The organism is Ralstonia sp. NFACC01, from assembly GCF_900115545.1.
GTDB lineage: Bacteria > Pseudomonadota > Gammaproteobacteria > Burkholderiales > Burkholderiaceae > Ralstonia > Ralstonia mojiangensis.
The window spans coordinates 115,344-169,703 of the sequence record NZ_FOWV01000008.1; the positions used below are offsets into that span (position 1 = coordinate 115,344).

At 64.5% G+C, this 54,360-nt stretch carries 58 protein-coding genes, 1 pseudogene and 1 riboswitch (2 of these 60 running past the window's edge); of the genes and pseudogenes, 30 read left to right on the forward strand and 29 right to left on the reverse strand.

The window, feature by feature from the left end:
* A protein-coding gene (locus BM136_RS20105; RefSeq protein ID WP_092974765.1) for a hypothetical protein crosses the window boundary here: on the forward strand, nt 1–268 show its 3' portion. It extends 11 nt beyond the left edge of the window; only the last 268 of its 279 coding nucleotides appear in the window; its start codon lies off the left edge, out of view; its stop codon occupies nt 266–268.
* Between the two features lie 653 nt (nt 269–921).
* On the opposite strand, the gene BM136_RS20110 is transcribed toward BM136_RS20105, so the two are convergent.
* Nucleotides 922–1,554 (reverse strand): TetR/AcrR family transcriptional regulator, encoded by a 633-nt coding sequence (locus BM136_RS20110; RefSeq protein WP_092974768.1) that lies wholly within the window; start codon nt 1,552–1,554, stop codon nt 922–924.
* A gap of 146 nt (nt 1,555–1,700) precedes the next feature.
* Here BM136_RS20110 and BM136_RS20115 point away from each other — a divergent pair, with 146 nt between their 5' ends.
* Nucleotides 1,701–2,594 carry an NAD(P)/FAD-dependent oxidoreductase gene (locus BM136_RS20115; RefSeq protein WP_092974771.1) on the forward strand — a complete coding sequence of 298 codons (894 nt, stop codon included), beginning with the start codon at nt 1,701–1,703 and terminating at the stop codon, nt 2,592–2,594.
* 98 nt (nt 2,595–2,692) lie between these two features.
* Entirely contained in the window at nt 2,693–3,556 is an 864-nt protein-coding gene (locus tag BM136_RS20120; RefSeq protein WP_092974774.1) for a class I SAM-dependent methyltransferase, read from the forward strand.
* A gap of 86 nt (nt 3,557–3,642) precedes the next feature.
* Here the strand turns inward: BM136_RS20120 and BM136_RS25710 are convergent.
* Nucleotides 3,643–3,786: pseudogene (locus BM136_RS25710) on the reverse strand (LuxR C-terminal-related transcriptional regulator); the annotation flags it as partial.
* A gap of 101 nt (nt 3,787–3,887) precedes the next feature.
* Here BM136_RS25710 and BM136_RS20130 point away from each other — a divergent pair.
* Nucleotides 3,888–6,179: a LamG-like jellyroll fold domain-containing protein gene (locus BM136_RS20130; RefSeq protein WP_092974779.1), complete on the forward strand. Its 2,292-nt coding sequence runs from the start codon at nt 3,888–3,890 to the stop codon at nt 6,177–6,179.
* A 260-nt stretch (nt 6,180–6,439) separates the two neighbouring features.
* On the opposite strand, the gene BM136_RS20135 is transcribed toward BM136_RS20130, so the two are convergent.
* Nucleotides 6,440–6,835: a helix-turn-helix domain-containing protein gene (locus BM136_RS20135; protein ID WP_254775705.1), complete on the reverse strand. Its 396-nt coding sequence runs from the start codon at nt 6,833–6,835 to the stop codon at nt 6,440–6,442.
* 366 nt (nt 6,836–7,201) lie between these two features.
* On the opposite strand from BM136_RS20135, the gene BM136_RS20140 reads away from it, so the two are divergent.
* Nucleotides 7,202–8,227, forward strand: coding sequence for a response regulator transcription factor (locus tag BM136_RS20140; protein ID WP_092975076.1), 1,026 nt, complete (start codon nt 7,202–7,204; stop codon nt 8,225–8,227).
* Between the two features lie 187 nt (nt 8,228–8,414).
* Here BM136_RS20140 and BM136_RS20145 read toward each other — a convergent pair whose 3' ends face one another.
* The gene (locus BM136_RS20145) at nt 8,415–8,879 is read right to left on the reverse strand and encodes an Lrp/AsnC family transcriptional regulator (protein ID WP_024978208.1); all 465 of its coding nucleotides are present in this window, start codon (nt 8,877–8,879) and stop codon (nt 8,415–8,417) included.
* A gap of 133 nt (nt 8,880–9,012) precedes the next feature.
* Here BM136_RS20145 and BM136_RS20150 point away from each other — a divergent pair, with 133 nt between their 5' ends.
* Both BM136_RS20150 and BM136_RS20155 read left to right on the forward strand, forming a co-directional pair.
* Entirely contained in the window at nt 9,013–10,059 is a 1,047-nt protein-coding gene (locus BM136_RS20150) for a zinc-dependent alcohol dehydrogenase family protein (RefSeq protein ID WP_092974784.1), read from the forward strand.
* Nucleotides 10,060–10,269: 210 nt separating this feature from the next.
* The gene (locus BM136_RS20155) at nt 10,270–11,010 is read left to right on the forward strand and encodes a response regulator transcription factor (RefSeq protein ID WP_092974787.1); all 741 of its coding nucleotides are present in this window, start codon (nt 10,270–10,272) and stop codon (nt 11,008–11,010) included.
* Between the two features lie 34 nt (nt 11,011–11,044).
* Here BM136_RS20155 and BM136_RS20160 read toward each other — a convergent pair whose 3' ends face one another.
* Nucleotides 11,045–12,817: a rhamnogalacturonan lyase B N-terminal domain-containing protein gene (locus BM136_RS20160; protein ID WP_092974790.1), complete on the reverse strand. Its 1,773-nt coding sequence runs from the start codon at nt 12,815–12,817 to the stop codon at nt 11,045–11,047.
* Nucleotides 12,818–13,087: 270 nt separating this feature from the next.
* Entirely contained in the window at nt 13,088–14,158 is a 1,071-nt protein-coding gene (locus BM136_RS20165) for an FUSC family protein (RefSeq protein ID WP_092974793.1), read from the reverse strand.
* A gap of 287 nt (nt 14,159–14,445) precedes the next feature.
* On the opposite strand from BM136_RS20165, the gene BM136_RS20170 reads away from it, so the two are divergent.
* Nucleotides 14,446–16,635 (forward strand): PTS sugar transporter subunit IIC/EAL domain-containing protein, encoded by a 2,190-nt coding sequence (locus BM136_RS20170; protein ID WP_092974796.1) that lies wholly within the window; start codon nt 14,446–14,448, stop codon nt 16,633–16,635.
* 16 nt (nt 16,636–16,651) lie between these two features.
* On the opposite strand, the gene BM136_RS20175 is transcribed toward BM136_RS20170, so the two are convergent.
* The 6 genes from BM136_RS20175 to BM136_RS20200 form a co-directional block, all read right to left on the reverse strand.
* Nucleotides 16,652–17,251, reverse strand: a complete 600-nt coding sequence (locus tag BM136_RS20175; protein ID WP_092975079.1) for a hypothetical protein — start codon at nt 17,249–17,251, stop codon at nt 16,652–16,654.
* Between the two features lie 151 nt (nt 17,252–17,402).
* On the reverse strand, nt 17,403–17,966 hold the full coding sequence (locus tag BM136_RS20180; protein ID WP_092974798.1) for a hypothetical protein: 564 nt from the start codon (nt 17,964–17,966) through the stop codon (nt 17,403–17,405).
* Between the two features lie 108 nt (nt 17,967–18,074).
* A complete protein-coding gene (locus BM136_RS20185) occupies nt 18,075–18,536 on the reverse strand; it encodes an MEKHLA domain-containing protein (RefSeq protein ID WP_092974801.1) in 462 nt (153 codons plus the stop codon).
* Nucleotides 18,537–18,591: 55 nt separating this feature from the next.
* Complete coding sequence (locus BM136_RS20190; RefSeq protein WP_092975082.1) at nt 18,592–19,056, reverse strand: GNAT family N-acetyltransferase; 465 nt, start codon at nt 19,054–19,056, stop codon at nt 18,592–18,594.
* A gap of 195 nt (nt 19,057–19,251) precedes the next feature.
* Nucleotides 19,252–20,403 (reverse strand): ABC transporter substrate-binding protein, encoded by a 1,152-nt coding sequence (locus BM136_RS20195; RefSeq protein WP_092974804.1) that lies wholly within the window; start codon nt 20,401–20,403, stop codon nt 19,252–19,254.
* Between the two features lie 138 nt (nt 20,404–20,541).
* A complete protein-coding gene (locus tag BM136_RS20200) occupies nt 20,542–21,084 on the reverse strand; it encodes a hypothetical protein (protein WP_092974807.1) in 543 nt (180 codons plus the stop codon).
* A gap of 482 nt (nt 21,085–21,566) precedes the next feature.
* Here BM136_RS20200 and BM136_RS20205 point away from each other — a divergent pair, with 482 nt between their 5' ends.
* Nucleotides 21,567–22,484, forward strand: coding sequence for a DMT family transporter (locus BM136_RS20205; RefSeq protein WP_092974810.1), 918 nt, complete (start codon nt 21,567–21,569; stop codon nt 22,482–22,484).
* A gap of 31 nt (nt 22,485–22,515) precedes the next feature.
* Here the strand turns inward: BM136_RS20205 and BM136_RS20210 are convergent, their stop codons facing one another.
* Together BM136_RS20210 and BM136_RS20215 are read right to left on the reverse strand one after the other, a co-directional pair.
* Complete coding sequence (locus BM136_RS20210; RefSeq protein WP_254775706.1) at nt 22,516–23,424, reverse strand: MASE4 domain-containing protein; 909 nt, start codon at nt 23,422–23,424, stop codon at nt 22,516–22,518.
* A gap of 224 nt (nt 23,425–23,648) precedes the next feature.
* Nucleotides 23,649–24,146 (reverse strand): MarR family winged helix-turn-helix transcriptional regulator, encoded by a 498-nt coding sequence (locus BM136_RS20215; protein WP_368073446.1) that lies wholly within the window; start codon nt 24,144–24,146, stop codon nt 23,649–23,651.
* 260 nt (nt 24,147–24,406) lie between these two features.
* Between BM136_RS20215 and BM136_RS20220 the strand changes: the two genes are divergently transcribed.
* Nucleotides 24,407–24,862, forward strand: a complete 456-nt coding sequence (locus BM136_RS20220; RefSeq protein WP_092974817.1) for a VOC family protein — start codon at nt 24,407–24,409, stop codon at nt 24,860–24,862.
* A 66-nt stretch (nt 24,863–24,928) separates the two neighbouring features.
* Nucleotides 24,929–25,732, forward strand: coding sequence for an enoyl-CoA hydratase (locus BM136_RS20225; RefSeq protein WP_092974820.1), 804 nt, complete (start codon nt 24,929–24,931; stop codon nt 25,730–25,732).
* A 34-nt stretch (nt 25,733–25,766) separates the two neighbouring features.
* Here the strand turns inward: BM136_RS20225 and BM136_RS20230 are convergent, their stop codons facing one another.
* From BM136_RS20230 to BM136_RS20240, 3 genes are all read right to left on the reverse strand, one after another.
* On the reverse strand, nt 25,767–26,321 hold the full coding sequence (locus tag BM136_RS20230) for a thioredoxin family protein (RefSeq protein ID WP_092974823.1): 555 nt from the start codon (nt 26,319–26,321) through the stop codon (nt 25,767–25,769).
* Nucleotides 26,322–26,384: 63 nt separating this feature from the next.
* The gene (locus BM136_RS20235; protein WP_092974826.1) at nt 26,385–26,801 is read right to left on the reverse strand and encodes an organic hydroperoxide resistance protein; all 417 of its coding nucleotides are present in this window, start codon (nt 26,799–26,801) and stop codon (nt 26,385–26,387) included.
* Nucleotides 26,802–27,026: 225 nt separating this feature from the next.
* Nucleotides 27,027–28,796, reverse strand: coding sequence for a cytochrome c biogenesis protein DipZ (locus BM136_RS20240; RefSeq protein WP_092975088.1), 1,770 nt, complete (start codon nt 28,794–28,796; stop codon nt 27,027–27,029).
* 209 nt (nt 28,797–29,005) lie between these two features.
* Between BM136_RS20240 and BM136_RS20245 the strand changes: the two genes are divergently transcribed.
* A complete protein-coding gene (locus BM136_RS20245) occupies nt 29,006–29,749 on the forward strand; it encodes a response regulator (RefSeq protein WP_045205459.1) in 744 nt (247 codons plus the stop codon).
* Complete coding sequence (locus BM136_RS20250; RefSeq protein WP_092974830.1) at nt 29,746–31,092, forward strand: sensor histidine kinase; 1,347 nt, start codon at nt 29,746–29,748, stop codon at nt 31,090–31,092. Before BM136_RS20245 ends, BM136_RS20250 begins: the two co-directional genes overlap by 4 nt.
* A gap of 84 nt (nt 31,093–31,176) precedes the next feature.
* Here BM136_RS20250 and BM136_RS20255 read toward each other — a convergent pair whose 3' ends face one another.
* Nucleotides 31,177–32,091, reverse strand: coding sequence for an alpha/beta fold hydrolase (locus BM136_RS20255; protein ID WP_092974834.1), 915 nt, complete (start codon nt 32,089–32,091; stop codon nt 31,177–31,179).
* 116 nt (nt 32,092–32,207) lie between these two features.
* Between BM136_RS20255 and BM136_RS20260 the strand changes: the two genes are divergently transcribed.
* Complete coding sequence (locus BM136_RS20260; protein ID WP_175537178.1) at nt 32,208–32,693, forward strand: winged helix-turn-helix transcriptional regulator; 486 nt, start codon at nt 32,208–32,210, stop codon at nt 32,691–32,693.
* A gap of 31 nt (nt 32,694–32,724) precedes the next feature.
* On the opposite strand, the gene BM136_RS20265 is transcribed toward BM136_RS20260, so the two are convergent.
* The 4 genes from BM136_RS20265 to BM136_RS20275 form a co-directional block, all read right to left on the reverse strand.
* Nucleotides 32,725–33,600, reverse strand: coding sequence for a DUF72 domain-containing protein (locus BM136_RS20265; RefSeq protein ID WP_092974837.1), 876 nt, complete (start codon nt 33,598–33,600; stop codon nt 32,725–32,727).
* Nucleotides 33,597–34,520: an SIR2 family protein gene (locus tag BM136_RS20270; protein WP_139219386.1), complete on the reverse strand. Its 924-nt coding sequence runs from the start codon at nt 34,518–34,520 to the stop codon at nt 33,597–33,599. Before BM136_RS20270 ends, BM136_RS20265 begins: the two co-directional genes overlap by 4 nt.
* Nucleotides 34,521–34,525: 5 nt before the next feature.
* The gene (locus BM136_RS25425) at nt 34,526–34,684 is read right to left on the reverse strand and encodes a hypothetical protein (RefSeq protein WP_175537179.1); all 159 of its coding nucleotides are present in this window, start codon (nt 34,682–34,684) and stop codon (nt 34,526–34,528) included.
* Between the two features lie 143 nt (nt 34,685–34,827).
* Nucleotides 34,828–35,763, reverse strand: a complete 936-nt coding sequence (locus tag BM136_RS20275; protein ID WP_092974843.1) for a GlxA family transcriptional regulator — start codon at nt 35,761–35,763, stop codon at nt 34,828–34,830.
* Between the two features lie 100 nt (nt 35,764–35,863).
* Here BM136_RS20275 and BM136_RS20280 point away from each other — a divergent pair, with 100 nt between their 5' ends.
* Both BM136_RS20280 and BM136_RS20285 read left to right on the forward strand, forming a co-directional pair.
* Complete coding sequence (locus BM136_RS20280) at nt 35,864–36,550, forward strand: DJ-1/PfpI family protein (RefSeq protein WP_092974845.1); 687 nt, start codon at nt 35,864–35,866, stop codon at nt 36,548–36,550.
* 83 nt (nt 36,551–36,633) lie between these two features.
* On the forward strand, nt 36,634–37,425 hold the full coding sequence (locus BM136_RS20285; protein ID WP_092975094.1) for a 5'-methylthioadenosine/adenosylhomocysteine nucleosidase: 792 nt from the start codon (nt 36,634–36,636) through the stop codon (nt 37,423–37,425).
* A 5-nt stretch (nt 37,426–37,430) separates the two neighbouring features.
* Here BM136_RS20285 and BM136_RS20290 read toward each other — a convergent pair whose 3' ends face one another.
* A complete protein-coding gene (locus BM136_RS20290; RefSeq protein ID WP_092974848.1) occupies nt 37,431–37,886 on the reverse strand; it encodes a lysozyme inhibitor LprI family protein in 456 nt (151 codons plus the stop codon).
* Nucleotides 37,887–37,961: 75 nt separating this feature from the next.
* The gene (locus BM136_RS20295; protein ID WP_092974851.1) at nt 37,962–38,564 is read right to left on the reverse strand and encodes a DJ-1/PfpI family protein; all 603 of its coding nucleotides are present in this window, start codon (nt 38,562–38,564) and stop codon (nt 37,962–37,964) included.
* Nucleotides 38,565–38,650: 86 nt separating this feature from the next.
* Between BM136_RS20295 and BM136_RS20300 the strand changes: the two genes are divergently transcribed.
* Together BM136_RS20300 and BM136_RS20305 are read left to right on the forward strand one after the other, a co-directional pair.
* Nucleotides 38,651–39,988 (forward strand): aminotransferase-like domain-containing protein, encoded by a 1,338-nt coding sequence (locus BM136_RS20300; RefSeq protein WP_092974854.1) that lies wholly within the window; start codon nt 38,651–38,653, stop codon nt 39,986–39,988.
* Nucleotides 39,989–40,067: 79 nt separating this feature from the next.
* On the forward strand, nt 40,068–40,928 hold the full coding sequence (locus BM136_RS20305; RefSeq protein ID WP_092974857.1) for a c-type cytochrome: 861 nt from the start codon (nt 40,068–40,070) through the stop codon (nt 40,926–40,928).
* 6 nt (nt 40,929–40,934) lie between these two features.
* Here BM136_RS20305 and BM136_RS20310 read toward each other — a convergent pair whose 3' ends face one another.
* Complete coding sequence (locus BM136_RS20310) at nt 40,935–41,444, reverse strand: DUF1697 domain-containing protein (RefSeq protein ID WP_092974860.1); 510 nt, start codon at nt 41,442–41,444, stop codon at nt 40,935–40,937.
* A gap of 199 nt (nt 41,445–41,643) precedes the next feature.
* On the opposite strand from BM136_RS20310, the gene BM136_RS20315 reads away from it, so the two are divergent.
* Entirely contained in the window at nt 41,644–42,078 is a 435-nt protein-coding gene (locus BM136_RS20315) for a hypothetical protein (protein WP_045205440.1), read from the forward strand.
* Between the two features lie 187 nt (nt 42,079–42,265).
* On the forward strand, nt 42,266–43,651 hold the full coding sequence (locus tag BM136_RS20320; protein ID WP_092975097.1) for an FAD-containing oxidoreductase: 1,386 nt from the start codon (nt 42,266–42,268) through the stop codon (nt 43,649–43,651).
* 74 nt (nt 43,652–43,725) lie between these two features.
* On the opposite strand, the gene BM136_RS20325 is transcribed toward BM136_RS20320, so the two are convergent.
* Nucleotides 43,726–44,808, reverse strand: coding sequence for a calcium:cation antiporter (locus BM136_RS20325; protein ID WP_092974863.1), 1,083 nt, complete (start codon nt 44,806–44,808; stop codon nt 43,726–43,728).
* Nucleotides 44,809–44,931: 123 nt separating this feature from the next.
* Nucleotides 44,932–45,786 carry a spherulation-specific family 4 protein gene (locus BM136_RS20330; RefSeq protein ID WP_092974866.1) on the reverse strand — a complete coding sequence of 285 codons (855 nt, stop codon included), beginning with the start codon at nt 45,784–45,786 and terminating at the stop codon, nt 44,932–44,934.
* 61 nt (nt 45,787–45,847) lie between these two features.
* Nucleotides 45,848–45,928, reverse strand: a riboswitch (cyclic di-GMP riboswitch).
* Nucleotides 45,929–46,242: 314 nt separating this feature from the next.
* Between BM136_RS20330 and BM136_RS20335 the strand changes: the two genes are divergently transcribed.
* Both BM136_RS20335 and BM136_RS20340 read left to right on the forward strand, forming a co-directional pair.
* Entirely contained in the window at nt 46,243–46,698 is a 456-nt protein-coding gene (locus tag BM136_RS20335) for a hypothetical protein (protein ID WP_092974869.1), read from the forward strand.
* A gap of 124 nt (nt 46,699–46,822) precedes the next feature.
* Nucleotides 46,823–47,461: a LysE family translocator gene (locus tag BM136_RS20340; RefSeq protein ID WP_092974872.1), complete on the forward strand. Its 639-nt coding sequence runs from the start codon at nt 46,823–46,825 to the stop codon at nt 47,459–47,461.
* Nucleotides 47,462–47,494: 33 nt separating this feature from the next.
* Here the strand turns inward: BM136_RS20340 and BM136_RS20345 are convergent, their stop codons facing one another.
* Entirely contained in the window at nt 47,495–48,388 is an 894-nt protein-coding gene (locus BM136_RS20345) for a LysR family transcriptional regulator (protein ID WP_092974875.1), read from the reverse strand.
* Between the two features lie 87 nt (nt 48,389–48,475).
* Here BM136_RS20345 and BM136_RS20350 point away from each other — a divergent pair, with 87 nt between their 5' ends.
* The 5 genes from BM136_RS20350 to BM136_RS20370 all read left to right on the forward strand — a co-directional run bounded on the left by BM136_RS20350 (nt 48,476) and on the right by BM136_RS20370 (nt 51,858).
* A complete protein-coding gene (locus BM136_RS20350; RefSeq protein WP_092974878.1) occupies nt 48,476–49,252 on the forward strand; it encodes an NAD(P)H-dependent oxidoreductase in 777 nt (258 codons plus the stop codon).
* Nucleotides 49,253–49,361: 109 nt separating this feature from the next.
* Nucleotides 49,362–50,144 (forward strand): sulfite exporter TauE/SafE family protein, encoded by a 783-nt coding sequence (locus tag BM136_RS20355; protein WP_092974881.1) that lies wholly within the window; start codon nt 49,362–49,364, stop codon nt 50,142–50,144.
* Nucleotides 50,145–50,177: 33 nt separating this feature from the next.
* Nucleotides 50,178–50,573, forward strand: a complete 396-nt coding sequence (locus tag BM136_RS20360) for a carboxymuconolactone decarboxylase family protein (protein ID WP_092974884.1) — start codon at nt 50,178–50,180, stop codon at nt 50,571–50,573.
* 130 nt (nt 50,574–50,703) lie between these two features.
* Complete coding sequence (locus tag BM136_RS20365) at nt 50,704–51,036, forward strand: hypothetical protein (RefSeq protein ID WP_092974887.1); 333 nt, start codon at nt 50,704–50,706, stop codon at nt 51,034–51,036.
* A gap of 12 nt (nt 51,037–51,048) precedes the next feature.
* Nucleotides 51,049–51,858 carry an alpha/beta fold hydrolase gene (locus BM136_RS20370; protein ID WP_092974890.1) on the forward strand — a complete coding sequence of 270 codons (810 nt, stop codon included), beginning with the start codon at nt 51,049–51,051 and terminating at the stop codon, nt 51,856–51,858.
* Between the two features lie 139 nt (nt 51,859–51,997).
* On the opposite strand, the gene BM136_RS20375 is transcribed toward BM136_RS20370, so the two are convergent.
* Nucleotides 51,998–52,501, reverse strand: a complete 504-nt coding sequence (locus BM136_RS20375) for an acyl-CoA thioesterase (RefSeq protein ID WP_092974893.1) — start codon at nt 52,499–52,501, stop codon at nt 51,998–52,000.
* Nucleotides 52,502–52,673: 172 nt separating this feature from the next.
* Between BM136_RS20375 and BM136_RS20380 the strand changes: the two genes are divergently transcribed.
* From BM136_RS20380 to BM136_RS20390, 3 genes are all read left to right on the forward strand, one after another.
* Nucleotides 52,674–53,069 carry a hypothetical protein gene (locus BM136_RS20380; protein WP_092974896.1) on the forward strand — a complete coding sequence of 132 codons (396 nt, stop codon included), beginning with the start codon at nt 52,674–52,676 and terminating at the stop codon, nt 53,067–53,069.
* Nucleotides 53,070–53,165: 96 nt separating this feature from the next.
* Nucleotides 53,166–53,507: a hypothetical protein gene (locus BM136_RS20385; protein ID WP_092974899.1), complete on the forward strand. Its 342-nt coding sequence runs from the start codon at nt 53,166–53,168 to the stop codon at nt 53,505–53,507.
* 8 nt (nt 53,508–53,515) lie between these two features.
* A protein-coding gene (locus BM136_RS20390) for a TolC family protein (RefSeq protein WP_092974902.1) crosses the window boundary here: on the forward strand, nt 53,516–54,360 show its 5' portion. 565 nt of this gene lie beyond the right edge of the window; only the first 845 of its 1,410 coding nucleotides appear in the window; it begins with the start codon at nt 53,516–53,518; its stop codon lies beyond the right edge, outside the window.

The window sequence follows — 54,360 nt, forward strand, 5'->3', positions numbered from 1 at the left end:
AGACAATCTCCTGTATGCACAAGGCGCCCTGAGCGCGCGGGATTATCTGCGGCGCACCCAAATGAACATGAAGGTGCAGCGGCAGTTCAGCCCCCAGACATTGCGCTTGGAATACCAGCATCAGGTCAAGGACAAGGCCGTTGAATACCAGGCCGGGTTTCTCGATGCGATTGGCGCCTTCATGCTGACATCGCTGGATGGCGTAACCGTGGACTTGTACCGGTGGGAAGTCCTGCACGTGCTGGCACGTGCGAACAAGCAGAAATAAAAAAACAGCAGCAAAGCGAACCCGCGACGGGCGGGGGCGCCAGGCCAGGGCACAACGCCCAGCCCTCTACGTGCCGAGCCCAACGGGCCGTGCACGACACTCAACGGCCCGACCGCCAAGGTCTGAGGCCCAAACGCCGAGCGCCAACACCCAAGCGCCGCTCGCAGACATTCAAATTTTCGAGCTCAAACACTCGCGCGCCGAGGTCAGACACCCGCGTGCCGACCTAAAACAGTCGAACGCTGGGGTCAGAGGTCCAACCGCCGAGGTTTAAGGTCCGACAAATCGGAGCTTGGAGGGCCGATCGTGCGGTTCTGAACTCGGAACATGGAGGTCAGAGGTCCAAAGATGGGGCTCAGAGGCCCAACCATGGGCTTCAGAACTCCAAGCGTGAGGTTCCGAACTCCACATGCCGAGCTTGGAGCTTCGAACGTCGAATTCAGAACTCGGAGCGCGGAGTTCAAAGCGTCAAACGCCGGGTTCAGAACTCCAAACGTGGGGTTCGGAACTCCAAAGGTCGAGTTCAGAACGCCAATTGCAGAGTTCAGAACTCGGCACGCGGGACCAAGGGTGGCAGCCGGTAGGCCGGGCCTGTCGGGGTTTCCGGGCCCGTCAGAATTTCCGTGTTCTTCACCGGCCGTGAAAGCGCACCTTTAGGTGCCACCGTGCGCGGCGATGAACAGGGCGACGGCCGCCCGGCAATAGGATTCGATTTCGTTGTTGTCTTCCGCTCTCGCCTCATCAAAGCGTGCGATCAGCAAGAGATCCGACCCTTTGAAAAGTGCGGCAAACAAGCGGGCGGACAGGTGCGTATCGGGCACGTTCAGCATCCCTTTCGCGTGCAGCTGACGCAATACGGCCTCGATGTGGGCGATGACACGGGCAGGCGCGGCTTCGTAATGAAGCTTGCTTAACGACTGTTGATTCGTCTTGTCGGCCAGGACCATGGCTTCGACGCTGCGGACGTCCGGGCTCAACAGCGTGCGCAGCAGGGATGAGCCCACCGCCATGAGCTGATCTTCGGCCGAACCGTCGACGCCTTCAGAAAGGGCCTGCGGTGCAAATTGATCGCAGCGGGCCACCATGGCCGCGCTGAACAGCGCCTCTTTGTTCTCGAAGTGCCGATAGATGCTCAGCTTGGATATCTTCGCCCGCTGGGCAACCTTGTCCATCGTCGTCGCTTGAAAACCCAATTCCACAAAGAGTTCGCAGGCGGCGTCGACGATCGTTTGGCGAAGCGCTTCGTTGGCGGGCCGGCCGCGCCGGCTTTGGCTGTTTTCGGTCACGACAATTAAGGTACTTGACAGTATTGAAATTGGTTAATACGATACCACTCAGTATCGCAATGTGCAAGACAAGGGCAGGTTTCAACCGGTTGTGCAGATCAGGTTTCCCCGGCCCACCCCTCATCCACAACACGGAGCCCATCACCATGAATGACGTCATCATCATCGGCGGCAGCTTTGCCGGCCTCGCCGCCGCACTGCAGCTTGGCCGTGCCCGCCGCAAAGTCACCGTTCTCGATACCGGCCGGCCACGCAACCGCTTTGCAGGCCACTCGCATGGCCTGCTCGGCCACGATCACAAGCCGCCGCTGGATATCCTGGCCGAGGCGCGGCAGCAGCTTGCGCGCTATCCAACGGTCAGCCTCGTCCACGCCCGGGCCGAGAGCGTGTCTGGCGCCATCGATGATTTCTGCGTCGTCACTGACGATCACGAAACCCTGAGGGCGCGCCGCGTGATCCTGAGCTATGGCGTCGCCGACCAGATGCCTGATGTGCCGGGCTTTGCCGAAAGCTGGGGCACGTCCATCGTGCCGTGCCCGTATTGCGATGGCTTTGAAGTCGCCGGCCAGCATTGGGGCCTTGTCTGGTCCAGCCCGCAGTCGTATCAGTCTGCCAAGCTGTTCCGCGATTGGACTGACAAGTTGACTGTCTTCGCCGATGGTCGTGACATTGCGCCCGATATTCAGGCCGATCTGGTGCGCCGCAACATCCCTCTCGTCGATGGCCGGATCGTCGAGATCGCGCACAAGAAGGGCCATATCACCACCGTTAATCTCGATACCGGCCGCAATGTCGCGGTCGACATCCTATTCGCCAATCCGCGCAACAAGCCGTCCGCAAGCCTGCATGAATCACTGGGCCTCGCCACGCTCGATACGCCCACTGGCGTAGTGCTCAACGTCGACGACCGACGCCAAACCAGCATGCCCGGCATCTACGCCGCCGGCGACCTCACCACGCCCTTCTTGCCATCGGTCACCCAAGCATCCTCGCAGGGGGCGATGGCGGGCATCTTCGCCCAGCAGTCGATGGTTGTTTGAGAGCACAGATTCCCCTCTCCCGTTGCGTCGTCGCCTTCAAAAAAAGGTTGGCGTAGAACGGCGCTGTGAAAGGTGGATCGTCAAGTCAAGGAGATGACATGGCAAAGCAAAGTGCGGATCAGGTTGGTGACTGGAATGGTCAAAGCGGTGAGCGTTGGGTCGCCAACCAGGCGCGGCTGGACGCTCTCGTAGCGGTGTTCGGCCAAGCCGCGATAGAAGCCGCCGCGCCCGCAGCGGGCGAGCGCGTGCTGGACGTCGGCTGCGGCGCTGGCGCGTCGACTCTAGCTCTGGCATCCCGCGTTGGCGCGGAGGGCCAAGTGCTGGGCGTGGACATATCCGAACCGCTGATCGACCGAGCGCGCGCGCTTGCGCCAAAGGATTCGCTGGCACTGTTTCAGGTGGCCGACGCCAGTAGCGCAGCGCTGCCCGAAGGCGCGTTCGACATCCTGTTCTCGCGTTTCGGGGTGATGTTCTTCGACGATCCGACAGCGGCGTTCGCGCATATGCGACGCGCGCTCCGGCCGGGCGGCCGGGTCGCTTTCGTCTGCTGGCGCGGTGCGGCCGAGAACGACTGGATGCGCCTGCCAGTGGGCGCGCTCAAGGGCATCCTCCCGCCGAGCGCGCTGCCCGATCCCGAAGCACCCGGCCCGTTTTCGTTCGGTGACCGGGAACGCGTTGCACGCATCCTGATGGCGGCCGGCTTTAGCGATATCGCTATCTCGCCCTTCGACGCGGCCGTCCCATTCGGCGAGGGCGAAACGCGGGACGCCGCGATTGACGACGCAGTGAAGATGACGCTCGAAGTCGGCCCGCTGTCGCGGGTGCTCGCTGATCAGCCCGACGACATTCGCGCCCGCGCCTCGGCCGCAGTTCGTGCCGCCTTTGCGAGCCTTCCCGGCGAGCGGTCGGTGATGATCAACGGCGCCGCGTGGATCGTCATGGCGCGCAATCCGGCAGGCTGACAGGGATTAAGAGGGAAGACGCGCTCGGTGGAGCGAGGCGTCTGTGGCCGGGCTCAGTGCAGCCAAGCGAGTTCGAAACACCACCCCTACCGACTGCGTTGATAAATCGTCGCCAACTCAGTGCGGTTGCGCGCTCCCATGCGCACAAGCGGTTGGCGCATGTGGCTTTTAACGGTTTCCACGCTGATGTGCAGCCGTTCCGCACTCTCGGAGTTCGACCGGCCGCACGCCCGAACACTCAAAAATCCTCACCGTTTGCCCATTTGCGTTGACGCGCCTTCGCACGCTGCCATACGGTTGCGCCATTAAAAAAAGATGGTCGGGTCAATACATGATGAAAAAATCCGTGGAACGCGCCAGCGTCGGCGCGGTGCCTAATCCTGTGCGTCGAGCGCTGTCATTGGGTCTGGGGCTGTTCCCCTTGTTGCCGTTTTTGCCGGGATGCGGTGGAGGGGGCGAAGACGCTTCCGCAGCGGGGCTAGGCCAGCCGCAAGAGAAGACAGGCGGCACGGTCCCGACCGCCCCGACTGCCCCGGCCACTCCAGCACCTGCGACGGCTGCGTCGGCGTATGAGAGTGGCGTCTTCCGCCACCCGGCCCTGCTGGTGACTGAAGACGCCTTCACCCGCATCCGCGCGCATATCAAGGCTGGTGACCAGCCGTGGACGAACTGGTGGAACACGCTGGGCGTCGATCGCTTCGGCACGCTCGACACTAAGCCCTTCCCGCTGCCCGCTGTCTACCGGGCCGATGGCAGCAAGAACAACCTGTACGTGGATATCTGGCGCGCGTGGTCTCTGGTGCTGCACTGGAAGTTGTCTGACCCGCAAGACAACCGCTATGCCGATAAGGCAGTGGAGTTCCTGGACGCTTGGGCCAGCACCCTGAAGGTGATCGGAACGGTGCCCCCGGGCTCGACCGCCCATGACGACCACACCTTCATCATCCTGGCCGGCATTCAAGGGCACCAGTTGGCGCAGATTGGCGAAGTCCTGCGCACGTACTCCGGCTGGGCACCCGCAAGCCTGAAGCGCTTTCAGGACATGCTGCTCAACGTTTTCGCGCCCATCTGCTCGAACTTCCTCAGCGACGGGCGCATCGGCTCGCATGCCAACTGGGACATGGCCTCGATGGCGGGCGCCATGGCCATCGGCGTGTTCTGCGACAAGCCGGATCTGTACCGCCTGGCCTACGACTGCTACGCGGGCAACAACCGCGGCAAGCTGCGCAATTTCGGCAATGGCTCGATCGTGCACGGCGTGTACTACATGCACCCGGGCCATTTCGGGCAGTGGGAAGAAAGCGGGCGCGACCAGGGCCACTCCACGTTGGGTATGTCACTGGGTGGGGACTTGATGGAGATGGCCTGGAACCAGGGCGACGATCTCTACGGGCTCTATAACAACCGCTTCCTTTCTGCGGCCGAGTACGTGGCGCGATCGAACCTGCTGGACGAGAACGGCAAGCCGTATGCGATGCCCTATGCACGCGAGCAGAACCCCACGGCCCCGCACCCGGCACCGTGGACGGAGGTGAACCAGTCGTTCCAGCACCGCCGCAATGCGTGGGAGCCCATCTACAACCACTACGTCAATCGCATGGGGCTGGCCGCGCCCAACGTCGCGCGCATGGTGACGTGGTGCGAGCCGAACTACGGCGGCAGCAGCGACGACGTGATGTACCCCACGCTCACGCAGCGTCTCTCGCCTTATGCGGGGCCGATGAAGCCACCGTCTGGGCTCACGGCGCATTTGCGCGGCAACCGCGTCGTGCTGTCGTGGTGGGGCAGCGTGGGCGCGACGTCGTATGCGGTCAAGCGCGCCAGCCAGGCCAACGGCCCCTTCAGCCTGCTGGGCACGGTCTCGGCCAGCGAGCTGCTCACCTACAGCGATACCCCGCCCAACGGCATCTGGTTCTATCAGATCAGCGCCCAGGGCAACGGTGCGCCGAACACGGGCTCCAACGTGGCGCGCATTGCCGTGCCGGGTGAGACGCGGCTGTCATTGCCGCTGAACGACCCGAACGGCACCGGCACGGTCGGCGCGGTGCTGACCGCCGCCGGCACTACGGCCTTGGTGCAGGGCACGCTGCTGGACGGCGCAACCTGGGGCGACGGGCGCGTCAACGACAAGGCCATCGCGTTCGACGGTCAGAAGGCAGGCCTGCAGTTGCCGTCTGGGCTGTTTGCTGACCTGGACGACTTCAGCCTGTCTTTCTGGGCCTACGCGAATGGGCTGCACTGGGATAGCTGCATGTTCTTCGCAGGGCAGGACGCGAATGCAGCCATGTTTGTCGCGCCCCAGTCCGGCTCGGGCGTGCTGCGTTTCGGGATCTTCGGGGCGACAGGCAACGACATGCAGGCTGTAGATGCCCCGTGGGCCATGCCGATTCGCCGCTGGGTCCATGTGGCGGTCACGCTGCAGGGCAACACCTGCCGCCTCTACGTAGACGGCACGGAGGTGGGGAAGAACGACGACATGCTGTTGTCGCCGCGGCAGGTTGGCGATCAGGTGACCTTCCTGGGCCGCAACTGGGCGCATCCATCGTTCAACGGGCGCATTCAGGGCTTCCGCGTTCAGGCGGGGGCGTTGAGTGCCGCGGAGGTTGCGACGCTGGCGCGCTGACGTAACGGCGCATCGCAAGGTTGCCGGACAATCCCTCGCGGCCGGAAGGGTGCACGCATGTTGCGCGCACTCGCAGTGCAGCGGGGGGTGTACGAATCTGCGCGCATTAGGGCGCTCGCCCAGCGTCAAACGGAGTCACATGCGGCAATCGGCCATGTGATGACCCATGCCAGCAAGCCGGATCAAACGGCTGCGCTGTGCTCCCAATCAGAACGTACCGCACGCGAAATGTTGCGCGAGCCAGGCGCTGCTTGGCCGGCTCAGCGGCTGCGTTGGTAAATCGTCGCCAGCTCTGTGCGGTTGCGTGCACCCATGCGCACGAGCAGTTGGCGCACGTGCGTTTTGACGGTCTCGACGCTGATATGCAGCCGTTCGGCAATCTCTGAATTGGAGCGGCCGCAGGCCACCTCTTTCAGGATGTCGCATTGGCGCGGGGTGAGGGGTTTCGGCTCCAGCGTGGCGGGCGATGGGCTGGCCTCCATGTCGTTGGCCGCCGCCTGCGGTTTCAATGCGCCGCTCAGCATCTGCTGCACGTCTTCCAGCGCCATGGGCTGCAGCTTGGCCGCTGAAGGCAGCCAGGTGGAATCATTGAGGAGCGAAGTGTCGAGAAAGATGACAGCCAGCGATGTCGGGGCGGCGTCCCAGCGCGCAACCATGGCGGTCGATGGAAGGCCAGGACGGCATATGTCTGGCGGACTGGTCGACGGTGGTGTTTGCGCTGGCATGCGGGTTCCTCTTCGAAAAGCACGATGCAACTTGATTTGAGGCCAGGCGGCGGCTCGCAGCCGCGGCAACCAGCCTTCGTCAGGCGCACTATCGCAAAATCGGGCGGCCCGCAACCATCGCTATGGATAGCGATGGCCGGTACGGCACAACTGCGCTAGGCGTTCTGGCCGATCTGAAGTACACCGGCTATAGGCCTCGGCCGTTGTGCCGATATACCTGTCGTATGGATAGACGCGCTTGGAGCACCACGATGGATTTTCAGACTCAACACCGGCTGCATGCCGGCCAAGCGATCGATGGATCTCTCTACAGCTGAACTACGGGCGCTGCTCGATATCACCGGGCATTTGCACCAGGCATCGAGCGTCAGTGTTCTCGAACGTCCGGAAGTGGCAGAGAAGCTGGGGTCGCTGCTGCATTTCGATCTTGCGGCGCATATCCAGTGGGGGCGCGACGGTACGCATCAGACACGCCCAAGCGCGCTGTGGGGCCGAGACCAGGCCATGCGCAGTGAGTATCAGCAGTACTTCCATGGGGTCGACTCGATTGCGCAGTGCCTGACGGGCAGCTTTGAACCCGTCGTGATCGAGCGGAAGATCTGCCGCTCCGAATGGGGCAAGTCGGAGTACTTCACAGATTTTCTCTGCCGGCACAAGGCGTATCCGGGCATCAGCCTGCGCCTGCCCGATGCCAACGGGATGCTGCTGGACTATCGCTTCAGCACCAGCGATCCAAACAAGCGTTTCGGCGATCGCGAGACATTGCTGCTGAGCCTCTTGAAGCCGCATCTGTTGAATGCGCATCAACTTCGCGTCATCCAGGAAGTGGGGGAAGTCGGCGCTGTTGCTGATGCCGGTGCGCACGTGCCAACGTTCATGCTCGACGGCAAGTCACCGCCCCTGCCCAACGCAAAGGCGCGCGCCATCATGATTGGGTTGTGCATGGAAGAGCGAGACGCGCTCTATCAGCAATTGACAGAGGCGGCCAACGGATCACGCCACGGGCAATGGAAAGGCTTCGGGTTTTGCGTGGAGCGACTGGCTGCGCACGATGGCCCTGCGCTCGGTTGCCGGATTCACCTCGTCGCACGGGGCGTGGGGTCGTCTGCCTGGTTCCAGCAGCAGTTTGGCGTGACCGTGCGCGAAGGGGAGGTCTGCCACCTCATGCTCAAGGGCATGTCAGACAAGCAGATCGCCCTGGCCCTGAACATGAGCTACTGGACGGTGCGCACCCACGTGGGGCACATCATGAAAAAGCTTGGCGTGGAGTCACGCAGTGCGATCGGGCTTGCCGCGCTGGAAGCTGGCGGATCGCTGAAGTAATGCCCACGCGCGTGGCCATCTGTGCCGCGCCGGCAACGGTTTGATTGCGCGAATTTCAAACATCCTCAAATCGCTGTCTTTAAAGAGATGTTGATCTGGTGACGTTGCGCCGGTTCACGGGCAAGCCATTGCCAAAGACCGGCCAGTGGGTGCCCCGCCGCAGCGTTACGTGCAGGGCTGGCCCGCCTCAAACAATCGGCAACCGCTTGGTCGACTTCACCTGACGAAGCGAAATATTCGAGCGGATGCCAAACACACCGGGCAGCTTTCTCAGGACTTTTTCAACGAAGCGGCTGTAGTCGTCCAGATCATTGGCGACCACCTGGAGCAGGTAGTCGGCTTCGCCCGTTGTGTTGTCGCAGGCCAGGATGTTGGGGCTTGCCAGGATGAGCCGTTCGAACTCCGCCGTGACCTCTTCGGTGTGTTGGGTGCACATGATCTGCACATACACCATCACGCCGAGCCCGAGCTTGCGGCGGTCGAGCGCTGCGTGATAGCCCTCGATGAGGCCGGCATCATCCAGGCGCTTGAGCCGCCGCCAGCATGATGCTTCACTCAAGGAAAAGCGCTCCGCCAGCTTGGCGTTGGAGACGCGTCCGTCTTGCTGGAGTTGATCCAAAAGGCCCAGATCGATGGTGTCCAGTGCTTCCATGAAATCTCCTTTCCACGGCGTATCGGAATCAGAAAGGGCGCTTCGAAAGACTCCAGAAACGCCCTCGAAATAGAAAGATACTTTCGGCGACTGCGGCTTATATTGCAACGCTCATCCGCTCTGCGTTGGAATCATGAAAGCCATAGTCTACGAAGCCTTCGGCGCCGTGCCGAAGCACATGAACGTTCCCGACCCGACTCCGGCAACGGATGGCGTGGTCGTGCAGGTGATGGCCAGCGGCGTGTGCCGCAGCGACTGGCACGGCTGGATGGGCCACGACGCCGATATCGAGCTTCCGCACGTGCCCGGTCATGAGCTGGCCGGCGTGGTGGCGGCGGTCGGCGCGGATGTGACGCGCTGGAAGGTGGGTGACCGGGTGACGGTGCCGTTTGTGGGCGGCTGTGGTCACTGCCCAGAATGCCATGCGGGGCATCAACAGGTGTGCGAACAACAGTTCCAGCCGGGCTTTACGCACTGGGGCTCGTTTGCTGAATACGTTGGCATTGGCTATGCCGACCTGAACCTCGTGCGCCTGCCGGACGACCTGGACTTCACCACGGCGGCCAGCCTCGGTTGCCGCTTCGTGACGGCGTTTCGTGCGGTGGTCGACCAGGGCAAGACCACTGCCGGCCAATGGGTTGCGGTGCATGGATGCGGCGGCGTGGGCCTGTCGGCCATCATGATTGCCAACGCCATCGGCGCGAATGTCGTGGCCATCGACATTTCAGACAGCGCGCTGGAGCTGGCGCGTTCATTGGGGGCCGTCGCCACGGTCAACGCATCGCGTGAGTCTGATGTGGTTGAGGCGGTGAAGGCCATCACGCAAGGGGGCGCCCATGTTTCGCTCGATGCGCTGGGCCATCCCACCACGTGCTTCAACTCGATCAGCAATCTGCGCCGGCGCGGCAAGCATGTGCAGGTCGGCCTGATGCTGGGTGATCACACGACGCCCGCAGTCCCCATGAGCAAGGTGATTGCGCATGAGTTGGAAATTCTGGGCAGCCACGGCATGCAGGCCCATCGCTATGGCCCGATGCTGGACATGATCCGCGCGGGCAAGCTGCAGCCCGGGCGAATGGTCCGCAGGGAGATCAGCCTCAGTGCTTCGATCGAGGCATTGACGAACATGAACCGGTTTGAAGGCACCGGCGTGACGGTGATCACGGATTTCGCATCCTGAACGGTGTCACGGGCGGATCCTGTGTGCTGTGTGCTGTGTGGTGTCGAACGCGTCACCTGCGCCGCCGCTGCAGGGGCGATGGTCGGCTGGCCCCCTCGCCGCATCGCTAGTCATAGCGATGGATGAACACACTGTGAACGCTATGCTTTTGCGAAACATAACAAGCGGGGTGGACGTATTGATCGACCCCGCGCCGTCGGGGAGCTTGCCATGAAATTTGCTGTACTGACCACCAACCCAACCAGTTTTGCTTATGTAGCGGCCTGCCTGTCAGCGCAGGGCGTGACGTGCGTGCACTTCGACGACGCATTGGCCCTGATGCGCACCGGGCACACCGAGGCCTTTGCGTTGCTGATGATTGATGCGAAGCAGTTCAGCACGGCCGCCCGACAGTTGCTCTCGGGGCGCGAGCGCAACGCCAACATGTGCCGACCAACGTTGGTGTTTGGCGACTTTGCCGGCCGCCACGAGATGCTCGGCGCGTTCGACGCCGGTATCGACGACATCATTTCCGGCCACTTCAGCGCCGAGGAGTTGTGCGCGCGCGTTCGCCGCATCCTGCGCGGGGCCGGCAAGTCGACGCAGGCCGCGCCCGATACGCAGGTGGTGGTCGGGCCCTATCGTCTATGTCGGTTGACCCGCACCGCGACATTGGATGGCGTACCCATTCGTCTGACCGCACGCGAATTCGCCACGGCCTGGCTGTTGTTCTCGTCGTCTGGGGCGTTTCTGTCGCGCCAGCAGATCGCGTCTGCGGTATGGGGCACAGACGCCAGCGTTGCAGAGCGCTCGATCGAACAGCACATCTACAAACTGCGCAAGAAGCTGGGCTTTGGCCCGGCGACCGGCGTCGAGCTCAAGACCGTCTACTCGCGCGGCTATCAGTTGGCGGCCCAGCCGGCGGGCGGGCAGTCGGAGAGCGCTGGCCCGAATGTGAAGCTGGCAGCTTGACGCATGTACGCCGGCACGCTGGTCACGGTGCCCGCTACTTCAGCAAATCGATGGCGTCGAAGGCGTAACCGGGGCTGAGAAAGCCTTCTCCGGCGTTACCGCTGGTGACGTTGATCTTCAGCTCATTCTCGCCAACCACGAAGGCCGACGCCGGAACGTCGAACGCAAAGGTGGCGTTGTTGCCGCGGTAGGAGCCCGCCGTGAGGCTGCGGGTGGTCGGCTCAGCCGCGGGTTGCGGCGCGGGTGCGCTCCACTGGTTGACCGTGATGCTCGGGCGGGCATGGGCAAAGGCCGTGGTGATGCCGATGCGCAGCCGGTGATCAGCCATGTCACGCGGCTCCAGCCGGAAGCGCACCACCAACATGCCGTTGATGGCTTTCCACTGATACGCAGGGAAATCGCTGGCGGGGGTCGAGCGCCCGACGATGTATTGGGGCACGCCCCACGGCTGCATCCGAACATCGGATGGATGCATCACCGTGACCTGGTTGCCATTGCGGAATTCGCGCGGGCTGCCATCCCAGGTGCCAATGCGCCATAGCGCGGCATCGTGTTGCGGATCGTGATCGATGCCGCCACACGCGCAAGGCGTTGTGCGGGCGGGCTGGATGTCTACGTTGAAGCGTTTCACTTGCAGCTCATTTCGGTAGAGCGTCGCCTGATACTGGCCGGGCAGCATGCCTTGCAGGTGAAAGTGGCCGTCTTTCGTAGAGACATCACCCCAGTACTGCGCCTGCGCGTTACTGAGGGCCAGGGTATATGGGGCGTCTTCTGTCAGGCCAGTGAAATGGCCTTCGAGGGAGCCGCGCTGGTTTTCCGGCACGTAGCCGGGCAGGTCCATATCCTTGAACCAGTGGGTGCTCACGTCACGGGGCGGTTCGCCGTCGGTAAAGGCGAGAACGTAGCTGTTGAGCACGCCCATGCGGTAGGGCTCGGTCTGGTTCTCGCCGTAGTTGACGATGTAGGTCAGTTCCTGGTCTTCAGCGCCCTGGTCGAGGAGGCTGCGGTAGAACGGGCCGCCAGACCCGCCCTCGTTGTTGTCACGCACTATCCACATGCCCACGCCGGGGCCGGTCGCGCCAAAGTACTGCCAATCCTTCAGGCGCATGTTGGAGTAATGCTTGGACCGGGTTTCGCCGTTGGCCAACCCAAAAACATCATGCGCTTCTACACCGCGCACGGCGGTGGTGATGTCGGCGCATTGCGGGCCGTCGGGCAGGCGTGCATGCGGCACCCGCACGACAAAGCGCACAAGGTTGGGCTTGGGCTCCGCCGTGAAATACGTTGCCATGTAGATGTTGGGGTGCCCGCGGCGGGCCATGTAGACATGGGTTAACGCCCCGGCGCTGACGGTAACCTTGATGGCGTCATTGCCCACGCGTGCCGCGTCTACATTGACGCGATCGTCCCCGTCATACAGGCCGGAAAAGCCGGAATTCACCTGACTGCCTTTACGCGGGTCTTGATACTGCACGCCGTGCCAGAGCAAGGAGACGATGTCGCCCTTGCCGCGATCACCGCCGTTGGCCCCTCGTGTTCGGATCTTGAATACCAGTCCGGCACCGGTATCGACGGTGTAGGCGTTGGCATCCGCGCTGATGCCGAATTGGCCGACCTGCGGCGGGTGCGAGCCAGTGGGGACAGCGTGGTCCGCCTCGATGGCTGCGTCATTGCCGATTCGGCAGGGTACGGCGCGATTGTGTAGTGGCTCGGCGCTCGCAAGCTGCGCGCAGACCGGTGAGAGCGCAAGGGTGACAGCGCTGAGCAGTCTCAGGCTGAGGCGTTTGGTCCAGTGAGGTGTGTACATGTCTGGCTCCCAACCGGCGACCGGATAGTGGCCACGGCGAATCGGCTGCGTGCAACTACATCCCTCGGCCCGGTCGATGGAAAGGTGCTCCGCACCGGCGAAAAAAAAGCCCCGAGGTGGTCAATCCCGAGGCTCCCCGACCATCTTTTCACGAAGGCTCGTGAACTATGGCTACGCGCCAGTCTACCGACCTGGCCCCACACCTGCATGCGTAGCTGAGAATAATTGAGCAATGCGTGCGCCGCTCTCAGCAGACACAGCGCGCGCGCTTCACCCAATATTCCACTGCGGCGCAATCGCCAGCAGTTGCCGCCGGAGGTTCTCGATCTCGTTGGCAAAACCCTCCGCCAGCGCGCTTTCCACGGTAGGTGTGCCGGGCGTGTGCTTTAGCTCTGCCAGGTCGGCCGCGCGCGGTCGTGCCAGGCGCGCCACCGTGCCGAACCGCAATGCCCGCGACATGCCGATCAGCGTGTCTCGGATGCGTCGGGCGCCCACACCGGGCAGGGCGTCTGCACTCGGTGCGCCCAATGCCCCGTGCGTTGCATTGAGCAGTTCCAGCGTGCTGATGCAGATGCGCAGGCTGCGCTGGATGTTCTCCAGCCGCTCCACGGGCACGTCAATCTCTTTGGACACCGACGGCATGAGCGAGCGCAACTGCACCAGCAGCGTGTTGAGCTTGCCGAGGTGTTTGCTGCGCTCGCCCGAGGCTTCATCGGCCTGGCCGAGGTTGGCATAGGCGCGGGCGCATTCACGCAGCGCCTCGGCCAGCCGGTAGCGCCAGGAGTAGGTGGCATACAGCGGCAGCGCAAACGAGAACAGCAGCGCAATGGCAATCCCCACCAGCACGTTGAGCGTGCGCCATGCGCCGTCGAGCAGGTTGTTGTCGCCATGCCCCACCACGATGACCAGCGTGATGGCGGCCAGCAGCGCGATATAGCCGCCCTTGCCGATGGCGTGATACGCGCAGATGCCGCACGCGATGGCCGTGAGTGCATACGTGAGCGGCAGATGCGCGAGCCACGTCTGCTGAACGATGATCAACAGCCCCGCCACCGCGCCGATCAGGGTGCCCCAGGCGCGCTCGGCCGCGCGCTTGCGGATGTTGCCGTGGTGCTGCAGCCCGGCAATGACGATCAGCAGCGAGATGGTGGCCCACTCGCCATGCGGCCAGCCGAAGCCCGACGTGACGGCAATCGACAGCAGCACGCCCAAGCCGACGCGCGTGGCATGGATGTAGCGCGCATGCTGATAGCGCCGATGCGGGTCGCGCATGAGGCGGAGCAGGGAAAGAAGGGGTGCAGGTAGTTTCACAGTGCGGGGCGCACGAAGGGAAATCGACATAAGCAAGATCGTTGCAGATTCTGGGGCGCGCCGTACACAGGTTGGGCGCCACGTTGGTGCCGATGCCTTGTTGTGGTGCGCGCCGGGGGCCGGCGACGCATCAAGACTTCGGGTTTCCCCTAGGTATTGCACAAAGCTTGCCATGGGCTGGTGAGCATTTTTGCGTATTGCGTAAGGGGTTGCGCTTCAGGCGCGTGGGATTGTGTCGATTACGATGCATAGCCCGATCAGCAAAACTCCGGGCTGCCCCGGATATTGCCGATCCACCTCGAACAAGATCCAGTCCTATGACGACGCAGGCGCTATCGCCCTGGCTGAGGTTGTTGAGTGCCGCCGAGCGCTTCGACCGCGGGCCGTATTTCATTGCCATTCGGCGTGGGCTGGCGCTCTCTTTGCCGCTCATCATGGTGGGCGCGCTGGCGCTGCTCTTGCGCAACCCGCCCACCGCCGGCATGCGCCACGCGCTGCTGACTGTCTTTGGCACGCGGCTGGACGTCTTTTGCGACAGTGTGTTGGCCGGAACAATCGGCATCGGCGCGCTGGTCGCGCTCTTTGGGTTTGCCGAAGTGCTGGCGAAGCTGCACAACCAGCGCGCGGGGCATCGTGTGGTCAACCCGACCGTGGCGGCGGTGGTGGTGGTGTCGTGCTTCTTCACGCTCATTACGCCGGATGCGGATGCATCTTTGATGGCATCGGCATCGGCATCGGCATCGCTCTCGCTGGGGCGCGGGCTGTTTGGCGCTTTGCTGGTTGCGTCGCTGGGCGGCAGCCTGTTTCTGAAGCTGTGCGGCATCCGCCGTTTACGCATTCCGTCTCACCACCTGAGCAACGATCTTCTGGTGGGCGATGTGCTGTCGGTCATGCCGGCCGGCATGCTGACGATCCTGACGTTTGCGCTGCTCAAGATCGTCGTGGACTGGGCGGGCGGGCCGCAGCTCATGGCGGCATTCGATGCGCTGCTGGCGGTGCCGCATTCGGAAGTCTCCAACAGCCTGCTGTTTGGTCTGGGCTACGAAACCGCGGCGCAGGTGCTCTGGCTGTTCGGCATCCACGGGCCGAATGCGCTGTACGCCGTCCACCAACACATCCTGGAGCCCGCAACGCAGGCCAATGCGGCGGCGGTTGCCAACGGTGGCCAGCCGCAGTTCATCTTTACGTACCACTTCTTCGCGGTGTTCGCGCGCATGGGCGGCTCGGGCGGCACGCTCAGCCTGATCCTGGCGCTGCTGATGTCCAGGCGCACGCTGCGTGGGCGCAAGATGGCGCTCGTCGTCATGTTGCCGGCGCTGTTCAACGTGAACGAGCCATTGCTGTTCGGGCTGCCGCTGGTGCTGAACCCCGTCTATGCGATTCCGTTTCTGCTCACGCCGCTGGTGCAGATTCTGATCGCCTATGCGGCCACCGTTGCTGACCTGATGCCCAAGACCGGCTACAGCGTGGCGTGGACCACGCCGGCGTTGTTCAGCGGCTACGCGGCCACCGGCTCGGTATCAGGCGCGGTGGTGCAGCTCATTGGCTTGGTGGTGGGGGCGGCAATCTACCTTCCGTTTGTGCGCATGGCGGATGTCTTGTCCGCACGGCGCAGTCAGGACGTACTGGCTTCTCTGCTGCAGATTGCCGAGTCGCCCGAGGTGAGCCTCAAGGGCCGGCGGTGTTTGGACCTGCCCGGCGACGAGGGCCGCATGGCGGTGGCGCTGGCCAGCGACCTGGAAGGCGCCATCAAGAAAGAAGGCCAGATCTTTCTGGAGTTTCAGCCGCAGGTGGATTGCACAACCGGGCGCGTGTTCGGTGCAGAGGCGCTGCTGCGCTGGCAGCATCCGGTGCTGGGGCGCGTGGCGCCGCCCATTGTCGTGGCGCTGGCCGATGACATTGACCAGATCGACCAATTGGGCCTACGCATCCTGTCGCTGGCGTGTCAGCAGCGCGCTGCGTGGCGCGATGTCTTGCCGGACGATTTCGTGGTCGCCGTCAATCTGTCGCCACGGCAGTTGCTGGACTATGCGTTCCATCGGAACGTGATCGACATCCTGCACCGCGAAGGGTTGTCGCCAACGCAGCTTGAACTGGAGATCACCGAAACCACGATGCTGCTGCCGGACATCAACGCCATCGGCAACCTGAAACAGTTGCGGGAGGCTGGCGTGAAAGTCGCGCTCGATGATTTCGGGATGGGGCATACGTCGCTGCACTACCTGCGCGAGCTGCCGCTGGACACCGTGAAGATCGATCGTTCTCTGGCCGACGTGAGCGCGGGTAGCATCAATGAACACATCGTGCGCAGCATCGCGAGCCTGAGCCGGACGCTGAACCTGTCGACGGTGGTGGAAGGCGTGGAAACCGAACAGCAGCTCAAGCGCCTGTCGGCCCTGGGGTGCGACCGTTTTCAGGGGTATTTCTTCAGCCGCCCGCTGGCGCCGAGCATGTGCCAGCAGTTTGTGCTGGATGCCAACCTGCGGCCGTTGGCATACGCGCTTTGAAGGCGGGCGCGCTGGCTTACCGGTACTTGCCTACAAAGTTTTCGCAGCGACGGACGCGGTCAACCTTCGCGGCCCATCGGTACAAGCCTTCCACCAGGCTCTTGCTGACTGTGACCGGTTGACCATTGATCTGCCCCAGCACTTCCGATTGATTCGGGTAGGGCTTCTCAAACAGCAGCTTCATCTCGCTGCCGCCTCCAAGCGCCAGGTAGGCGGCCTCGCGAGGCTCGAACTGCAGTACGAACGAGTTGCTGCGCACGCTGGTGTGCTCGATGAATTCCGCAAAGTTGGCGACGAGCGCGGCGTCTTCGGTGCTGTATTCGCAGCCGGCGTCTTTCAGTTGCGCTTCGTCCACGGCCTTGAGCGATGCCATGGCGGGGTCCATCAAATACAACGTGATCGCACGCGCCTTGCGCATCCGGGCGCTCAGGCCTTCGGCTTCCCAATAGCTTTGTTCGACCTTGACGAGGGGCTCCGCCCTTGGGGCGGGCACGGGGTTGGGCGCCTCCGCTTGCGGGGCTTCCGGCATGGGCGCTTCCGCTTGAGGTGTGGCTGCTTGAAGGACTTCCGTCTGGAGCGCTTCGCTTTGCGGCGCGTCTGTCAGGGGCGCTTCCATTGAGATTTGTCCGAAGGCCGCTTGGCCCATGCTGCAAGCGCAGGCCAAGACCAGAGAGATGATCTTTTTCGACAACTCCTACCCCTTTGAAACGTACGTTGTTGTGTTGTGAATACCAACCCGGCGATATGACGGAACAGCCCGGCGATGCCTATTGCGACGAGCGCGGTGCCGGCCATCGCCGCATTGCACCGGGCGTTTCGGGCATCTGCTGCAGTGGTGTCTTCGTCAACACGTAATGGTGATGCCGCCCGCTGCGGTCTGCAATGTCGAAGAGATAGCTGCCTTCCGGAACCACCATCGTCGCGAACGACGGTGGCATGGTGCCGGAGTTCACCGGGTCTGGGTTGGCTTGCCGCATCAGAGAGAAGAAGTTGACCTCGCCCGTCAACGCATCGCACTGCATGGCGGTGTAGCGTTGGTTTTCGACATACCACCCTCGGCAGTCGGAGCCGGCCAGCGTTATTGCGCCGGTGGTCGGGCCCATCATCTGCAGGCTGAGCTGGTCTGAGCCGTCTTGCTTGCTGACGAAGGCTTGCGTATAGCCGTGGCCATCGTCGTTGCGGCTGTCTGTGATGGTGTAGCGGCCGGCCAGTTCATTGGCGGCCCGCTGCAGCGCGAGCTTCTGCTGTTCGGGCGTGCGGGGGTCTTGATAGCTGACGCACCCAGCGAGAGGCGCGATGGCGCAGAGCGTTGCGATGGTGCGAGCGAGCATGATCGTGGCGGTTCCTTGGCGAACGGATTTTACGCCGGACTTGGAACACCAAATGCGAGGTTCCGAGGCCTAAAACAGCGAGGCCGGGCCGCGCTTTTTCCCCGCAGGTCACACGTCATGCCAGTGGTGGAAGGTCGCGGCTTGCCCGTGGTACACGCCGTCGCTGTCGATCAGATTCCACACGGTGCCGCCCTCAATCCAGAATCGCCTTCCGGAGCGCGAGATGCGCACGCCCCGATAACCGGTGGCGAACCCGCGTGTGCGTACCGATTCGAGCAATTGCGCGCGTTCTTCGCGGTTTGGTTGCTCTGCTGAAAAACGCGACCGCAACGCCGTGATGCCGTTCCAATCGTATTCAAAGCAGCGCTGCGCGGCCCGGTTCGCGTAGATGAAGCACGGGTCGGCATCGGTGTTGTGTGCCAGCAGGCAGAAGGGCGCGTCTTCGTAAAGCCATCGGGCCGCGTCGGTGCGGGTGGCGGCGTTGTCGAACAGCGGCACGCCGACAAGCCGCTGGTGGCTCTCGGCAAGGAGGTTGAAGAACTGCGGGTCCAGGCTCAGGGATACCGTCATCGCGTTGTTTCGGTCGTCTTCAAGAAGGGCGGCTCGGGATTCTAGCAACCGCGCGCTACAGCGTCCGACCCAGGAACAGCGTGCCCGGCACCGGGTTGAACGTGATCTGCGGTGCGGGCGTAAAGCCCAGCGACAGGTAGAGCTGCTGCGCGGCTTTGAACTCGGGCAGTACGTCCAGACACATGCGGGCATAGCCGGCGGCCTTGGCGTCTTGCAGCAGGCGCTCGACAAGGCGGCGGCCGAGCTGCTCGCCGCGTGCAGCGGGGCGGACGTAGACGCGCTTCATCTCGCACGTGGTTGCATCCACCTCACGAAACGCGGCGCAACCGACCACGGCATCGGCTTTCCAGGCCAGCAGCAATTGCCCGCGCGGCGCGGCGTAATTGCCGGGCAGGGCAGCAAACTCGGCTTCGTAGTCCTGGAAATCCAGGCTGACGCTGGGGCTTGCCACGTATTCACGAAAGATGGCCTGCACGGCGGCCATGTCGGCAGGAAACTGCGCGGGGCGGATCTCGATCATCGGGTTCACGTCCTTCTGGTGATGGGCAGGCAGAAACAAAAAATCCGCCTCGGGAGGCGGGTTCGGCTGGCTTGGCGCCACACACTACCGTCCCGTTGGCGGGGCGGTGCGAATCATCTGCAGGGTGGTGGCGGGCGCGCGTTGCATGGCGCCATGTTGCCACCGGTGTGCGTTGGGGCACAAGTTGCGCATGGCTTAACCGACCAGGTGGCCGTTGCTGCCAATCATCGTCACGTCCACGTAGTCGAGCCCGGCGTGGTTGCTGCGGTCGTAATGAACACGCACGCCGCCAAAGTCACGTGTGCCAAAGCCTTCCAGCGCCTGGATGAAGCCGTCGCGCGTGGGGTTGTTGCCGCAGGCCTTCAGGCCCTCCACGATGACGCGGGCGGTGAGGAAGCCCTCCACCGCTTCGTAGGTCTGGTTGCTGTGGTCGCCAAACTTGTCGTTGGCCTCGCGAAACGCGCGCACCAGCGGCTGGGTCCGCGCGTTGGGGCCCGGCATGACCTGCGTGACAGCCACGCCATGGGCCAGCGTGCCGGCCTTCTCGAACACGGTCTTGGGCGTGGTGACGGACAGAATCCACGGCTGCGGCAACGGCACCGGGCCGTGCTTGGCCTGATAGCGCATCAGCATGTCGGCCACCGAGGTGGGCGAGGTGAACAGCAGCGTTGTCTGCGGGTTGGCGGCGGCAATCTTGTCGACCACCATGTCGATGTCGTCGCCCTTGGCGTTGTGCGGGATGAGCGCGACGATCTGCGCGCCAAACTTGTTGGCTGCAGCCTTGGCGGCGTCCGCATTGCCGGAGCCAAAGGGGTTGTCCTGGTAGACCACGGCCACGCGCTTGAGCCCGATGGTGGTGGCGTGCTGGACCATCTTCGTGACTTCGTCGGCGTAGCTGGCGCGCGTGTGGAACAGTGGTGCGCTCGCTTTGCGGGCGGCGGTGGCGCCGGTCATGGCGCCCACCATCGGCAGGCGGTATTGCTCCAGCAGCGGCAACGCGGCGATGGTGTTACCGGTGCCGCCCATGCATACCAGCCCGAACACGCCTTCCTGCACCAGCGTCTTGACGTTGGCCACGGCCTTGTCTGGCAGGTAGTTGTCTTCCAGCCGCTTGACGACCAGCTTGCGTCCGGCCACGCCGCCCTGGGCATTGACCTGTTCGAAGCCGGCCAGCAGGCCATTGGTGTAGTTCTTGTACAACCCGCCCCATACGCTGTCGAACCCAACCGTCTGCCCAAAGACGATCTTGTCTGCGAACACGCCGGCTTCCGCCGCGCGTGCCATGGGCGACAGCATCATTGCGCCGCCCAGTGCTACCGAACTCCGTACGAATTGCCTCCGGTCCATACCTGTCTCCGCCCCTTGTTTTATTGGTGGTGTGGCAGGAGTGTCGAAAAGGTGAGCGCCGACCGAAATGGCGGATAACCCTGAGGTGAGAATTGTTGAGATACCGGATGCGCGGGCTGCAGGCCGTGGTGTCGTGCGCTAATGGGCTGCGACGACGGGGCAGCCGCATGGGAGGACGAACGCAGCATCGTTGTTCCCGGCCAACTCGAAGTACACGCTGCCGGGGGGCAGCAGATCGATGATGCGGAACGCGCCTCTGGCGTTGAAGATGATGGCGTGAGACACCAGCGACACCATCACCGACCCATCTGCATGGCGCGCATTGGTGGGGTCGGACAGGGCTGGTAACGTCCAGCCGCTCAAGCCGGCGCGCACCATGGCCGCGAGGATGTCGGCATGGGCGTCTTCGGCACAGGCCGGTGGAGGGTCAATCTTGCTGAGTTCTTTGCGCAAGCGGTGCAGGCGCTGCCGCGTTTCCAGCGTCCGCAAGGCTTTGACCCGGGTTGGCGCGGCGGGCTGGCGTGCAGCGGTGGATTTAGGCAACTGCGTGAGCCCGGGACTGGGCGCCCGGGGTGCGCAGGCGGGTTGTTGCGCAACGCGCGTCAGCGGCCCGGCGTGGTGGCCGTCAGACGGGTTGTCATGCCGTGGCGGGATACCGTTCGCGCTGCTGATCTTCGACATCGAGGGTGGTTTGCACTGATTGGAGGCCAGAGGTTGACGGTCATGCACGTGGTGTTGCGCATGACCGTCGGGCCCCGCACGGCCGCTTGTAGCGACCTGCCGAGAGGGCGGCATCTTAGGCAACTGCTGCGGTTGCGTCACCCCTCAGCCGCGTGTTACGGCGGTGTGTATTCGCCAATGAGGACAGCTTTTCGGGGGCGAGCACAAATCGGATGGGCCTTCGACTGAGCCAAGAAAACCCGCCTTTCCTCGTCTCGTCAGTCAGTACCCTCATCGTGGGCTGAGCGTCGTGGCCGCTATGCGTCTGAGCCACGCATCCAATGTCGCACTCGTCGCTATGCCGCAACATCCACGCACGATTGAACATCGCCACCCACGCTTCGCTCCACACCAAACCGTTTCCCGCACGGCCAAAGCCCATCCCCGCTACGATCCTCCCGTATCCAGTTGCGGCCCTAGCCGCCAAAACAGGAGGGCACTCCGTGCCGCACACCGACACGCCCCCATCCAGCCACGCCACCGATCTGGCCCTGCTCTTCACGCTGTCGACCTTGTGGGGCGCGTCTTATACCTTCATCCGGATCGGCGTGGAGACCATTCCGCCGCTCACCTTCATTGCCGCCAGAACGTTGATCGCGGCGGCGTTGCTGTTGCTGTGGATGCGCAGTCGCAACGTCCGCATGCCGCGCGACAGGCGAGTATGGATGCGCTTTGGCGTGCAGGCATTGCTCAACAGCGTTGTGCCCTTCACGCTCATCGCGTGGGCCGAGCGCTCGGTGGGGGCGAGTCTGGCGACCATCCTGAATTCGACGTCGCCCGTGATGGTGTTTGTGGCGACGGTGCTCATCACGCGGCACGAGCCGGTGTCGTTGCGCAAGCTGATCGGCGTGGTTGCCGGGTTTGTCGGCACGTGTCTGGTGGTTGGTCCGAGCGCGCTCGATGGGCTGGGTGGGCAGCTTGTTCCGCAACTGGCCATCGTGGCGGCCACGGCGTGCTATGCAGGTGCGGCCATCTACGGCCGGTCTTTCAAGGGGCTGCATCCTGCGGCGCCGGCTACCGGCTCGTTGCTGGTGGGGGCGTTGGTGCTCACGCCCGCGAGCCTGCTTGTTGATCACCCTTGGGCGCTTGAGCCTTCTGCGCGTTCGTTGATGGCGTTGGTGGCGCTGGCGGGGCTCTCCACGGCGCTGGCCTTTGCCATCTACTTCCGGCTCATCCAGACGCTGGGTGCGATCGGTACCACCGCGCAGGCCTATCTGCGTGTGCCGATTGGCGTGGCGATCGGCGTGGTGTTGCTGGGGGAATCGTTGCCCTCTTCGGCGTGGATCGGGCTTGCGTGTGTGGTGGCGGGGGTGGCGGCGATGTCGATGCCGGGCCGGGCCACGCAAATGCGGCGGGCGTAGCGCGGCGCAACCGCATCACCGCGTCACCGCATCAACCTTCGCGATCCCCCACATTGCTCGCGGCCAGCCGCTTGAGTTCGGCCCGCGCCGCAGCCAGCCGGGAATGCAGCACCGTGTTCTCGATCAACAACAGCAGCAGTACAAAGCTCGCCCCCAACAACCCGAACACGCGGCCGGCATAGAAGCCGAGGTCATACCGCCCGCCGTTGAATACGGTGCTGAGCGCGACATCGCAGATCCACACGCACAGCACGACCATCAGCCAGATGTCGAGCGTCAGGTGCGGGCGGCTGCGCCAGAGCACGACCAGCGCGACCATGCAAAAGCACCATGTGCTGCCGGCCACGAACCCCATGACGGGCGTGTAGCGGTTGGCCGCCATGATGGTGGGCAGCAGGTGTTCGCCGGCGGTGGCCAGTGCCACGCACGCTGCCGCTGCGCCCAGCACGGCCGCCACGGTGCCCAGTGCCGTTTGCCGCGTCAGCGTGTGGGCGGGGAAGCGGTCAGGCTCGCGCTCTTCCTGGGCCTTGAGCACGGCGTAAGCGATGACAAACAACGGAAAGCCCGCGTGCCAGAACATGTAGATCCAGGCGGTGCTCTGCGGCCCGGCGCCCAGCAGGCCGCCGGATGCGAACAGGCCCGGAAATGACAGCAGATGCCCCACCGCCGTGGCGGCCGTGAAGAGGTAGCCGCTGGCGAGCGCCAGCATTGCGCGCGACCGTGTGATGGCGAATTGCCCGAAGAGCAGCGCCGCGGTAATCAGGTCATTGAGGATGAGGGCCGACTCGTAAATCGGCACGAACGACGGAAGTTGCGCCAACTGCACCTTGGCGAACGGCACGGCCGACATCAGCACCACGAGCGACAGCACGGCCACCGCTTGCGCCATCCAATACGTCCGGCGTCCCGGAGAGAGGCTCAACAACAGGCCTCGCTGCATGTCCAGCGTTTCCGATATCACGTTGGCCCCCTTGCGGTGACTGTGTCACTCGTTCGCTTTTGCTTCTGGTGTGATTTGCGGTGCGACCGCGATCCGATTGTGCTGCCGGCGGCGGCTTGCGGTGGTGCGCCCCGCGCATCTTGGTGGGGCTGGCGACCGACGTCTTATAGACGCGTGATAGTCAGCCGCCCGCCCAATGTCAAAGCGGCGAAGGGGTAGGCCGTTCAGGTCTGGCGCCGTAGCTGCTTCCACAGCTTGGCGAGGATGCGCTGGAGCGCGGCGCATTCGGTTTCGTCCAGGCAGGCGACGAGCGCTTCGCAGGTGTCCCAGAACGTGGGCAGGGCCTGGGCGAGCAGGGCTCGGCCCGCATCAGTCAGGGTGAGGGAAAAGCTGCGCCGGTCTTCTGTGCTCAGTGCACGCTGCAGCAGGCCGCGCTTCTCCAGCCAATCCAGCACGCCCGTGACGGTTGAGCGCGTGATGCCGAAGTAGTCCGCCATGGCCGACGGCGTGACTTCCTTGCTGTCGATCAGCCCCCGCTCGGCCAGGCCAAAAAACATCAGCACATCAAGCTTGTTTTCCGACAGGCCCAGCGCGGCCAGGGAGGCATCAACACGCGGGCCGATGTCGTCGGACAGCCACAGCAACAGCATGCCAATCCCGGCGCGGCCCTGATGGGTGCCGCGCCGCGCAGTCTTCTTCATCAGGGCGAGGTGCGGCTGCATAGCGAGCGCAAGGTCCTGGTCGATGTCGTCTTCGCGGGAGGCGGTGCGATCGGATGCGGCGTTGCGTTGCTTCATGACGAAAGGCCTGGGCAGGCGATATGGACCGTGTGTGAAGACGGATTATACGCATCACATAAAATACGGTTTACAGATAGTACGGTTTACGTACTATACTGCGGCCAGTCGGCATCGGATGCCCGGATGCCGCACTTGATCAACGCGGGGCCGCCTGGCCGCGCACAACGCTTAAGGAAGACGCTATGTCAGTCAAAGTCGTGGGGCTGCATCACGTAGGTTTTCGGGTGCCGCAGGGGCAAGCCGATGCCACCCTGGAGTTCTATCGCGACGTGCTGTCGCTGCCGCTCGATGCCACACGCTGGAAGATCCGGGGCATTTATGGGTCGTGGATCGACCTGCCCAATGGCACGCAGGTCCACATCCTCGGCTGCGACGGGGTGTCGGATTACGCCCGCGCGCCGGATGAAGACCCGGTGTCGAACCACCTGGCGCTGGCCGTGGAGGATGTGCTGGCCGCAGAGCAGGCCCTGATTGCGCGTGGCGTGCGCTACTTCTCGCTCGACAACGTAGCTTCGCCCGGGCTGAAGCAACTGTTCCTGCGGGACCCGGCGGGCAACATGGTCGAGCTACATCAGGCCAGCGCGCGCCGGCCCGGCGTGGCGGCTGACAGCCAGCACGCAGCTACTGGCAACGCCTGAGTGCGGCGCGCGCGCGGCAGAGATAGACTGGTGCCCACCCGGGCACCAGCCTGCAAAGGAGTGCGCATGCAACCTCACCCCACCACCAATGCCGCCACCGAGGCACTCGTCTTGCGTGACGACCACGAGGGCGTCGTTACCCTGCGGCTGAATCGGCCCCTGCAGTTCAACGCGTTGTCAGAAGCCATGCTCGATGCGCTGCAGCGCGCATTGGACGACATTGCGCTAGATGCGACGGTGCGCTGCGTGGTGCTCGGCGCCGAGGGCAAGGCGTTCTGCGCCGGACACGATTTGCGCGAAATGCGCGGTACGCCCGACCTTGCGTACTACCAGGCTTTGTTTGCGCGGTGCAGCGTGGTGATGCAGGCGATTCAGGCGCTGCCCGTGCCTGTCATCGCGCGCGTGCATGGCGTGGCAACAGCGGCCGGCTGCCAATTGGTCGGCAGTTGCGACCTGGCCATCGCTTCAGACACCGCGCGATTTGCGGTGTCAGGTATCAATGTCGGCCTGTTCTGCTCGACGCCTGCGGTGGCACTGTCGCGCAACGTGCTTGCGAAGCGCGCGTTCGACATGCTGGTAACGGGCCGCTTTATCGATGCGGCTACGGCCGCGGACTGGGGCCTCATCAACGAGGCCGTACCCGCGGAGGAACTGGATGCCGCCGTGGCTCGCAAGGTGGCGGACATCGTCTCGAAGAGCCCCGTCGCCATCCGCTATGGCAAGGCGATGTTCTATCGGCAACGGCAGATGCCGCTTTCCGATGCTTATGCTTACGCGGGCGATGTCATGGCCCGCAACATGATGGAAGAAGACGCCGGCGAGGGCATCGACGCCTTCCTGGAAAAGCGCCCCGCCCGCTGGCGTTCATAAGCGCCGTCGGGGCGCGACTTCTCACGCAGCCTCATCACGCAGGCTTCTGCGGCTTGCGGTCTGCCAGCAGCTTCTGGATGGCGGCTTCCGTCTCGGCGTAGCGGCCTTCGCCAAAGTGCTGATAGACGATGCGCCCGTCGGTATCGATCAGGTACAGCGCTGGCCAGAACTGGTTGTGGAAGGCAGACCACGTTGCGTAGCTGTTGTCCTGCGCGACCGGGTAGCGCACGTCCAGGCGCTTGAGTGCTTCCTGCACGTTGGCGGTTGATTTCTCAAACGCGTATTCCGGCGTGTGCACGCCCACCACGACCAGGCCCTGATCCTTGTACTTGTCGTACCACTGCTTCACGTGCGGCAGCGTGTTGAGGCAGTTGATGCACGAGTACGTCCAGAAATCCACCAGCACGACCTTGCCGCGCAGGTCCTTCATCGACAGCGGCTGCGAGTTCAACCACTGGTTGATGCCGGTGAATTCGGGAGCCGTCGCGCCGGTTGCTGCGGTCTGGCTGAAGGCGGGCACGCCAGTCCCGACAAAGTAGACGGCGCCAATGGCGAGTGCCGCAAGCGCGGCGCGGAAGGTGGTGCGCATGATGTGCAATCCCTGAAAGGTTGAAGGGGAAGGCCAGCCAGTGCCGGCGGGCCATGCGGTGTGTCAGACCACGTTCAGCTCGACGTGGATATTGCCGCGCGTGGCCTTCGAATACGGGCAGATCTGGTGGGCGGCCTGCACCACGGCTTGCGCAACTTCGTGGTCCAGGCCGGGCAGGCTCACATTCAGGCGTGCTTGCAGGAAGAACGCATCGTCGGTGGTGCCCAGGTCCACTTCGGTATTCAAGGACAGATCGGCCGGCAGCTTGATCTTCATCTGGCTGGCCGCACGGCCCATTGCGCCGATAAAGCAGGCCGACCAGCCCGCGGCAAACAGTTGCTCGGGGTTCGTGCCGCGGCCGTTGCTGCCGGGGGGCGACAGCTTCAGGCTCAGGCGGTCGTCATCGCTGTGTGCCTGGCCATCGCGGCCGCCGGTGACGTTGACCTTGGCGGTGTACAGAACGTTTTCGATGCGGGTCATGGTGATCTCCTTTTGATGAAGGGGGAAGACTGAGGGTTGGATTTGCGTCCCGGCGCCAGCGGCTTGGTGTGCGCTTGTTGCCGGGGCCACGAGACGTATTAAAGAGGGCCGACGTATCCCTGAAGTAGCGTGGAAGGGCCTTTCTGTCTGGGCATGTATCTCTGTGGCGCTTGGATACAAACGCGTACAAAAAGGCCGCATGCAGTGGCGGTGTCCGCAACGGCATCAGCCGAAGGTAAAGGCGTAGGCATGCGCCCCCGCATCAAGAAAGCGGATCTCGAACGTGTGCTCGCCCACCGTGCCAGCCTGGCGGACGAGCTGGTAGAGGCGCGTTTGCGTGATGGCGCCATTGCCGTGAGCATCGGTATCGGCGCCATGGCTGTCGCCGGGGGGCTTGCCATCGATCGTGACGATGAAGCGCACGGCGCGGCCGTCCGCGGCCGGTCCGAGCACGAGGTGCAGATCACGCGCGTGGAATCGGTAGACGATGCTGCCGTCGGCGTGGTCGAGCGTGGCTTGCTCGGCCTCGATGGTCCATTGGCCAGACAAGCCCCATTCGTTCAGGCCGAGCTTGCCGACGCTGTATGCGTGCGACGTGCCGATCTGCGCACCGCCTGGCGATGCAAAGCGGTCGGCTTGCGCGTAGCCCACGTACGTTTCCGGCGAGCGGACGTTGTCCAAGTCCGGCGCGGCCTGGGCCCCGGGGGCATCGGGCGCGACCACGCCGCCTGTCACCTGCCTGTTGCCTGCCTCGGCCAGCAAGGCCTGGATGACGCGTTCGGAGGCGGTGTAATCGCCCTCGCCAAACTGGTGGTGCCGGATGTTGCCCTGGGCATCGACAAAGTACGCGGCCGGCCAGTAGCTGTTGTGGAAGGCGTTCCAGATACGGTAGTTGCTGTCGATGGCCACCGGAAAGTTGACGCGAAAGCCGCTGACGGCGCGGGTGACGTTCTCGGGAGATTTCTCGAAGGCGAATTCCGGCGTGTGCACGCCCACGACGGTCAGGCCCTGGTCCTTGTACTTGTCGGCCCACGCGCGCAGGTAAGGCAGCGTGCGGATGCAGTTGATGCAGGAGTACGTCCAGAAATAGACCAGCGTGACCTTGCCGCGCAGTTGGTCGCCAGTGAGCGGTGCGGAATTGAGCCACTGCACCGCGCCGTCGAACGAGGCCAGGCGGCCCTCTACGGGCAAGCCGCTGGATCTCGCCACGGGCGCGGCCTCGGCTTCGGACACCACGTTGAGGCTGGCTTGCGGTGCCGGCCGATTCACGCCCAGCCCGTTGACGAGTGCCTGCTCAAGCTGCGTGGTGCCGCCGGAAGACAGGCGCGCCAGCAGGCCCGTATCTGCCCCGAGACCGATGAGTGCCACGCCGCCCAGCACGCTAGCGCCCATGATGCGACGCGCCCATTCGCCCAGGCCCATGGAGCGCTTCATGGCTGCGAATACACGCCCGCCCAGCCCCAGCGCTGCCGCCAGCGACGTGGCTGCGCCTGCGGCGTAGGCCGTCAGCGCCAACGCGCTGGACACGCTCGCGCCATTGAGCGCCACGCCTGTCAGCACCAAACCGAGGATCGGGCCCGCGCATGGCGCCCACAGCATCCCCGTGGCCACACCCAGCAGCAGCGAGCCCGCCACCGAAGGTTCCGCCGATGCCCCGCCCGTTGACGCTTGCCCCGCCAGCCGGTTGCCCAGCGCCACCGCCGGCCGGGCCATCAGATCGGCCAGCCGTGGCCACAGCAGCGACAGCCCGAACACGGCCAGCAGCGCAAGCGCGGCAAACCGGCCGACTTCATTGGCACGCACCGCCCACGCGCCGCCGGCCGAGAGCAGCGTGGCAAAGCCGGCAAAGGTGAGTGCCATGCCGGCGAGCATCGGCAGCTTGCCGCGCACAAAGGGCTGGCCGGTACGGCTCAATACAAACGGCAGGACGGGCAGGATGCACGGACTCAGGATGGTCAGCGCGCCGCCCAGGTAGGCGAGTATCAGCAGGCTCATGATCGACATTCCTTGGCAAGGGATCGGGATTGCCTCCATCAGACGCCGCGCGCGTAGCTGGCTTGTATCGCCGCAGGGGCGACTTTGTATCGCACTGTACAAATGCGTCTGCCAGATGCATTCCGATACAACACGGGCTCGCTACGTCACACGGACAGGCGCAAAATGGCGCCTTCCTTCCACCTTCCATCGTGCCGAGGCCACCCCCCATGGATGCCCACGTCGACCACATCCTGATCGTCGATGATGACCGCGAGATCCGCGAACTCGTTTCGACCTATCTCACCAAGAACGGGCTGCGTGTGACCGCCTCGCCCGATGGGCGCCACATGCGTGCGTTTCTGGAAGCCAACACCGTCGACCTGATCGTGCTCGACCTGATGCTGCCCGGCGATGACGGCCTGGTGCTGTGTCGCGAACTGCGCGCCGGCAAGCACAAAGCCACGCCCGTATTGATGCTGACCGCGCGCGACGACGAGACCGACCGCATCATCGGCCTGGAAATGGGCGCCGACGATTACGTGGCCAAGCCGTTCGCCGCGCGCGAACTGCTCGCCCGCATCAAGGCCGTGCTGCGCCGCACGCGCATGCTGCCGCCCAACCTGCAGATTTCCGAAGCTGGGCAGATGCTGGCCTTTGGCGAGTGGCACCTCGATACCACCGCGCGCCACCTGATCGATGCCGAGGGCACCATCGTCGCCCTGAGCGGTGCGGAATACCGCCTGCTGCGCGTGTTTGTCGACCACCCGATGCGCGTGTTCAACCGCGATCAACTGCTCAACCTCACGCAGGGCCGCGAGGCCGAGATGTTCGAGCGATCCGTCGATCTGCTTGTCAGCCGCTTGCGCCAGCGCCTGAATGACGATGCGCGCGATCCGGCGTACATCAAGACCGTGCGCAGCGAGGGCTATGTCTTTGCCAAGCCGGTGGAGATCAAGGAGGCACGCCAATGAGCACAGCAACGAGCGCGCGTGCCTGGGCGTGGCCGCGCACGCTGGGCTCGCGCCTCTTTGTGATCCTGCTGGCGGGCTTGGTGGTGGCGTATGCGCTGTCGTTTGCCGTGCTGTTTTCCGAGCGCTACATGAGCGCGCGCGAGGTCATGCTGGGCACGCTCGAAACGGATGTGTCCACAGCCATCGCCATCCTTGACCGCCTGCCTGCGGACGAGCGCCCGCAGTGGCTGCCGCGCCTGAATCGCGGCAACTATCAGTACATCCTCGGCCCTGGCTCGCCCGGCGTGCCGGAGATGACCCAGCGCGGCAAGGACATCGCCGCGCGCATCAGCGAGGCCAGCGGCGGCCGCTTTCCCGTGACGGTCGAGTCAATACCGGGCGACGGCAAGCAACTGCAGGCGCACCTCACGCTGAGCGACGGCAGTACGCTGACGATTGATGTGCACCCGCGCATGACGCCCATCGCGCAGTGGCTGCCATATGTGCTGGTGGTGCAATTGCTGTTGCTGATCGTGTGCTGCTGGTTTGCGGTGCGGCTGTCGATCCGGCCGCTGGTGGCATTGGCCGATGCCGCCGATGCGCTCAACCCCAACGCGCAGACACCTCCGCTGGACGAGACCGGCCCGACTGAACTGGCGCGCGCAGCACACGCCTTCAACGCCATGCGCCAGCGCATTGCCCGCTTTGTTGAAGAGCGTGTGCAGATTCTGGCTGCCATTTCGCATGACTTGCAGACGCCCATCACACGCATGAAGCTGCGCGCTGAAATGGCGGAAGACTCTGAAGAGAAGCGCAAGCTGTTGAGCGATCTGGCCGAGATTGAAACGCTCGTGCGGGAGGGCCTGGCCTACGCGCGCAGTGCGCATGGCGATGGTGAAAAGCCATCGCGCATCGACGTCGGGTCGTTTGTCGAGAGCCTTGTGTACGACTACCAGGACACCGGCAAGCCGGTAACGCTAGAGCAGCACGCTACGGGCGCGATCGTCACGCGTCCGCACGCATTGCGCCGCGTGTTGACCAACCTGACCGATAACGCCATCAAATTTGGCGGCGCGGCGGAAATGGATGTGCGCCGCGACGGCGAAGCCGTGGTGATCGAAGTGCGCGACCGTGGGCCCGGTATTCCGGAAGACAAGCTCGATGCCGTGTTGCAGCCGTTTGTGCGGCTGGAGAATTCGCGCAGCCGAGAGACGGGGGGCACGGGGCTGGGCTTGGCAATTGCGCAGCAGCTGGCCGTGGCTGCAGGCGGTGGGCTCACGTTGCGCAATCGCAAAGGCGGTGGTCTGGTGGCGGAAGTCAGGCTCTGCCAGGCGGCCGTGCCAGGGCAGCGCGAGCAAGCGTAGCCTGCGCTGGGGCGCTGGCCACGCGTTCGCGTTCGCTGTCTTCTGTGCATGTATGCGGCGTGGTAGTCGGCGCATGCTACGCCCTCACGTTTGCGCAAGAAACGTCGCGATACGATCGGCAATCGCATCGGGCGCATCTTCCAAGCTGTAATGCCCAACACCGGGCAACCGATGCACCGGCCCATCCGGAAATAGCTCGCTGAACAGTGGCAGGAAATACTCCGCATGCAGCGTGCGATCTGCCATGCCCCAGATCGCCATGGCGGGTTTGGTCGCGATGGCACGGCGCGCTGCGGCGTCCGGCATTTCAAAGCGATGGGCGCCTGTCGCAACGCCTTTGGCCCAGCCGATGGCGCCAGCGCAGTCAGCCGGCGTTGCAAAGCGCGCGCCGTACGCCCGCAACCACGCATCGTTGATGAGCCGGTGGTCTTCAAAGCCGTTGAGCTTCAAGGTGCTGAGGATGTTGAAGCCGAGTTCACCCAGCACGGCTTCAAGACGCCCCTCCGGTTCGGCCCGCATGATCCACTGAAACCACGGCGACACCGCTGCATTGGCGGCCAGGCGTTCACCCAGCGTCGCCTGCCCGAACGGCGTCGGCCCATTGACGCTCACGATGCGCCGAATGCGATCCGGATGCCGTGACGCGAGCCCCATCCCGACGGGCCCGCCAAAGTCATGCATGACGAGCGTCATGCCGCGCAGGTCCAGCGCAAGCACGAAGCGCTCAAGGTTGTCGATGTGGTCTTGCAGCCAGTAGCTGCGTGATGGCGGTGTTTCGCTTCTGCCGAAGCCCATGTGGTCGGGCGCCACCACGCGGTGGGTGCCGTGCAGCGCCGCGATCAGGTGCCGGAAGAGGAAGCCCCATGTGGGCTCGCCATGCAGGCACAGCACGACTTCGCCATCGGCGGGGCCTTCATCCACGTAATGCATCTGAAAGCCCGGTGCATCGGTAAAGAGGGGGGTATAGGGGTACATCCCGTCGAACGTGTCAACGCGCATGCCGTGCTTCCTCTTCATTCATTTGGTTGCAAAATAGAACCGTTGCGTTATAGCAGTCGAGGTTTTATATTGCAACCACATTGAATGTGAGGGCGCGCCCGGAACGCGCGATACAGATGGTCAAACGTACGAGCCATGCGGATTCTCTTTGCGGCGTCGCCAGACCGCTGGACGCCATTGGCGACTGGTGGTCGTTGCTGATCGTGCGCGACGCGTTTGATGGCCTGCGCCGCTTTGGCGAGTTTCAACGCAGTCTGGGGCTGTCGAAGAACATCCTGGCGGTGCGGCTGCGCAACCTTGTGGCGCACGACATTCTCGAGACGGTGCCGGCGGCTGACGGCAGTGCGTATCAGGACTACGTGCTGACCGAGAAAGGGCGCGCGCTGTTTCCACTCCTGGTGGCGCTGCGGCAATGGGGCGAAGCGTTTTGCTTTGAGCCCGATGAGGCGCACGTTGTGCTGGTTGAGAAGGCAACGGGCAAGCCGGTGCCGCGGCTTGAACTCCGCGCGCAGGACGGGCGGGCGCTGGCTCCGGAGGATACGGCGGTCGTCCACCCCACGGCCGTCAAGGAGACGAAGCGCCAGCGGGTGAAAGCGGGCTGAACGCATTGGCGCTCAGGGGCGCGCCGCAGTCTTACTTGGCAGGACGCAGCCGTTCGAGCAAGCGCCGCGCATCGGAAGGCGCTTCGACCTTTTTATCGTTATCAAAGTAGCAATAGACGTCACGTCCGCTGCGCCGCAGTTTGGCGGGTGCGCCGGCGCGTTGTGCATCGGGCGGCTCGCTGCCGGCAGCCCATTGGCGGATGCGATCGGCCCAGTGGTCGAGCGCGGCATCGGCATAGGCGCCGCTGTAGAGCGCATCGGCGCCGTGCAGGCGGAGGTAGACGAAATCGCTCGTCACGTCTTCAAGGTACGGCCAGTCTGCAATGGCATGCGAGACCACCATCGCGGCCCGATGCCGGCGCAGGAGCGCTGCAAACTCCGGCGTGCAGAAGCTCTCGTGGCGCACTTCCACCGCGTGGCGGAGCGTCTTTTGGTCGCGCGTGGCAAACCATGGCGCCTTGACGCGCGCATCGTGCTGACGGGCCAACGCACGCGCGGCTGTCGTGTCGCGCGGCAGCAGAGACAGGAAGCGCTCGAACCGCTCTGCATCGAACCGGAAGTTGGGTGGAAACTGCCACAGGAACGGCCCGAGCTTGCGCCGCAGGGCCAGCACCCCCGAAGCAAAGAAGTTGGCCAGTGCCGGCACCGCCGTCTCGTCACGAAACCGCAGCATGTGGGTCAAGTAGCGTGGCCCCTTGACCGCAAAAACAAAACCGTCGGGCGCGGTGTCATGCCAAGCCTGCCAGCTCGTGATCGATTGCAGCGAGTAGTGCGACCCATTGATCTCGATGGTGTCGAACTGGCGCGACGCATATTCCAGCTCGCGGCGCTGCGCCAGGTCTTCCGGATAGAACACGCCGCGCCACCCTTCGTAGCGCCAACCGGAGATGCCGACACGGATCGTCATCGCTTGGCCCCGTGCCGACGATGGCCGTGGATGGCTTTGCGCTCGCGCTCGACCGTCGTGCCGAGTGCGCGGACAGCCGCAAGCAGCGCCGGATGGTCTGCCGCCTGCGCCTGATAGCGAAGCACGTGCAGATTGAGCGCGTCTTCCAGCACGGCGGCGGTCACGTCGGAGAACGTGTCGGCGGCGGTCACGAAGTAATGGCGTTCGGCCCCGGGGTGTTCGGCGCCATAGGTTTCGAGCAGCGCGCGCATGTCGGAGTCGTCAATGCCGCAGCCGACAAAGAGAAAGGTGTGCGTGCGCAGCAGTGCCTCGACCAGATCGTAGAAGGCGCGGTAGCGCGCTCGCGCCTGTACATAGTCGCAGCGCGAGAAGATGAGCGAGGCTGGGTCGCTCATCGAACCGTGCGTCTTGATGATCAGGTTGCAGTCTTCACGCACGCGCGCCGCCACCGCGGGGTTGCTGTAGTGGCACACCTCCACCGGCGCTCTGCCGTGCGAATGGGCAAGCGATTCATATAGCGTGTCGAAGTTGGGTGTGAGCGTGATGCGGAAATCGAGTGCGAGCAATGCGTCGTGGATGGGTGCCGCTTCAAAGTGCGGCGCGACCAGCTCACGGCGCAACAGCGCGGTCAGCCGACGCTGGCCCAGGACGCGGCGCACGATTTCTGCGGCGGTCAGTACGTCGCCACGCGCGACAAAGGCGCGAACTTCTTCCGACAGTTGCGGTGCGTTGGGGGCGATGGCGTCGGCGGCCAGGCACAGCAGTTCAGCCCAGGTGGGCGGGTGCCGCGTGCCATCGGCCGAACTGGCGTTGGCCGAAATGCCCGACCCGAAGAAGAGCACCGCACGGCGCCGGGCGATGTCTTCCACCAGACGCGGCGGCCATTCGATCAGGGATGCGGCCCGGCCTTTGCGCGCCATGCGCGTCACTGATGCGGCGCACTCACCTGCGCTTGCACGTGCACCAGGCCGGTTTGCGGTGCCTGCAGCCCCAACGGCTCGTCGGTCAGATCGCGGGCAAGCGAATAGGCTGTGATGACGGCCAGCGTGACCCCGACGACGGCCAACATTTCCCGAGTGTCCATACGCATCTCCTCCTTGGCTCCTTACGTTCCCTGTGTCCGTTTTGCGCGCCCCCTTCTTATCGAGGTTGGGCGGCGCGGGAGCTCGGACGCAAAGTTCGGACCTGAGGAAGGCGAATGGCGCAGTGGCGCGGGTTTAAGTGAGGTCAGCGTGCGCGCAATGAAGACGGAGGCACGCCCAGCAGGCGCTGAAAGCTTCGCCGCATGCGTTCGGTATCGCCAAAACCGCATTCGGTGGCCACGCGCTGCATGGAGGCCGCACCGCTTTCCAGCGCGGCACGGGCAGCTTCCACGCGCAACTTTTCCACGGCCTTTGCAGGCGTGAGACCCGTTTCAACCTGAAACGCGCGTGCGAAATGGCGAGGGCTCATGCAGGCGTGCTCGGCCAGATCGCCAACGCGATGCGGTGCGCTCAAGTTGCGCCGCACATGATCCAGCAGCGGTTTGAAGCGGCCACGTGCCGAATCCATCTCATTCAGCGCTGAAAACTGCGACTGCCCGCCGGGCCGCCGGTAGTACACGACAAGCTGCCGTGCCACCGCGCGTGCCAGGCGCTCGCCCAGGTCTTCGGCGATGAGGGCAAGCGCCAGGTCGATGCCGGCGCTGATGCCGGCGCTGGTCCAGATCGGGCCGTCGTTCACGTAGATGTGGTCGGGTTCGAGCTGCACCTGCGGGAACGTGCGCGCGAACTGCTCGCTGCGGCTCCAGTGGGTGGTGGCGCGCCGGCCGTTCAACAGGCCCGTGGCGGCCAGCAGCAGGCTGCCCGAACACACGCTGGCCACGCGCGCGCCGCGGGCCGAGCAGCGCTGTACAAAGCGGCGCGTGCGTGCATCGGTCATGGCCGCATCCACGCCGTCGCCGCCGGCAATGAGCAGCGTGTCGACCTGGTTGGCCGGGGGCAGGGCGTCGGCATCCCAGCGCGCACCGGAAGAACTGCGGACGAGGCCGGCCTGGGCGGCAATCGTGCGCAGTGCGTAGTGATCGTCCCGATACCGGCTGGCCACTTCAAATGCCGCCACCGGCCCGGCGGCGTCGAGCAGTTGGAAGTCCGGAAAGATCAGCACAGCGATGCGGTGGGCCATGGCAGAAAAAGTGGGAGACTGGTCATTGCTGCCAACACGATAGAGCGCGATCCTGTGAAGCGTCAACCCACCACCGCACCAATCTCAGGAGAGCCGAACCATGACGACTTCCCCGTTCATCGTTGTCTTTGCGCTGTACAACCGGGTCACCCAGCTCGATTTCACTGGCCCGCACGAAGTGTTCTGGCGGCTGCCCGGCGCGCAATGCGTGGTGGCTTCCGCAGCCGGCGGAGAGATCCATGCCGATGGCGGCCTCACCATCTCGAACGTGCAGCGACTGGCCGATATTCCGCACGCTGACCTGATCTGCGTGCCCGGCGGTTTTGGCGTGATCGAAGCCATGGAAGACGCAGAGTTCGTGCGCCAGGTGCGGCGCCTGGCCGACGGCGCCCGCTATGTCACCTCGGTCTGCACCGGCTCGCTCGTGCTGGGCGCGGCCGGGTTGCTGCAGGGCAAGCGCGCGGCCTGCCACTGGGCGTGGCGAAACCTGCTGCCCGCGTTTGGCGCCACGATGGACGAAGCCCGCGTGGTGCGTGACGGCAACCTCATCACCGGTGGCGGCGTGACGGCCGGCATCGACATGGCGCTGACGGTCATGGCCGACATTGCCGGTGCCGAGCATGCGCAGGCCGTGCAGCTCGGTATCGAATACGCCCCCGCGCCGCCGTTCGATTGCGGCCGCCCCGAGCGTGCGGCACCGGAGATTCTCGAAGCGGTGACCTCGCGGCTCGATCGTTTGCGTGCGGACCGCCACGACGCCGTGCAACGGGCGGCGCAGCGCCTCTGACCGCAGGCGCCGGCAGGAACCGGATTGCAGCGACAATGGCGTCTTTCGACGTATCTGCGCCCCAAGCCGGCGCCGCATCCTGCATGAACACTCCGTCTTCCCAGATCAACGCCCGTGGCCCGATCGGCATCGTTGCTGCCCTGCATGAAGAGATCAACGAACTGCTGACGTGCCTGTCCGGCGCACAGTGCATCCACATCGGCAGCCGCGATTTCTGGACGGGCGAGTTGGACGGCCACGCAGTTGTTGTGGTGCTGTCGCGCGTGGGCAAGGTGGCAGCGGCATCCACCACCGCCGTGCTGATCACGCAGTTCAACGTACGCGCCGTGGTGTTTGCCGGCGTGGCCGGCGCATTGGCACCGGGCGTGGCTGTGGGTGACGTGGTGGTGTCGGAAGAACTGCTGCAGCACGATGTCGATGCCTCGCCGCTGTTCCCGCGCTGGGAAATTCCGCTGACCGGCATGGCGCGTTTTCCTGCCGACGTGTCGCTCGCCAGCGGGCTGCTGGAAAGCGCTGGCGCTGTGCTGGCCGACCCGCACGCGCTGCTGGGTCCGGATGTCATGCGGGCCTTCGGGATTGCGGCGCCGCAGGTGCATCGCGGCCTCATCGTCAGCGGGGACCGCTTTGTCTGCACCTCGGCAGAAAGCGCGGTGCTGCGTACGGCGTTGCCCGACGCCCTGGCCGTCGAGATGGAAGGGGCCGCCGTGGCGCAGGTGTGCCACGAGTGGGGCGTGCCGTTTGCCGCGATCCGGACGATTTCCGACCGCGCGGATGACGCGGCCAGCGTGGACTTCGCGCAGTTCATCGCGCAGGTGGATTCACGCTACAGCGTGGCCATCCTGCGCACATGGCTGTCGACGACGGCCGACGCCTGAACGGCTTACTGTCCCTTCGCGGCCAAGTACTTGTCGAGGGCGTTGGCGTGCTCGCTCAGGCGGAAGACTGCGTTCTCCAGGCGTTGCAAATCGTCGAGCTTGTCCTTGCCGTAGATGGCGGCCTCAAGGGCGGCCGTCCTAGTGTGAAAGTCCTGCCACGCCTGCTCCGAATTTATCAGTGCGTCTTTCGCCTTGCCGTTCAATGTGCCGAGTAGTGTCTTGTACGTTCGGTTCAGGCGCTCGTCCTGCGCGGCCTTTTCTGCTGAGAGACATGCGCCGATTGTGTCCGGATTGTCCGGGGCCTTGTCGACGCAGGCATAGAGCCTGGTGGAAATGCCCTGCGGCGCGCGCCGCTTGATGCCGTTGGCGAGGCTTTCGGCAGCAAAGGCGCCGGCGCTGTGGGCCAGCAGCGCCACGGCAACGAGCAGGGCAAGCGTCTTCAGTGTCGTCAGCGTGTTCAAGAAGTGACTCCTGATCGCGTGTCTGCGATGCGTGAAGGGGCCGTCCAGTCTATCGGCTGGCCAACGCACCCGCGATCAGCCAGGCAGGTGAGGCCGCAGGTTGCGCAGGGCGTTTTCCACGTAGGCTTCTTTCTCGCCGACGGGGGCCACGTAGTGCAGCGCTTCTGCTGCGGCCTCCACGCCTTCTGTGCGCGCAATCACCCATGCCGCCAGGTACGGCGAAGCAAAGCACCCGCCCGCCGTCGCCACATTGCCGTTGGCGTAGAACGGCCGGTTCAGCACTTCCACGCCGGCTTCCTGCACCCAGGGCTTGGTGGTCAGGTCTGTGCAGGCCGGCACGTTGCCGAGCAGCCCCAGCTTGGCCAATACCAACGTGCCCGAGCACTGCGCCCCAACCAATTGCCGTGACGGATCGAGCGCCAGCCGCGCCATCAAAGCCGGATCGGCCACCACGTCGCGCGTGCGGATGCCGCTGCCGACAAGCACGGCATCTGCGGTGCGGGCGTCTTCCAGCATCGATTGCGCATGCATCGTCACGCCGTTCATCGACGTGACTTCGGTGTGCGGGCAACACAGGCTCACGCGCCAGTCCGGTTTCTTGATGCGGTGAAGCACACCAAAGGCGATGAGTGAATCCAGTTCGTTGAACCCGTCGAAGGTGAGGATGGCGATGTGCATGATCGGTGTGCTGTCGCGTTGGGATAGATCGCATGCTAGGGGCACGGGGCAATACAATCAAAAAATTGTCCTTAGTACAACAAGCCATGACTCAGGCCCGCTACCAGCCGCTCGTTGACGAACTGGCCGCGCAGATCCGCTCCGGCCGTCTGCCGCCTGGCACACGCCTGCCCACGCACCGGCAACTGGCCCAGCGCCACGGCGTTGCGCTGGTCACGGCCACGCGCGTGTATGCCGAGCTTGAAGCGATGGGCCTGGTGAGCGGCGAAGTGGGGCGCGGCACCTTCGTGCGGGAGAACACGCTGTCGCGCGGCCTCGGTATCGACCAGCAAGCCGTGGCCGCTGGCGTGGTGGATTTGAACTTCAACTATCCGTCGCTACCCGGACAGGCCCGGCTGCTGAGCCGCGCACTGCGCAAGCTGGCCGGCGGCGGCGATCTGGATGCGCTGTTGCGCTACGCGCCGCATGGCGGCCGCGCGCATGAACGCGCCTGCGTGGCGCGCCACCTGGCGCAGCGCGGCTTGCCCGTCGCGTCGGACAACGTACTCGTGGTCGACGGTGCGCAGCACGGCCTGGCCGTGACCGCCATGGCGTTGCTCAAACCCGGCGATGTGGTTGCGGTGGATGCCCTGACGTATCCCGGTTTCAAGGTCGTTGCCGAGATGCTGCATCTGGAACTGGCGCCGCTGCCTGCAGCCGGGCACGGGCTGGACCTGGATGCTTTGGAGCGGCTTTGCGCACGGCGCCGTGTGCGCGCCGTCTACGTCATGCCGACGCTGCACAACCCGCTCGGCTGGGTAAGTGGCATTGGCTGGCGGCGCCAACTGGCGGCCATCGTGCGCCGCCACGGCCTCATCGCCATGGAAGACGCGGCCTACGCCTTTCTGGAAGACAACCCGCCCGTGCCGCTGGCCGCGCTGGCGCCGGAATCGACCGTCTACATCTCGGGCCTGTCGAAGAGCGTGGCCACCGGCCTGCGTTTCGGCTTCGTTGCCGCGCCGGCTGCGTGGGTGCCGCAACTGGAACGCGCCATCCGCGCCACGACCTGGAACACCCCGGCCATCGTCACCAGCCTTGCATGCGCATGGCTGGACGACGGCACGGTCAACCGCCTGGAAGCCGAAAAGCGGCGCGATGCCGCAGCACGCCAGGCGATTGCCCGCAAGGCGCTGGCTGGGCTGACGCTGGCCACGCATCCTGCGTCGTATTTTGTCTGGCTTGCGCTGCCGCCCGAGGTGCGTGCCGACCGCGTGGCCGTGGCGCTGCAGGAGGATGGCATCTCCGTGTCCACCGCAGAGCCGTTTGCGACGTCAAAGCAGGTACCGCATGCGCTGCGGCTGGCGTTGGGCTCCGTCGCGCTTGACCGGCTCGATGCCGCGTTGCAGACCGTCAGGCAGCGCGTGGAAGCAAACCGGTATCGATAACGAAAACCGTGCCAAACCTCGTGCGCTTGCCTACACTCTCGTCGCAACGAAGTGGCCCAATTTGCACACAGGAGACCTCATGAAGAACTGGCTTGCAACGATGGCCGGATGGGCGCTCTGCGCATGCGCAGCGTTCGGCAGCGCCGCCCATGCGGCTGACGCCCCGGATGACGGCACGACGCTGACCGTCAACATCGGCACGCAGCACCGCACGTTGTCGCGCGATGCATTGCTGCACGATCCGCACCTGACGAGCGTGACCGTGGAAGACCAGAATCTGAAGCGCCGCCTGACCTTCAAGGCGATCCCGGTGACGGAGCTGTTCCGAGGGCAGGCAGTCAGCCCGAATGCCAGCGCCACCACCGCCGCCAGCGACGGCTACGTATCACACCTGCCGATGCGCCTGCTGCTGGGCGACCGCGCCGATGGCCCGCGCGCCTGGCTTGCCGTGGAAGACCCGGCCGCGCCGTGGCCCACACTCAAAGGGCAGGACATCGGCCCGTTCCGCCTGATCTGGACGGCGCCGCCGGCCAAGGCATCGGTGGTGAATGAAAGTCTGTGGACTTACAGCATCGTTCGCATCGACATTGCTGCGCTGCCCGGTGAGCGCTTTGCGGCCATCCGCCCCGCGGCCGGGCTGCCCGCAGATGGCCCTGTCATGCGCGGTTTCGCCACGTTCCAGCGCGTCTGCTTCTCGTGCCACACGCTCAACCGCGCCGGCGATGCCAACCTTGGCCCCGACCTGAACGTGCCGTACAGCCCGGTCGAATACCTGGGCGACGAGAAGCTGCGCCACCTGATCCGCGATCCGCAATCGCTGCGCTGGTGGCCCAACGCCCGCATGTCGGCCATCGACGAGAAAACGCTCTCAGATGCGCAACTCAACGATCTGCTGGCGTATTTGCACCACATGACAAAGCACAAGTCGGCCGCGCAATGACCGGTGCTATTCGGTAGCCCAGTCGACCAGCGTGGCGATGGTGTTCATGTTGCGGGCCGTCCCCGTCTTGGCGGCGGGGATTTTCAGTTTGGAATCGGCCATGCCGTCGCCGTAATGCACGTAGATCTCGCGCGTGCCAAGGGCCATCTGTTCCGTCCGGCAGCCGGTGGCGGCGGCCAATGCATCGGCGGGCGGCGGCGTATCCAGGAAAATCGCGACCGTCCGGTTGGGCGCAGCCGTCTTGAATGGATTGCCTTCCAGCACCGCTGCCAGCTCCGCGCCTGTGCGCACGAGCACGCCCACGGGTTTGCCGGCGTAATCCTCCAGGCAGCGTTCCAGCTTCGCCTTGACGGTCGCTTCCGCCAGCCGGCTCTGAAACACCACATTGCCGCTCGCAATGTAGGTGCGTACGCCGCTCAGGCCGATCGATTCGCACATCGCGCGCAGTTCGGCCATGGGCAGTTTGCCGGTGCCGCCCACGTTCACGGCGCGCAGGAAGGCGATGTAGCTGGGCATGGGTTCTCCTGTTCTGTCTGGCTTATCAATGGCTTAGGGGCATGCTCGGGTTAGCAACATTCTGTTACGAGATTGACGAATGTGTTTAACCCGCCCCGTTGCGCGACTTGTATTCTGCGCCCCGAACTCATCGAGCCCGAATCGGCCCTCAGTGCTGATTTGAGTGCCGCATCCTGCATTTGCGCATAAGGAGAACACCATGTTGAAGAAGATTGCACCGGCCCTGATTGTGGCAACGCTCGCCGGCCTGACGGCCTTGCCCGCTGCGGCGGACGACTTGCGCAATGCGCTGGGCGGCGCGCTGGGTGGCGCGGGCGGGGCGGCCGTGGGCGGCGCGCTGGGTGGTCCGACCGGCTCCGTCATCGGCGGTGCTGTGGGCGGCGGTGCCGGCGGCGCATTGACGGCCAACGGCCGCGAGCGCAAGGGCGCCATCGTGGGCGGCGCGTTGGGAGGCGGTGTGGGCGCCGCTGCGGGCAATGCCATGGGCGGCCGTACGGGCGGCATCGTGGGCGCGGGCTTGGGCGGCGGCGCGGGTGCAGCCCTGGGTGGCAACGTACAGCGCAATTCGTATTCCGACCGCGACGACCGCGGCCGCGGCTACCGTCGCCACGGCAAACACCATCACCACCATTGATCTGATGCGCCGTTGCGCTTGCCACTGAGCGCTACGGCCGCTTTCTTGCTTTCCTTGCGGCGACGGCGCTGTCTGCGTGCGTCGCCCGGTGTGTCGGCAAAAACTGTCGCCGCAACTCGCCGTTGCCACGTGCGCCGCCTACCATACCGAGACGGCCGCGCTTGGCCCGCACACGAAGGAGAGCGCCATGACGCAACGCTTCGACGCCATCATCATCGGCACCGGTCAGGCCGGCCCGCCGCTGGCGGCGCGCCTGTCTGGCGCCGGCATGAAGGTGGCCATCATCGAGCGCGGCCGCTTTGGCGGCACGTGCGTCAACACCGGCTGTATTCCCACGAAAGCGATGGTGGCCAGCGCCTATGCAGCACGCATGGCGCAGCGTGCGGCTGAATACGGCGTCGTGATCAACGGCGGCGTCACCGTCGACATGCAGCGCGTGAAGGCCCGCAAGGATGAAATTTCCGGCCGCTCCAGCCGGGGTGTGGAGCAATGGGTGCGCGGGCTGGAGCACGGCACCGTCTTTCAGGGCCATGCCCGTTTCGAGAGCGCGCGCACCGTGCGCGTGGGCGACGAACTGCTCGAAGCCGAACACATCTTCATCAACGTGGGCGGCCGGGCGTTGGTGCCGCCCATGCCGGGGCTCGATCAGGTGCCGTTTCTCACCAACTCCACCATGATGGACGTGGATTTTCTGCCCGAGCACCTTGTCGTGATCGGCGGGAGTTACGTCGGGCTGGAGTTCGGCCAGATGTTTCGTCGCTTCGGTGCGCGCGTGACGATTGTCGAGAAAGGGCCACGCCTGATCGCCCGCGAAGATGAAGACGTATCGCAGGCGGTGCGCGAGATTCTCGAAGCCGAGGGCATCGACGTGCAGGTCAACGCCGATTGCCTGAGCGTGCGGCGCGACGGCGCCAACGTGGTGGTTGGCCTGGACTGCGGCAGCGGCAGCGGCGCGCGCGAGGTGTCGGGCTCGCATCTGCTGATGGCGGTCGGGCGGGTGCCAAATACCGACGATCTTGGACTCGACAAGGCCGGCGTGGAACTCGACAAGCGCGGCAATATCCGCGTTGACGAGCAGTTGCGCACCAACGTGCCTGGCATCTGGGCCATGGGCGATTGCAACGGTCGCGGCGCGTTCACGCACACGGCTTACAACGATTACGAGATCGTCGCGGCCAATCTGCTCGACGCCGATCCGCGCAAGGTGTCGGACCGCATCCAGGCGTACGCCATGTACATCGACCCGCCGCTTGCGCGCGTCGGCATGTCGCTCTCGGAAGCGAAGCAATCGGGGCGCAAGCTGCTGGTCGGCAACCGCCCGATGACGCGCGTCGGCCGCGCGGTGGAGAAGGGCGAGAGCCAGGGTTTCATGCGCGTGGTGGTCGATGCGCAGACACACGAAATCCTGGGCGCGTCGATTCTGGGTGTGGGCGGTGACGAGGCGGTGCATTCGATCCTCGACGTGATGTATGCCAAGGCGCCTTACACGACCATCAGCCGCGCCATGCACATTCACCCGACGGTGTCGGAGCTGATTCCCACGTTGCTGCAAGGCATGGAGCCGGTGCAATAACGTCAGACATGGCGCCTAAAAAACAAGGGGCGCCCGGCGCGCCCCAAACATCAACCCGCTACCGTGCGTGTTGCTCAGGGCACGATCGAGAGAAACAGATACGACGCAAAGATGGCCAGATGCACGACCCCTTGCAGGATGGTCGTGCGGCCCTTGCCGAGCGTGAGCGACGACACGATCAGCGTCAGGAACAGCAGGACCATTTCCTTCGGGCCCAGGCCCAGTTCGAGCGGGCGGCCGATCCAAATGAACACGGCCGCCACCGTCGGGATGGTCAGGCCGATACTCGCCAGCGCCGAGCCCAGTGCGAGGTTCAGGCTCGTCTGGATGCGGTCTGCATTGGCGGCGCGCAGGGCGGCCAGGCATTCCGGCAGCAGCACCAGTGCGGCGATGACGATGCCGACCGTCGCGGGCGGAGCGCCTGCATTCAGGATGGCCGCTTCCACCGAAGGCGACAGCACCTTGGCCAGACCCACGACGGCCACCAGCGACACCATCAGCAATACCGCGCTGAGCGCCGCGACGCGTGTGGGCGGCGGCGGTGCATGGACGTCTTCGTTGGCGCTGTCGACGAGAAAGTAATCGCGGTGGCGGATGGTCTGCACGATGACGAAGCAGCCGTACAGCACCAGCGATGTCACCCCGGCAAAGGCAAGCTGCGACGAGGTCATGACAGGCCCCGGCGTGGAACTCGTGTAGTTGGGTAGCACCATGGTCAGCGTGACAAGCGCAGCGAGCACGGCGAGCGCTGCAGTGGCGCCTGGCGCCTGGAAGGCTTGCTCGCGGTGACGCAGGCCACCCACGAATAGGCACACACCCACGATTCCGTTGCAGATGAGCATGACTGCGGCAAACACGGTGTCGCGCGCCAAGCCTGCTTTCTCTGGCCCGGAAGAGAGCATCACCGAGACGATCAGCGCGACTTCGATCACCGTCACGGCAATCGCTAGGACGAGCGTGCCGAACGGCTCGCCCACCTTGTGCGCGACGACTTCGGCGTGGTGGACGGCGGCAAAGACGGCGCCGGCCAGTGCAAGTGCCATCAGTGCGATCAGCCAGCCAGGGGGCGTCATGAACGAGCCGCCGACCAACACCACCCACGCCAGCAGCGGGGCAGCGATTGTCCAGGGGGGCAGCTTGTTAGAAGAAAGGGCCACGGGGTTCTCCTTGTTGTTGCCTCAACGCCGACGGGGCGGCGAAGGGTGGATGCAGTGTGGCCCGAATATAAAGCATGTGCGGAGCATCAGCCCGCACATGCGGAACGCGTCACGCCAGCGCCGTCATGGGGCAACGGCCGTGGCGGACACCTCCTGGCTCCAGTAAGTCGGCAGCGCGCCGTACGGATTCGGCAACGTCTTGTTTGTGATGAACACGGTGGCAGCGCCCTTGCTCGACGCGTTGCGAACGAAGGTTTGCATTTGCGTGGCCGACGCAGCGTAGACGATGTGCGCAAACCGGGCGGTCGGATAGTTGGCCTGCCACGCCAGGGGCGCATAGTTGGCGTAGTGCTTGGCGCTGTCTTCAAACACGACGAGCTGGTCCGCCACCGGCAGGCTGGCATAGATCTCCGGCACATTGGTGCCCGGGTTGCCCGTGACCGTGTAGTTGGGCGACAGCCCCTTGATGTAGTTGTAGACCGATTGGTAGAACTGGATGTGCGCGGTCGTGCTGTCGGCGGTCATCTCGTCGATGAAGAAGCCGTCCACCTGATACAGCGCCTGGTAAGTGTTGATGTCCTGCACCACGGCTGACAACGACCGGTTTGTGTACGAACTGGACACGTACCCGATCACCTTGCCGCCCGCGGCATGCACTTTGGCGACGGCGGCAACGTAGTTGGCATCCTGCGTCGTGCCCGGGCCGCTGTTCGGGTTGAGGATGACCGTTGTTGGTACCGATGTTGCCGCGGTGGCCAGCGCACTCCATTGCGTTGCGCCGGTGCCCGACGGATAGATGTAGGACGGCACCAGCAGCCCTTCAGCGCTGGCGTGCGATGCACCCATCAGCGCGCCCGACACCAAGGCGAAAGCCGCGCATGCAGCGCGTGCAAACCTGCGCTTTGCGTTGCGCATTTGCGATGCCACGGCCAGCGTGGCGAATGCGGGCGAACGCCCCCCCGTTTGTATCGTTTTCATTATGTGCCCCCGACCACGCAGTTCGTTGCGTGTGTCATCAGGCCCGCCCCGTTGCGGGTTGGCGGGCAACTGGCTGACTTCGTTCAGCGAAGTCCCTATAGCTTTGCGTCGCCGGATCACTCCGGTTTTGCCCAGACCTCTGGGTGTGAACCCATTGGGGGAAGACTCTACCGGGGCCGCGCCAGCGCGGCAAACGAAGATTGCGCAAACGCGCCGGCTGCTGCACGAAGCGTTGTCGGGACCCCACGTTGCGCGCTGCCATGGCAATCAACCATCGACGCCAATGAAGCGTGGCCGGCCTCGTCGGCATTCTTCCCATGCCGCGTTTCCCCTGACCTGCGCCAGAACCTCTGGTGCATTCCGCCGCCACAGACCCCGCCCGTATCGTCAGTCCACACAGCGCTACCGGTTGCCGCTGTGTTTTTTGTCCACGGATCTGACTGAGGAGAACCTGCAATGAACATCCGCTCGAATGTGCTTGTCATCCGCATCGTGCTGTTGGCGGTGGTGTCCCTGATCGCGTCGCTGGCGGCCACGGCCGCGTTGGCTGCGCCGCCAGCGACCGTCGCAACATGCGACGGCATCAAGGATGCGTACCCAATTCTCGGCACGCAGTGCGCCAATCAGTACGCCAAGATCAACCACGCGCCCGCCACAGCGGCTGAGCGGCGCGAGACGTACGCTGCACGGATCGCGGTTTTGGAGATCTTCCGCAAGGCGCTCCTGTGCAATGGCATGTACAACGCATCGAAATCGGCGCAGCAGCGCTTTTCAAGCGGCGAGGCTGGCCACCTCCAGGCCTTGGCGCTCTTGAACGCAGCAATGACGGGTGCCGGCGACCCGAACGTGCCGGCGCTCTACACCGCCGCCGACTTGAATGACGTGTCGATCAACAAGCAGCAGTGCAAGTAAGGGCAGGGCGGGGTGGCGGCAGAGGTGCCGCCGCCTTGCCACCCGGCCCCACGTGAGAATCGTCGGCGTGGCAGAATCGCGGTCTGTATCTCTGAATGTCTGCGCCCACAAAAGGAGACTCCCGATGACTGCATCTGCCGCCGTATTTGCCATTCTCGTTGCGCTGTTGCTGGGCGCCATGATTCCCGGGCCGAGTTTTGTGCTGGTGGCGCGCAATGCCATCGGGTTATCGCGCCGCGACGGCCTGGCCACTGCACTTGGCATGGGCGCGGGCGCCCTGTTCTTCGGTGGCCTGGCCCTGGCAGGGCTTTACACGTTGCTGCAAGCTGTGGAGTGGCTCTATATCGGCCTCAAGATTGCCGGCGGCGCATATTTGACCTACATGGCATGGAAGATCTGGCGCGGCGCCAAGCTGCCCATGGTGATGGACGATCGCCTGACGCAGCAAGCGGGCAGCGCACGCAAGTCGTTCTGGACCGGCATCACCACGCAGATGAGCAATCCCAAGACGGCCATCTGGTACGGCAGTATCTTTGCCGCGCTGCTGCCGCAGCATCCGCCGGTGTGGTGCTACTTCGTGCTGCCGCCACTGGTGTTCCTGGTCGAGTTCGGGTGGTACACCATCGTCGCGCTGTGCTTTTCGAGTCGGATGCCGCGTGAGATGTACCTGCGTGCCAAGACCTGGGTCGATCGCGTAGCGGCCATGGCGATCGGTGCGCTCGGGCTGCGCCTGATCTTCACCGCGCCCAAGGTCGGGCTGTAGTCTTTTCCGCGATGGTGCTTTGGGGGCGGCTGGCTAGACCGCTCCCGCAATCACATCTCGCAGCCACTGGTGCCCTGGGTCTCGATGCATGCGTTCGTGCCAGAGCATCGACATCTCATACCCGGGCACGTCCACCGGCGGTTCAACCACCTGCAGAGCACTGGCCCCGCGCACCAGCCGCTCGGGCAGCATGGCGACCATGTCGGTACTGGCGACCGCCGTCATCACAAAGAGGAAGTGCGGCACCGACAGCACCACGCGTCGCGTGGCACCGGCCGCCTTCAGGGCTTCGTCCGTCACGCCGAAGAAGCCACCGCCATCGGGCGACACGATCACGTGATCCAGCGTGCAGAACTGCGCCAGCGTCGGCTTGCGCTTCAGGCGCGGGTGTCCAGCGCGTCCGATCAGCACATAGCGTTCAGTGAATAGCGCACGGCGGCGCAGGCCGGGTGGCGCGCCGTCTGTGGTGTGGAACGCGAGATCGATCTCCCCTTGCTCGGCTTGCTTCTCGACGCGCGTGGGTACCAGCTCCAGCATGGCGAGCCGTGTGCCCGGCGCGCTTGTGCGCAGGGTGTTCAGCGCCGGCAGCGCGATGGTGGATTCGCCGTAATCCGTGGCGGCCACGCGCCAGGTATTGGTGGCTTGCGCGGGCTCGAACGGGCTGGCGGGCGCGACGGCCTGCTCCAGCGCTTCCAGCGCCAGCCGCAGCGGCTCGCGCAAGCTTTCCGCTCGAGCAGTTGGGCGCATGCCGCGCGGGCCCGGTAGCAGCAGCGGATCACCAAAGATGTCGCGCAACTTCGCCAGATGCACGCTCACCGAAGGCTGAGAGAAGTTCAGCCGCTCCGCTGCACGCGTGACGTTGTGCTCGGTCAGCAGCACATCGAGCGTCACCAGCAGGTTCAGGTCCAACCGCCTGAGATTATTCATGGCTATGCCTGGAATATTGACAATTCATTTCCAATATACCTGGACGCCCCGCATGCTGGAGCCATTCCTTTTTTTGGAGTTGCCACCATGAATGTCCTGATCGTCTACGCCCATCCCGAACCCAAGTCGCTCAACGGCGCCCTCAAGGACTTTGCCGTCCGGCGTCTGGAAGCCGCCGGCCACACCGTGCAGGTGTCGGACTTGTACGCCATGCAGTGGAAGGCCGCGCTGGATGCAAACGACAGCGCCGTTGCGCCGGTCGGTCCACATTTCCACCCGTCGCTGGATTCCAAGCACGCGTTCGAGAACGGCCTGCAAGCCGCCGACATTGCTGCCGAACAGGCCAAGCTGCAATGGGCCGACGCCGTGATCTTGCAGTTTCCGCTGTGGTGGTTTTCGATGCCGGCCATCCTCAAGGGCTGGGTCGAGCGTGTCTACGCATATGGCTTCGCCTATGGCGTTGGCGAGCACTCCGACACCCACTGGGGCGATCGCTACGGCGAAGGCACGCTCGCCGGAAAACGCGCCATGCTCATCGTCACCACGGGCGGCTGGGAGTCCCACTACAGCCCGCGCGGCATCAACGGCCCGATCGACGACCTCTTGTTCCCGATCCAGCACGGCATCCTGTACTACCCCGGTTTTGATGTGGTGCCGCCATTCGTGAGCTACCGCACCGGCCGCATGGACGCGGCACGCTTTGCGCAGACCACCCAGGCGTTGGGCGAACGACTCGACACCTTGTTTACCGCAGCGCCGATCCCGTTCCGCCGGCAGAACGCCGGTGAATACGAGATCCCGTCGCTCACGTTGCGGGCCGGGATCGCTCCCGAGAAATCAGGCTTTGCCGCGCATCTCGCCTAGACCTTGCCCGGCGTGGCAAGCGCTACAATTTCACATTCATCTCCGGCGGCTCGCTGTAGCAGATACAGCGCGCCGCCGCGTTTCTTTCTGCTTTCTTCTTCTTGTCGGCATGACGTCTCACGCGGTTCTTACGGGCCTGATCAATTTGCTGCTCGGTATGGGGCTTGGCGTGGCAGGCGGTTTGCTCGGCATTGGCGGCGGGCTGATCGCCATTCCTGTGCTGGGCTATCTGTACGGGATGGACCAGCACCTGGCGCAGGGCACTGCGCTGGTGATGATTGCGCCCAATGTGCTGATCGGCTTCTGGCGGTATCACCAGCGGCATCCGGTGCATCTGCGTTCCGTCGCGCTGATCTGCGTGTTCTCGATGGCGGCGACCTACGTTTCCGCACGCTTTGCAGCAGGGCTCGACGCGCATCTGCTGCATACGGCGTTCGCGGTATTTCTGATCGTGCTGGCGGTGTACTTTGCCTCGCAGCTCAAAGAGAAGCCGAGTACCGCTGACGCCGCGCATGCTGCCCCACATGCCATGCCGGCCGCCGCGCTGCCGTTGATGGGCATCGCCAGCGGCGCGATGTCGGGCATTTTCACGGTGGGCGGCGGGTTGGTGGTGGTGCCGGCGCTGGTGACGTTCTTCGGCATGCAGCAGACACGCGCCCAGGGCATGGCGCTCGCGCTGGTGGTGCCAGGCTCGCTGATCGCACTTGCCACGTATGCGCATGCTGGCCATGTGGATTGGGGAACGGGTATTCCGCTGGCGGCCGGCGGTGTTGTGAGCGTGTCGTGGGGTGTGGCCTTGGCGTATCGGTTTTCAGCGCGACGTTTGCGGCTGGCGTTCTGCGCGGTTCTGGTGGGTACGGCGCTGATGATGTTCCTGGTCAAGCCAGGCTGATCGACGTGATTTTTCAAAACGGAGGAAGGCATCGTGTCGGAACAAGACAAGCAGGCCGGGCGTGCACGCCGCGCGCAGGTGATGGGCGACGCATTTGTTGAACGTGCGATGAGCGGGTTGGACGCCTTCTCGGCACCGCTGCAGGATTGGCTCAACGAGCACGCCTGGGGCAGCACGTGGCAGCGGGACGGCATCGACCTCAAGACGCGCAGCCTGTGCACCTGTGCGATGCTCGCCGCGCTGGGCCGTAGCACTGAACTGAAGGGCCATGTGCGCGGCGCAATCAACAACGGCGCAACGGCGGTGGAGATCCGCGAGGTGCTGCTCCATAGCGCCATCTATGCCGGTGCGCCGGCCGCCATCGAGGCGTTTCGTTCGGCGCGTGAGGTGCTCAACGAACTCGGTATCGAGATCGGAGAGGCGCGCTAGTCCGGGCCGGGTTTGCGGCTTGTGTTAACGGCCTTAACACAAGTTGCGTGGCTGGGGCGGCGTCCCTATTCTCCCAGGATCATGCTGGCGCTCCCGTAAGGCGCTGGCCAATCCATCCCTCGGAACTTTCATGTCCCAAGACCTCAAGGCCCGCCTGGGCGGCGTGCTGGTGCTCATCATTGGCGCGGTGATCGGCTGGTTCTTCATCCTCGGCCCACTGCACCAGGCGCAGGCGGGCGCGCCCACCGTGCGTTACTCACTCAAGGCGATGGTGCTGGTGCCGGCTTGCCTGGTTTTCGGGCTGGCGTTTCTGGTCGGCGGCGACAAGCTCGCCTACCGTGATGCCGAACGCAAGCGCCTGACGCCGCTGGGCTGGGTGCTCGTGGCCATCTTTGCGGCGGCCGCGGCGCTCTGCTACTGGTGGTTCAAGCAGCAGTTCGCGGCGCTTGGCTATGCCAGCTGAAACCTGATCGACATGGACGCCTTCGACGACGATCTGACACGGTTTGCCGCCCAGGGCGCTGAACCGCTGCCGGCCGCCGTTGAGCACGGCCATGTCGAGCACGACGGTGCCCGCATCTGGTATGCGACCTTCGGCGTCGGCAGGCCTGTGATCCTGCTGCATGGCGGGCTCGGCCATAGCGGCAATTGGGGGTATCAGGTTCCGGCACTGACGAGTGCGGGCTACGGGCCCATCGTCATCGACAGCCGTGGGCACGGCCGCAGCACACGCGACGCACAGCCTTACGCCTACACGCGCATGGCATCCGACGTGCGGGCCGTCATGGATGCGCTGCACATCGACCGCGCGGCGTTCATCGGCTGGAGCGACGGCGCTTGCGTTGCGCTCACCCTGGCCATGCAGACGCCGGAACGCGCTGCGGGCGTGTTCTTCTTCGGTTGCAACATGGACCCAAGCGGCGCCAAGCCCTTTTCGCCCACGCCTGTTATTGACCGCTGCTTCGATCGCCACCGAAAGGATTACACCGCGCTCTCATCCACACCTGGCGACTTCGATGCATTTGTCGCGGCCGTCACCGAAATGATGCAGACGCAGCCCAACGCAACGGCCGCGGAGCTTGCCGCGACGCGCGTGCCGGTGACGATCGTGCAGAGCGAACACGACGAGTTCATCCGGCCCGAGCACGCGCACTATCTGGTGCAGACCATTCCTGATGCGCAGTTTGTGTTGCTGCCGGGCGTGAGCCATTTCGCGCCATTGCAGCGACCGGCGTTGTTAAACGACGCCGTGCTCGCATTTCTGCACGCGCTTCCTCAGCCGTAGGTTGCGTCGAGGTGGGGCGCGTTTGCGCAACACTGGCGCTGCGTTATCCACAGAAACGGTGGGTAAGCCTGTGGATAACGATGCGCGATCGCGATACCACGCGGTTTGCAGTACCTTGCTGACTGCGTAGGCAGGCAGTTCAGCTGCCTGAAGCCGGCGTGCTGTAGGTTGCCTTGATCGCTTTGTGTCGGGCTTCCATTTCCTGACGCAGCGCGCGGCGCTGCTGCGCGGCTTCGAAGCGTTCCTTTTCTTCGGTGTTGGCGGGCGCCAGCGGCGGCACGTCGGCCGGTTTGCCGTCGTCGTCCACGGCCACCATCGTGAAATAGCAGCTGTTGGTATGGCGCACGACCTGGTTGCGGATGTTCTCCGTAACGACCTTGATACCAATTTCCATCGATGTGCGGCCGGTGTAGTTGACCGATGCGAGGAACGTCACCAGTTCACCCACGTGAATCGGCTGGCGAAACACCACTTGGTCCACCGACAGCGTCACGACATAGCGGCCGGCGTAGCGGCTCGCGCACGCATACGCAACCTGATCGAGAAACTTCAGGATGTGGCCGCCGTGCACGTTGCCGGAAAAATTTGCCATGTCAGGCGTCATCAGCACGGTCATGCTGAGCTGGTGGGATTGCGTATTCATGGGGGCGTTGAAGCTGGAATGATGGGAAAGCAGGGCGCGCAGAAATGGGTACGCAGCAGGCCGTCATTGTGCCGCGCTCAACTCATCTTGTGCTGCATTGCTCGAAATTTGATGACATCGCGCTACACTAGCAGTTTCTGCCGCAAACGATTTTCAGCCCGTCCTGTTTTCCATGCACCGCTTGCTGACCCGCCTCCTGCTTTGGCTGGTTGTCCTGGCACTGCCCCTGCAAGGGTTTGCCGCGACGACCATGATGGCGCGCGGCGGTGCAATGGACGATGCAATGGTTGCCATGGCAATGCCGGATGATGGCGCCGTCATGTCCGACGCTTGCCATGAGCATGAAGACGCCGTGGCTGCCGACAGCGAGCCGAAAGCGCCGGCGCAGTCGCACTGCAAGACCTGCCCGATCTGCGCGGCCTGTTCGCTCGGGTCGGTCGTTCCCCTGGCCGCCAGCCTTGGCGTGCCGCTGATCAAGCTGCCGGCCGACGCGCCGCGTGGCCTCGCCGTTTCCTTCCGCAGCTTCATTCCCGAAGCGCTGCAACGTCCACCTTCGATTCGCGTTTGACGCCACCAGTCCGTCCATAGAGCGGGCTGGCCTCTGGTTCTACGGCTCCGTGTGCGACACACGGCCGTATGTCATCACGCTTGATCGAGGTTTCTCATGCTTTCCACACGATGGTTCGTGGCCGCCGCGCTACTGGCGTTGGCGCCGCCATGGGTTTTGGCGCAGGGCGGGGCGTCTGCGCCGACAGCTTCCCCAGCTGATCCACTGAATGCGGACGCGGCTGTGCCGGCTGTAGCCGCGCCGCGCACATTCGACAGCTACCGCGCGTATCGCGATACCGGCCCCGCGCCCTGGCGCGAGACCAACGCGGCCGTGAGCCCCAAGTCAGACGCTTCTGCGGATGGCGGCCATGCGGGGCACGTCATGCCCGAGAGCGCCCCAGCCGCCACCTCCAACAAGCCTGCCGGCGGGTCCATGCCCGGCATGCATCACCACTAGGAGGCGCCGTGCTCAGATCATCCACACGCCGTCTCGCCCTGTGCGCGCTGGCCGCCACGCTGCTGCTGGGCGGCTGCGCCACCATCACGCAAGACAGCGGCTTCAAGACCGTTGCCGACGTGGCGCGCGATCGGCTCGGCAAAGACGCCACGTGGCAGCGTTCACCAGAAGCCCGCGACAGCGCCGCGCAACGCACGCACGAGCTGCTCGCCCAGCCGCTGACGATGGACAGCGCCGTGCAGATCGCGTTGCTGAACAACCGTGGCCTGCAGGCTTCATATGCGGAGTTGGGTTTATCCGAAGCCGCGCTCGTGCAGGCCAGCCGCTTGCCGAATCCCGGCTTCAGTTTCAAACGCACACGCAGCGGTGATGACCTGTCGATCGAGCGCACGTTCTCGCTGTCGTTCCTGAACCTGCTGACGCTGCCGATGGCCACGCGCATTGAGAGCCGATATTTCGAGCAGACCAAGCTGCTGGTCGCCAACCAGATGCTGCAGGTGGCCGCCGATACACGCCGCGCATACGTCAATGCCGTGGCGGCGGAGCAATCCGCACGCTATGCGGAGCAGGTTCAGCAAGCCGCAGAAGCCGGTGCCGAGTTCGCCAAGCGTCTGGCTTCCGCAGGCAACTTCAGCAAGCTGGATCGTGCACGCGAACAGGCCTTCTATGCGGAAGCGACCGCCACCCTTGCGCGCACGCGTCAGCAGGCGCAGGCGGAACGGGAGGCGTTGATTCGCCAGCTTGGGGTGTGGGGCGCAGATACCGGCTTCCAGTTGCCGGATCGGCTGCCCGACCTGCCGAAGGATCGCCCCGAGCTGCAGCAGATCGAGGCCTACGCGTTGCGCAATCGGCT

Excerpts from the sequence above, each read along its gene's own strand:
- BM136_RS20115 (WP_092974771.1), top strand. The coding sequence starts at position 1,701 with ATGAATGACGTCATCATCATCGGCGGCAGCTTTGCCGGCCTCGCCGCC.
- BM136_RS20120 (WP_092974774.1), top strand. The coding sequence starts at position 2,693 with ATGGCAAAGCAAAGTGCGGATCAGGTTGGTGACTGGAATGGTCAAAGC.
- BM136_RS20130 (WP_092974779.1), top strand. The coding sequence starts at position 3,888 with ATGATGAAAAAATCCGTGGAACGCGCCAGCGTCGGCGCGGTGCCTAAT.
- BM136_RS20135 (WP_254775705.1), bottom strand. The coding sequence starts at position 6,835 with ATGGTTGCGCGCTGGGACGCCGCCCCGACATCGCTGGCTGTCATCTTT.
- BM136_RS20140 (WP_092975076.1), top strand. The coding sequence starts at position 7,202 with ATGGATCTCTCTACAGCTGAACTACGGGCGCTGCTCGATATCACCGGG.
- BM136_RS20145 (WP_024978208.1), bottom strand. The coding sequence starts at position 8,879 with ATGGAAGCACTGGACACCATCGATCTGGGCCTTTTGGATCAACTCCAG.
- BM136_RS20150 (WP_092974784.1), top strand. The coding sequence starts at position 9,013 with ATGAAAGCCATAGTCTACGAAGCCTTCGGCGCCGTGCCGAAGCACATG.
- BM136_RS20155 (WP_092974787.1), top strand. The coding sequence starts at position 10,270 with ATGAAATTTGCTGTACTGACCACCAACCCAACCAGTTTTGCTTATGTA.
- BM136_RS20160 (WP_092974790.1), bottom strand. The coding sequence starts at position 12,817 with ATGTACACACCTCACTGGACCAAACGCCTCAGCCTGAGACTGCTCAGC.
- BM136_RS20165 (WP_092974793.1), bottom strand. The coding sequence starts at position 14,158 with ATGTCGATTTCCCTTCGTGCGCCCCGCACTGTGAAACTACCTGCACCC.
- BM136_RS20170 (WP_092974796.1), top strand. The coding sequence starts at position 14,446 with ATGACGACGCAGGCGCTATCGCCCTGGCTGAGGTTGTTGAGTGCCGCC.
- BM136_RS20175 (WP_092975079.1), bottom strand. The coding sequence starts at position 17,251 with ATGGAAGCGCCCCTGACAGACGCGCCGCAAAGCGAAGCGCTCCAGACG.
- BM136_RS20180 (WP_092974798.1), bottom strand. The coding sequence starts at position 17,966 with ATGCTCGCTCGCACCATCGCAACGCTCTGCGCCATCGCGCCTCTCGCT.
- BM136_RS20185 (WP_092974801.1), bottom strand. The coding sequence starts at position 18,536 with ATGACGGTATCCCTGAGCCTGGACCCGCAGTTCTTCAACCTCCTTGCC.
- BM136_RS20190 (WP_092975082.1), bottom strand. The coding sequence starts at position 19,056 with ATGATCGAGATCCGCCCCGCGCAGTTTCCTGCCGACATGGCCGCCGTG.
- BM136_RS20195 (WP_092974804.1), bottom strand. The coding sequence starts at position 20,403 with ATGGACCGGAGGCAATTCGTACGGAGTTCGGTAGCACTGGGCGGCGCA.
- BM136_RS20200 (WP_092974807.1), bottom strand. The coding sequence starts at position 21,084 with ATGTCGAAGATCAGCAGCGCGAACGGTATCCCGCCACGGCATGACAAC.
- BM136_RS20210 (WP_254775706.1), bottom strand. The coding sequence starts at position 23,424 with ATGCAGCGAGGCCTGTTGTTGAGCCTCTCTCCGGGACGCCGGACGTAT.
- BM136_RS20215 (WP_368073446.1), bottom strand. The coding sequence starts at position 24,146 with ATGCAGCCGCACCTCGCCCTGATGAAGAAGACTGCGCGGCGCGGCACC.
- BM136_RS20220 (WP_092974817.1), top strand. The coding sequence starts at position 24,407 with ATGTCAGTCAAAGTCGTGGGGCTGCATCACGTAGGTTTTCGGGTGCCG.
- BM136_RS20225 (WP_092974820.1), top strand. The coding sequence starts at position 24,929 with ATGCAACCTCACCCCACCACCAATGCCGCCACCGAGGCACTCGTCTTG.
- BM136_RS20230 (WP_092974823.1), bottom strand. The coding sequence starts at position 26,321 with ATGCGCACCACCTTCCGCGCCGCGCTTGCGGCACTCGCCATTGGCGCC.
- BM136_RS20235 (WP_092974826.1), bottom strand. The coding sequence starts at position 26,801 with ATGACCCGCATCGAAAACGTTCTGTACACCGCCAAGGTCAACGTCACC.
- BM136_RS20240 (WP_092975088.1), bottom strand. The coding sequence starts at position 28,796 with ATGAGCCTGCTGATACTCGCCTACCTGGGCGGCGCGCTGACCATCCTG.
- BM136_RS20245 (WP_045205459.1), top strand. The coding sequence starts at position 29,006 with ATGGATGCCCACGTCGACCACATCCTGATCGTCGATGATGACCGCGAG.
- BM136_RS20250 (WP_092974830.1), top strand. The coding sequence starts at position 29,746 with ATGAGCACAGCAACGAGCGCGCGTGCCTGGGCGTGGCCGCGCACGCTG.
- BM136_RS20255 (WP_092974834.1), bottom strand. The coding sequence starts at position 32,091 with ATGCGCGTTGACACGTTCGACGGGATGTACCCCTATACCCCCCTCTTT.
- BM136_RS20260 (WP_175537178.1), top strand. The coding sequence starts at position 32,208 with ATGGTCAAACGTACGAGCCATGCGGATTCTCTTTGCGGCGTCGCCAGA.
- BM136_RS20265 (WP_092974837.1), bottom strand. The coding sequence starts at position 33,600 with ATGACGATCCGTGTCGGCATCTCCGGTTGGCGCTACGAAGGGTGGCGC.
- BM136_RS20270 (WP_139219386.1), bottom strand. The coding sequence starts at position 34,520 with ATGGCGCGCAAAGGCCGGGCCGCATCCCTGATCGAATGGCCGCCGCGT.
- BM136_RS25425 (WP_175537179.1), bottom strand. The coding sequence starts at position 34,684 with ATGGACACTCGGGAAATGTTGGCCGTCGTCGGGGTCACGCTGGCCGTC.
- BM136_RS20275 (WP_092974843.1), bottom strand. The coding sequence starts at position 35,763 with ATGGCCCACCGCATCGCTGTGCTGATCTTTCCGGACTTCCAACTGCTC.
- BM136_RS20280 (WP_092974845.1), top strand. The coding sequence starts at position 35,864 with ATGACGACTTCCCCGTTCATCGTTGTCTTTGCGCTGTACAACCGGGTC.
- BM136_RS20285 (WP_092975094.1), top strand. The coding sequence starts at position 36,634 with ATGAACACTCCGTCTTCCCAGATCAACGCCCGTGGCCCGATCGGCATC.
- BM136_RS20295 (WP_092974851.1), bottom strand. The coding sequence starts at position 38,564 with ATGCACATCGCCATCCTCACCTTCGACGGGTTCAACGAACTGGATTCA.
- BM136_RS20300 (WP_092974854.1), top strand. The coding sequence starts at position 38,651 with ATGACTCAGGCCCGCTACCAGCCGCTCGTTGACGAACTGGCCGCGCAG.
- BM136_RS20305 (WP_092974857.1), top strand. The coding sequence starts at position 40,068 with ATGAAGAACTGGCTTGCAACGATGGCCGGATGGGCGCTCTGCGCATGC.
- BM136_RS20310 (WP_092974860.1), bottom strand. The coding sequence starts at position 41,444 with ATGCCCAGCTACATCGCCTTCCTGCGCGCCGTGAACGTGGGCGGCACC.
- BM136_RS20315 (WP_045205440.1), top strand. The coding sequence starts at position 41,644 with ATGTTGAAGAAGATTGCACCGGCCCTGATTGTGGCAACGCTCGCCGGC.
- BM136_RS20320 (WP_092975097.1), top strand. The coding sequence starts at position 42,266 with ATGACGCAACGCTTCGACGCCATCATCATCGGCACCGGTCAGGCCGGC.
- BM136_RS20330 (WP_092974866.1), bottom strand. The coding sequence starts at position 45,786 with ATGAAAACGATACAAACGGGGGGGCGTTCGCCCGCATTCGCCACGCTG.
- BM136_RS20335 (WP_092974869.1), top strand. The coding sequence starts at position 46,243 with ATGAACATCCGCTCGAATGTGCTTGTCATCCGCATCGTGCTGTTGGCG.
- BM136_RS20340 (WP_092974872.1), top strand. The coding sequence starts at position 46,823 with ATGACTGCATCTGCCGCCGTATTTGCCATTCTCGTTGCGCTGTTGCTG.
- BM136_RS20345 (WP_092974875.1), bottom strand. The coding sequence starts at position 48,388 with ATGAATAATCTCAGGCGGTTGGACCTGAACCTGCTGGTGACGCTCGAT.
- BM136_RS20350 (WP_092974878.1), top strand. The coding sequence starts at position 48,476 with ATGAATGTCCTGATCGTCTACGCCCATCCCGAACCCAAGTCGCTCAAC.
- BM136_RS20355 (WP_092974881.1), top strand. The coding sequence starts at position 49,362 with ATGACGTCTCACGCGGTTCTTACGGGCCTGATCAATTTGCTGCTCGGT.
- BM136_RS20365 (WP_092974887.1), top strand. The coding sequence starts at position 50,704 with ATGTCCCAAGACCTCAAGGCCCGCCTGGGCGGCGTGCTGGTGCTCATC.
- BM136_RS20370 (WP_092974890.1), top strand. The coding sequence starts at position 51,049 with ATGGACGCCTTCGACGACGATCTGACACGGTTTGCCGCCCAGGGCGCT.
- BM136_RS20375 (WP_092974893.1), bottom strand. The coding sequence starts at position 52,501 with ATGAATACGCAATCCCACCAGCTCAGCATGACCGTGCTGATGACGCCT.
- BM136_RS20380 (WP_092974896.1), top strand. The coding sequence starts at position 52,674 with ATGCACCGCTTGCTGACCCGCCTCCTGCTTTGGCTGGTTGTCCTGGCA.
- BM136_RS20385 (WP_092974899.1), top strand. The coding sequence starts at position 53,166 with ATGCTTTCCACACGATGGTTCGTGGCCGCCGCGCTACTGGCGTTGGCG.